39 protein-coding genes and 2 riboswitches (1 of these 41 running past the window's edge) are annotated in these 57,671 nt (G+C 33.2%); of the genes, 21 read left to right on the top strand and 18 right to left on the bottom strand.

Annotated features, from left to right (window positions below; genetic code table 11):
• From ACXAHM_RS05145 to ACXAHM_RS05125, 5 genes are all read left to right on the top strand, one after another.
• A protein-coding gene (locus ACXAHM_RS05145; protein ID WP_474959342.1) for a BamA/TamA family outer membrane protein crosses the window boundary here: on the top strand, positions 1 to 1,034 show its 3' portion. It extends 76 nt beyond the left edge of the window; only the last 1,034 of its 1,110 coding nucleotides appear in the window; its start codon lies beyond the left edge, outside the window; its stop codon occupies positions 1,032 to 1,034.
• Positions 1,035 to 1,466: 432 nt separating this feature from the next.
• A riboswitch (cobalamin riboswitch) is annotated at positions 1,467 to 1,669 on the top strand.
• 154 nt (positions 1,670 to 1,823) lie between these two features.
• Complete coding sequence (locus ACXAHM_RS05140; RefSeq protein WP_474959341.1) at positions 1,824 to 2,801, top strand: ribonucleotide-diphosphate reductase subunit beta; 978 nt, start codon at positions 1,824 to 1,826, stop codon at positions 2,799 to 2,801.
• Between the two features lie 85 nt (positions 2,802 to 2,886).
• A complete protein-coding gene (locus ACXAHM_RS05135) occupies positions 2,887 to 4,575 on the top strand; it encodes a ribonucleoside-diphosphate reductase subunit alpha (protein ID WP_474959340.1) in 1,689 nt (562 codons plus the stop codon).
• A 1,000-nt stretch (positions 4,576 to 5,575) separates the two neighbouring features.
• A complete protein-coding gene (locus tag ACXAHM_RS05130) occupies positions 5,576 to 6,238 on the top strand; it encodes an alpha/beta fold hydrolase (RefSeq protein ID WP_474959339.1) in 663 nt (220 codons plus the stop codon).
• 45 nt (positions 6,239 to 6,283) lie between these two features.
• Positions 6,284 to 6,457 carry a hypothetical protein gene (locus ACXAHM_RS05125; protein ID WP_474959338.1) on the top strand — a complete coding sequence of 58 codons (174 nt, stop codon included), beginning with the start codon at positions 6,284 to 6,286 and terminating at the stop codon, positions 6,455 to 6,457.
• A 217-nt stretch (positions 6,458 to 6,674) separates the two neighbouring features.
• Here ACXAHM_RS05125 and ACXAHM_RS05120 read toward each other — a convergent pair whose 3' ends face one another.
• Positions 6,675 to 8,312 (bottom strand): RagB/SusD family nutrient uptake outer membrane protein, encoded by a 1,638-nt coding sequence (locus ACXAHM_RS05120; protein WP_474959337.1) that lies wholly within the window; start codon positions 8,310 to 8,312, stop codon positions 6,675 to 6,677.
• Positions 8,313 to 8,349: 37 nt separating this feature from the next.
• Positions 8,350 to 11,274: a SusC/RagA family TonB-linked outer membrane protein gene (locus ACXAHM_RS05115; protein ID WP_474959336.1), complete on the bottom strand. Its 2,925-nt coding sequence runs from the start codon at positions 11,272 to 11,274 to the stop codon at positions 8,350 to 8,352.
• A 528-nt stretch (positions 11,275 to 11,802) separates the two neighbouring features.
• A riboswitch (SAM riboswitch) is annotated at positions 11,803 to 11,910 on the top strand.
• Between the two features lie 100 nt (positions 11,911 to 12,010).
• Between ACXAHM_RS05115 and metH the strand changes: the two genes are divergently transcribed.
• From metH to ACXAHM_RS05095, 4 genes are all read left to right on the top strand, one after another.
• Positions 12,011 to 15,817, top strand: a complete 3,807-nt coding sequence (gene metH, locus ACXAHM_RS05110; protein ID WP_474959335.1) for a methionine synthase — start codon at positions 12,011 to 12,013, stop codon at positions 15,815 to 15,817.
• Positions 15,818 to 16,067: 250 nt separating this feature from the next.
• The gene (locus tag ACXAHM_RS05105) at positions 16,068 to 16,967 is read left to right on the top strand and encodes an aldose 1-epimerase family protein (protein WP_474959334.1); all 900 of its coding nucleotides are present in this window, start codon (positions 16,068 to 16,070) and stop codon (positions 16,965 to 16,967) included.
• On the top strand, positions 16,957 to 17,703 hold the full coding sequence (locus tag ACXAHM_RS05100; RefSeq protein ID WP_474959333.1) for an acyl-[acyl-carrier-protein] thioesterase: 747 nt from the start codon (positions 16,957 to 16,959) through the stop codon (positions 17,701 to 17,703). The genes ACXAHM_RS05105 and ACXAHM_RS05100 overlap by 11 nt, the downstream gene beginning before the upstream one ends.
• A 72-nt stretch (positions 17,704 to 17,775) precedes the next feature.
• Positions 17,776 to 18,726, top strand: coding sequence for a hypothetical protein (locus tag ACXAHM_RS05095; RefSeq protein WP_474959332.1), 951 nt, complete (start codon positions 17,776 to 17,778; stop codon positions 18,724 to 18,726).
• Positions 18,727 to 18,897: 171 nt separating this feature from the next.
• Here ACXAHM_RS05095 and ACXAHM_RS05090 read toward each other — a convergent pair whose 3' ends face one another.
• From ACXAHM_RS05090 to ACXAHM_RS05080, 3 genes are all read right to left on the bottom strand, one after another.
• On the bottom strand, positions 18,898 to 19,365 hold the full coding sequence (locus ACXAHM_RS05090; protein ID WP_474959331.1) for a hypothetical protein: 468 nt from the start codon (positions 19,363 to 19,365) through the stop codon (positions 18,898 to 18,900).
• 305 nt (positions 19,366 to 19,670) lie between these two features.
• The gene (locus tag ACXAHM_RS05085; protein WP_474959330.1) at positions 19,671 to 21,194 is read right to left on the bottom strand and encodes a SusD/RagB family nutrient-binding outer membrane lipoprotein; all 1,524 of its coding nucleotides are present in this window, start codon (positions 21,192 to 21,194) and stop codon (positions 19,671 to 19,673) included.
• 7 nt (positions 21,195 to 21,201) lie between these two features.
• On the bottom strand, positions 21,202 to 24,324 hold the full coding sequence (locus tag ACXAHM_RS05080) for a SusC/RagA family TonB-linked outer membrane protein (RefSeq protein WP_474959329.1): 3,123 nt from the start codon (positions 24,322 to 24,324) through the stop codon (positions 21,202 to 21,204).
• A gap of 624 nt (positions 24,325 to 24,948) precedes the next feature.
• Here ACXAHM_RS05080 and ACXAHM_RS05075 point away from each other — a divergent pair.
• From ACXAHM_RS05075 to ACXAHM_RS05065, 3 genes are all read left to right on the top strand, one after another.
• The gene (locus tag ACXAHM_RS05075) at positions 24,949 to 25,872 is read left to right on the top strand and encodes a phosphodiester glycosidase family protein (protein WP_474959328.1); all 924 of its coding nucleotides are present in this window, start codon (positions 24,949 to 24,951) and stop codon (positions 25,870 to 25,872) included.
• A 100-nt stretch (positions 25,873 to 25,972) separates the two neighbouring features.
• A complete protein-coding gene (locus ACXAHM_RS05070) occupies positions 25,973 to 26,905 on the top strand; it encodes a DUF6263 family protein (RefSeq protein ID WP_474959327.1) in 933 nt (310 codons plus the stop codon).
• 284 nt (positions 26,906 to 27,189) lie between these two features.
• Complete coding sequence (locus ACXAHM_RS05065) at positions 27,190 to 28,260, top strand: hypothetical protein (protein WP_474959326.1); 1,071 nt, start codon at positions 27,190 to 27,192, stop codon at positions 28,258 to 28,260.
• Positions 28,261 to 28,418: 158 nt separating this feature from the next.
• Here ACXAHM_RS05065 and ACXAHM_RS05060 read toward each other — a convergent pair whose 3' ends face one another.
• Positions 28,419 to 29,198: a hypothetical protein gene (locus ACXAHM_RS05060; protein WP_474959325.1), complete on the bottom strand. Its 780-nt coding sequence runs from the start codon at positions 29,196 to 29,198 to the stop codon at positions 28,419 to 28,421.
• A 234-nt stretch (positions 29,199 to 29,432) separates the two neighbouring features.
• Here ACXAHM_RS05060 and ACXAHM_RS05055 point away from each other — a divergent pair, with 234 nt between their 5' ends.
• Entirely contained in the window at positions 29,433 to 30,740 is a 1,308-nt protein-coding gene (locus tag ACXAHM_RS05055) for a hypothetical protein (protein WP_474959324.1), read from the top strand.
• Between the two features lie 79 nt (positions 30,741 to 30,819).
• Here the strand turns inward: ACXAHM_RS05055 and ACXAHM_RS05050 are convergent, their stop codons facing one another.
• Positions 30,820 to 31,719, bottom strand: coding sequence for an EamA family transporter (locus ACXAHM_RS05050; protein ID WP_474959323.1), 900 nt, complete (start codon positions 31,717 to 31,719; stop codon positions 30,820 to 30,822).
• Positions 31,720 to 31,871: 152 nt separating this feature from the next.
• Between ACXAHM_RS05050 and ACXAHM_RS05045 the strand changes: the two genes are divergently transcribed.
• The gene (locus tag ACXAHM_RS05045; RefSeq protein WP_474959322.1) at positions 31,872 to 33,914 is read left to right on the top strand and encodes a hypothetical protein; all 2,043 of its coding nucleotides are present in this window, start codon (positions 31,872 to 31,874) and stop codon (positions 33,912 to 33,914) included.
• Positions 33,915 to 34,076: 162 nt separating this feature from the next.
• Positions 34,077 to 34,631, top strand: coding sequence for an acetate uptake transporter (locus ACXAHM_RS05040; protein ID WP_474959321.1), 555 nt, complete (start codon positions 34,077 to 34,079; stop codon positions 34,629 to 34,631).
• A gap of 140 nt (positions 34,632 to 34,771) precedes the next feature.
• Here the strand turns inward: ACXAHM_RS05040 and ACXAHM_RS05035 are convergent, their stop codons facing one another.
• The 8 genes from ACXAHM_RS05035 to bglX all read right to left on the bottom strand — a co-directional run bounded on the left by ACXAHM_RS05035 (position 34,772) and on the right by bglX (position 49,407).
• Entirely contained in the window at positions 34,772 to 35,236 is a 465-nt protein-coding gene (locus ACXAHM_RS05035) for a hypothetical protein (RefSeq protein WP_474959320.1), read from the bottom strand.
• 96 nt (positions 35,237 to 35,332) lie between these two features.
• A complete protein-coding gene (locus ACXAHM_RS05030) occupies positions 35,333 to 38,125 on the bottom strand; it encodes a helix-turn-helix and ligand-binding sensor domain-containing protein (RefSeq protein WP_474959319.1) in 2,793 nt (930 codons plus the stop codon).
• 94 nt (positions 38,126 to 38,219) lie between these two features.
• Positions 38,220 to 40,034 (bottom strand): family 43 glycosylhydrolase, encoded by a 1,815-nt coding sequence (locus tag ACXAHM_RS05025; protein WP_474959318.1) that lies wholly within the window; start codon positions 40,032 to 40,034, stop codon positions 38,220 to 38,222.
• A 75-nt stretch (positions 40,035 to 40,109) separates the two neighbouring features.
• Positions 40,110 to 41,435 (bottom strand): glucoamylase family protein, encoded by a 1,326-nt coding sequence (locus ACXAHM_RS05020; protein ID WP_474959317.1) that lies wholly within the window; start codon positions 41,433 to 41,435, stop codon positions 40,110 to 40,112.
• The gene (locus tag ACXAHM_RS05015) at positions 41,435 to 42,532 is read right to left on the bottom strand and encodes a LamG-like jellyroll fold domain-containing protein (RefSeq protein WP_474959316.1); all 1,098 of its coding nucleotides are present in this window, start codon (positions 42,530 to 42,532) and stop codon (positions 41,435 to 41,437) included. The genes ACXAHM_RS05020 and ACXAHM_RS05015 overlap by 1 nt, the downstream gene beginning before the upstream one ends.
• A 56-nt stretch (positions 42,533 to 42,588) precedes the next feature.
• Entirely contained in the window at positions 42,589 to 44,115 is a 1,527-nt protein-coding gene (locus tag ACXAHM_RS05010) for a RagB/SusD family nutrient uptake outer membrane protein (RefSeq protein ID WP_474959315.1), read from the bottom strand.
• Between the two features lie 12 nt (positions 44,116 to 44,127).
• Complete coding sequence (locus tag ACXAHM_RS05005; protein WP_474959314.1) at positions 44,128 to 47,091, bottom strand: SusC/RagA family TonB-linked outer membrane protein; 2,964 nt, start codon at positions 47,089 to 47,091, stop codon at positions 44,128 to 44,130.
• Positions 47,092 to 47,127: 36 nt separating this feature from the next.
• Complete coding sequence (gene bglX, locus ACXAHM_RS05000; RefSeq protein WP_474959313.1) at positions 47,128 to 49,407, bottom strand: beta-glucosidase BglX; 2,280 nt, start codon at positions 49,405 to 49,407, stop codon at positions 47,128 to 47,130.
• A 375-nt stretch (positions 49,408 to 49,782) separates the two neighbouring features.
• Here bglX and ACXAHM_RS04995 point away from each other — a divergent pair, with 375 nt between their 5' ends.
• The 3 genes from ACXAHM_RS04995 (at position 49,783) to ACXAHM_RS04985 (ending at position 52,048) form a co-directional block, all read left to right on the top strand.
• Entirely contained in the window at positions 49,783 to 50,340 is a 558-nt protein-coding gene (locus tag ACXAHM_RS04995) for a Crp/Fnr family transcriptional regulator (RefSeq protein ID WP_474959312.1), read from the top strand.
• Positions 50,341 to 50,418: 78 nt separating this feature from the next.
• Positions 50,419 to 51,309 carry a sterol desaturase family protein gene (locus tag ACXAHM_RS04990; RefSeq protein ID WP_474959311.1) on the top strand — a complete coding sequence of 297 codons (891 nt, stop codon included), beginning with the start codon at positions 50,419 to 50,421 and terminating at the stop codon, positions 51,307 to 51,309.
• Between the two features lie 178 nt (positions 51,310 to 51,487).
• Positions 51,488 to 52,048 (top strand): porin family protein, encoded by a 561-nt coding sequence (locus ACXAHM_RS04985; RefSeq protein WP_474959310.1) that lies wholly within the window; start codon positions 51,488 to 51,490, stop codon positions 52,046 to 52,048.
• Between the two features lie 69 nt (positions 52,049 to 52,117).
• Here ACXAHM_RS04985 and ACXAHM_RS04980 read toward each other — a convergent pair whose 3' ends face one another.
• The gene (locus ACXAHM_RS04980; RefSeq protein ID WP_474959309.1) at positions 52,118 to 53,197 is read right to left on the bottom strand and encodes a DUF2235 domain-containing protein; all 1,080 of its coding nucleotides are present in this window, start codon (positions 53,195 to 53,197) and stop codon (positions 52,118 to 52,120) included.
• A gap of 411 nt (positions 53,198 to 53,608) precedes the next feature.
• Here ACXAHM_RS04980 and ACXAHM_RS04975 point away from each other — a divergent pair, with 411 nt between their 5' ends.
• Entirely contained in the window at positions 53,609 to 53,851 is a 243-nt protein-coding gene (locus ACXAHM_RS04975; protein WP_474959308.1) for a hypothetical protein, read from the top strand.
• 107 nt (positions 53,852 to 53,958) lie between these two features.
• On the opposite strand, the gene ACXAHM_RS04970 is transcribed toward ACXAHM_RS04975, so the two are convergent.
• Positions 53,959 to 54,462: a hypothetical protein gene (locus ACXAHM_RS04970; protein ID WP_474959307.1), complete on the bottom strand. Its 504-nt coding sequence runs from the start codon at positions 54,460 to 54,462 to the stop codon at positions 53,959 to 53,961.
• Between the two features lie 629 nt (positions 54,463 to 55,091).
• Between ACXAHM_RS04970 and ACXAHM_RS04965 the strand changes: the two genes are divergently transcribed.
• A complete protein-coding gene (locus ACXAHM_RS04965) occupies positions 55,092 to 55,598 on the top strand; it encodes a DUF6933 domain-containing protein (protein ID WP_474959306.1) in 507 nt (168 codons plus the stop codon).
• Between the two features lie 102 nt (positions 55,599 to 55,700).
• Here ACXAHM_RS04965 and ACXAHM_RS04960 read toward each other — a convergent pair whose 3' ends face one another.
• Entirely contained in the window at positions 55,701 to 57,203 is a 1,503-nt protein-coding gene (locus ACXAHM_RS04960) for a Fic family protein (RefSeq protein WP_474959305.1), read from the bottom strand.
• Between the two features lie 197 nt (positions 57,204 to 57,400).
• Between ACXAHM_RS04960 and ACXAHM_RS04955 the strand changes: the two genes are divergently transcribed.
• Positions 57,401 to 57,667 (top strand): transposase, encoded by a 267-nt coding sequence (locus ACXAHM_RS04955; protein WP_474959304.1) that lies wholly within the window; start codon positions 57,401 to 57,403, stop codon positions 57,665 to 57,667.
• Positions 57,668 to 57,671: the final 4 nt, after the last annotated feature.

The raw sequence follows: 57,671 nt of genomic DNA, 5'->3' as shown, positions 1-57,671 counted from the left end.
TAGATACTTTATATAAATCCCAATTTACTGGTTTTCCATATCCTGCCTATGCTCAAGAAACAAGTTGGGAATTTGGTGTTGTTAGTTTGTATCAATTCAAAACAAAAAATGCCACATTTAATACAAGACCTTCTAATTTTTACTTTGTAGGTTTCTATACATTGGAAAATCAAATGTTAATTAAATTAGAGCATACTCTTTTTACAAAAGATGAAAACTTTGTACTGGAAGGAATGCTGGAGTATTCTCAATATCCTGAAAAATATTATGGAATTGGAAACAATTCACCAAGTTCGAATGAACAATTAATGGACTGGACCAAGGTGGAGTTAAGACAACAGTTCTTAAAGAAATTAAAAGATATGATGTTTCTTGGCCTTCAATACCGATACGTAAACTTTTGGAATATTAGTGTTGACGAAAGAGCTGATGGAACAGGTGGTTTGGAAGAAATACCCGGCTATGAAGGTGGAGTCAATTCTGGTTTAGGGTTAGTATATAAATGGGATAAAAGAGATTTCGTCTTAGCACCAACAAAAGGACATTACGTTGAATTCCGTGCTGAATATTATAATAACTTATTAGGGAGTGACTACAATTTCTCAAGTTATTTAATTGATCTGAGAAAATATTTTTCATTGAACAAAAGGAAACCACATAATACTGTATTTGCATTGCAAAGCATGATTAAACAAACATACGGAGAAACCCCCTTTAGAGAATTATCTTTAATGGGTAGTATTGATATGATGAGAGGTGTCTACGAAGGAAGATATAGAGATGATCATATGGTTTCTTTTCAAGCTGAGATCCGTCAACATTTATTTTGGAGAATAGGAGCGACAGCTTTTGTTGCGACTGCACAGGTAATGCCAAATTGGAATGCTTTCTTATTTGACCAATTTAAATTGACAGGAGGTGCAGGTTTAAGATTACTGATTAATAAGAAAGATAGAGCTACTTTACGAGCAGATTATGGTATTGGCCCTGACGGAAATTCTGGACTTTACTTAACTTTTGGAGAAGCCTTTTAATTTTTTTAAAAAAGATTTATTCTTCGAAATTTTATCAAAAGAAAATTTATAAAAATCAATAGGAAATTGTGTTTTGTAGAAAAGTTACAATAGTGTATTTCGTACGCTTAGTGTGATATTTTTTGTAATATATTTTTTATTGAAATCCAGAAAGTAAACTAAACTGTGTTATTTAACTATAGTTTATTATTTCACTTCCCATTTTGGTAATTTACCTTTATTAATTTCTTAAAATATAGCATAAAAAAGCGCTAGTGTTACTCTAGAATTGAAAAGCTTATTTAATGTGAAAATATTAGAATAGTACAATAAAGTGTAGAGCTAATGCTTTTATTACTATAGCACTTTAAATTGAATCTTTCAAGAAAAAAATAGAGAAATTTTTTAGAAAAAAGATATCCTTCAAAGCTTGCAATACTGATAAAAACAACATTTATTTGTTACAACGGAGGTGCTTATATTTTTTTAAAATAAGTACTAAGTGAAAAGGGAATTAGGTGAAAATCCTAGACTGTACCCGCAGCTGTAAGTACTACAAAACTTACTTTATTTTTAACCACTTTAGTAGATGATTAAGGGAAGGTTGAAGTAAGTATAGTACGAGTCAGAAGACCTGCCTTCGTTTGCTTAATGTACTTTTTCGGGTAAAAAAAGAAGCAAAATCCTATCATCTAAAAAATGGAACACTTGTTTTTTTGTGTAGGAATTATCGTACTCCATAGATGTTGGAGTTTTTTGAAATAGAGAATTAATTTCTCTTGTGTGTTGTACTAAGAAAAGAATTAAACAATGGGCTTACTTGATAGACGTGTAGCTTACAAACCATTTGAATATCCTCAGGCTCAGGATTTTATAGATGCCATTCATCAGACTTTCTGGATTCACTCCGAAGTGAATTTTGATGCTGATATCCAACAGTTTAAAACGAATCTTTCTGATAATGAGAGAGAAGTAATTGGAAATATCCTAAAAACATTTGCACAAACAGAAACAAATGTTCAAGATGATTTCTGGGGAGTTGTCGGTCAATACATTCCAAAACCTGAAATTGCAGCTATGTCTATCACTTTCGCTGAGAATGAAGCAAGACATGCCTCTGCATATGCTCGTCTGAATGAATTATTAGACTTGGATAACTTCGAGGAATTTTTAGAGGATGAAACGGCTATGGAGCGTCTTGAAATGCTTTCAAAAGTAGCTGTGGATGAAAGTGGAAAGCCTTCTCCATCTGATTTATTACAGAGTATCGCTATATTTTCATGTTTTACGGAAAATGTAAACTTATTCTCTCAATTTGCGATATTATTATCCTTTAAAAAGTTCAAAAACCAACTAAAAGGGATAGGTAACATCATCAAATGGAGTGCTAAGGACGAAAACTCTCATGCACGTGCAGGTATGTGGTTATACAATACTTTAATTTCTGAATACCCAGAATTAAATACAAAGGAACTTCAAGACCGTATTTATGAGGCTGCTAAGATTTCTCATGATGTAGAAGTACGTTTATTAAATGGAATTTTTGAGAAAGAAGAAATGTCTTTCCTTCCATTAAACAACCTGATACACTTTATGAGAGATCGTTTAAACAGAAGTCTTTCTGAAATTGGTTTGAAGCCAATTTTTGAAATAGATCAAGACGCATTAAAAGAAATGCAATGGTTTGATGAAGAAGTATTTGGTCATGCACATGATGATTTCTTCGCCGTAAGACCAACTGAATACACCAAGAAGTCTCAGTCAGTGACAGCTGATGACTTATTTTAGAAAAAAATACTAACCTGTTAGAGACTACTCCCTCTCTAACAGGTGCTACTCATATAATTATCACCCCCTCAGTTCTAAATATTTTATGTCTGAAATACAAACGACTATCGAAACCTCACAGTTGGATCCACACCCGAAATGGATGACTGATGAAGGTTTACAAACGCTCAAAAGTGGTTATCTTCTAGAAGGAGAAAACGTAAGAGATGCTGTTACCAGAATTGCTAAAGCCGCTGCTGCAAGGCTAAAACGCCCGGATTTTGAAAAAAGATTCTTTGATGCCATTTGGAATAACTATTTATGTCCTGCTTCTCCTGTATGGTCAAATATGGGAACTGAAAGAGGCTTACCAATTAGTTGTTTTGGTAGCTATGTGCCTGATAGTATTGCAGGTATCGGAAGCACTTTAGCAGAAGTAATGATGATGTCCAAAATTGGTGGAGGTACTTCTATCAATGTTTCAGACGTAAGACCAAGAGGAGCAAAGATCACAAACAATGGAACAAGTAATGGTGTTTATCCTTTCTTGGAAATGTTTGATTCTGTAATCAACGGCACGAACCAAGGGAATACAAGAAGAGGTATGCTTGCTGCGTATTTGGATGTAGAACATGAAGATATTGATGAATTCTTAACAATTAAAGATGTTGGAAAATCTATCCAAAATATCTTTATGGGTGTATCGGTTTCTGACAATTTTATCCAAAAAGTAAGGGAAGGAGACCGTAGAAGTCGTGAAGTATGGGCAAAAGTAATTAAGTCAAGAATAGAAAAGGGTATTCCTTATATCCTTTTTAAAGATAATGCGAATAATCAACGTCCAAGATGGTACAAAGATCAAGGTATGGAGATCAAAGCTTCTAACCTTTGTTCAGAAATTATGTTACCGTCTAACGAAGAAGAATCATTCGTTTGCTGTTTATCTTCTTTGAATTTAGTACGCTATGATGAGTGGAAAGATACAGACTTAGTAGAGACAGCTATTTTCTTCTTGGATGCTGTTATGGAAGAGTTTATTGCGAAAGCAAAAGACATTTCACATATGGAAAGAGCGGTAAATTTTGCTAGAAATCACAGAGCACTTGGATTAGGTGTATTAGGTTGGCATAGTTTCCTTCAAAAGAAGAAGATTCCTTTTGCTGGTATTGCTGCTGATTCGTGGACAAGAATTATCTTTAAGCAAATCAAAGAACAATCAATTAGAGCTTCAGAAAAGTTAGCCTCTGCTTATGGAGAGCCAAAAGTAATGATGGATACGGGGCGTCGTAATTCTACATTATTAACCGTAGCTCCAACAACATCTAATGCTTTGATTGCAGGTGGTTACAGTACGGGTATTGAGCCACTAGCAAGTAACTATTATGTAATGGATTCTGCAAAGGGTACTTTCTCTAGAAAGAACAAAAATCTAGAAGCATTATTAGATGAAAAAGGATTAAATACACCTAATGTATGGAAACAAATCCTTGCTGAAGGAGGTTCAGTGCAAAATATTGGAGGATTAACGGATGAAGAGAAAGAATTATTCTTGACGTTTAAAGAAATCAACCAATTACAGATTGTGAAGCAAGCGGCATTACGTCAAACTTTCTTAGATCAATCACAAAGCTTAAACTTAAATTTCCCTCCAACTACACCTGTGAAGGAAATCAATAAGGTAATGCTTGAAGCTCATGCACTGGGTGTAAAGACGTTGTATTACCAAAGAAGTGAAAGTATACTTAGAACGCAAATGTCAGTGACTGGAGATGAATGCATCTCTTGTGAAGGTTAAACGTTCTAATCTGAAATACAAAAAAGGCTTCTCTTGTAAAAGAGGAGCCTTTTTTAATATTCTATCACAAAAGCTACAATTTTAAAACATTCTTTTTGAACGAATGCTTTTACAATTGTCTAAGTAACTTGACAAGACCCCCCATGCATAAAAATTATACTTGGGAGGCTTGTCTATAAGTATGGCGGGTGAGTACCCGCGCCCATAAATGAGCCAAATTAATTAGCAAGTTTGTGGACACACAAACTTATTATCCCATAGAACAGAGATAGATATAATTAACAGCAAACTGTAATTATATTTTAGTTCCTTATTCTAATTAATAAGTACTTATTGTTTTCTTTTGGAAGATCTAGCAGAGAATTTTGACAAATAATTTCATATCCACATTAAATGATAGAATGGGAACTCCAGAGGATTAAATCCCCTGAAGTTGAATAGAATTATAGACAAAGTTTCTACTCAAGACCCGCCATATATCCTTATATCACTTAATATATTTGTCAGAGGTGGAATTTCATTTTCATATATATACGCATAATAACCCTATTTGATAAAACATTATGATAAGGCATAATTGTCTAGCCAATTACAATCTTTTGTGATTATATTGTAGTAAGGGTTGTAGTGTTATTATTTCATTTTCATATACACAATTTTACAATGATTTTATTTCATTTACAAATTTTAAATAGCCTCTAATGCATTGATAAATACGTTGTTAATTGTATTATTTTAATATCAGATTGATTCTATATAAAAGCAAACTTCAATCGGTTTCGAAACAGTCTAATACATTAAAATAAATGTCTATTTGAAACTAAATCGGTTGCATAAAATTGTTATGATTTAGAGTAAACGTAATAATTACAATTTATACTTGTATAATTTCAATTTTTCTCCTTCTTTTAAAAAATGGATTTTTTTTCCTTTTTTTTGAAAATTCTTTAAAAATGGAACACAATCTATTTATTTGATTAAATATTTTAAAAACAACTAAATGAGCTATCAAAAACTAACAACAAATCTTGAGGATTTTAAAGTACTAAAAGACTTTCCTTATCAAGAAAACTTTCATACTTATGAAGGTTTGAAGATGCATTACATTGATGAAGGAGAAGGAGAGACGATTGTGGCTCTTCATGGTGAACCTTCATGGTCTTATTTATACCGTAAATTCATTCCTATTCTTTCTGATTATCGATTTATCGCTCCAGATTTAATTGGTTTTGGAAAGTCAGATAAATTATTAAAAAGGAAAGATTACTCATTTACTCTTCATTTTAATGCTTTAAAGGACTGGTTTAACTCACTTCAATTAGATGATGTAACCTTAGTAGTACAGGATTGGGGAGGTTTACTAGGATTAAGTTTATTGGGTGAATACCCAAAAAAAATTAAAAGAGTGGTCATTATGAATACTTTTTTACCAGTGGGTAAAAAGATGTCTCCTTTTTTTAAAGCCTGGCAATGGTATGCAAAATATCATCCTTTTTTATCTGTAAGTGGCATCATTCAAAAAGGTACATATGGTAAATTAAACAAAGAGGTTTTGAAAGCTTACGACTTACCATTTCCTAATAAAGCTTCTAAGGCAGGTGCAAGCATCTTTCCTTCACTCGTACCTTCAAAACCCAATGCTGATGGAGTAAAAGAGATGTAAAAGGCAAGAGAGGTGTTACAGCAATGGGATAAGCCAGCATTGATTATGTTTAGCGATAAGGATCAAGTACTTGGAGGTTTAGAAAAATTCTTTTATAAATTAATTCCAGAGGGGGTTCAAACGAAAAGGATTATCCGTAATGCAGGTCATTTTTTACAAGAAGAAAAAGGAGAGGAGATTGCTGAAAATATAAAGCTCTTCATCGAAAAAAATAAATAAAAAGACCACTCTAAAAAATTAAAGTGGCCTTAATAACAACTTGAACGTTAGTTAGAAGGGTTTGTACAATTACTAATTTGTAAGCGTTTGTTGTTAGTTAGTTACTTCTTTGTTTAATATGCAAAAAGTTGGTTTAGGATATTGCCGTAAAGAAGTGGTTGAAATGTAGATGTAAATCATATTCGATTTACATCTACGTTTTAAAGTACACTATATATTAGTATCCTGGATTTTGATCCAAGTTTGGATTTCCTGCTACTTGTGAAGGAGGGATAGGGAATAATAAGCGATGAGAACCATCACTTGCTTCACCTTGACTTGGTAACCAGAACTTATACGCATTACCATTGTCGTCTATTCTATCTTCATAAGCATTTGCATCATTTTCCATTTGCTTATTTTGCCATGCTTCAAGATATTTGCCATGACGGATTAAATCTTGACGACGAACACCTTCCCAACATAATTCCCATCCTCTTTCCATAAGAATGAAATCTAAAGCATCTTCCACTTTGCCATTACTTTCTAATTGCATATAATGTGCAGTAGCATCAGCAATAGGAGATCCAGTTTCGAAACGATTTCCTTCTGTTCTTAGTTGGTTTACTTTGGCCATTGCTTCGCTTGTCATTCCTTTTCTTGCCAAAGCCTCCGCGTGCATTAACAGAACATCTGCATAACGGATAACAGGGAAATCATTACCTGACCATCCTCCCCAAGAAACACCAATCGAACCTAAATCAGGCTCCCATTTCATCAAACGAACACCTTGCGTCTTATTTGCATCAAACAAAGGAAGTTCTTCTTCATGTTGAACAATTGTTCCGTCTACTTTTTCAAATTCAGTATAGAATTGATTAATTCGTGTGTCTGTATTTTCAAAAGATTGATAACGGTCTGTCATCATAGAGAAGCCATTCCATTTCGAAGGTACTCCCCATTCAACACCTTTCACTTTGTAAGTGTCATAATGTACACCCCAACTATTTCCATGATTACCAAGTGGATCATCAGCAGTGTAAGTGATTGCGAAAATATAATCGGTGTTGCTTTCCTCATTACCTAGTTTAAATGTTTCTAGATAATCAGGGTAAACAGAATAGCCCATTCCTTCAATAAGAGTGGCGTATTCAATTACTTTATCCAGATATTCATCAGAAGGAGCAATCACTTTTGAGCCATCTTCAAAATAGACGCCTCCATTTAAATAGATCTTAGTTAAAAGTGCATATGCAGCACCTTTTCCTACTCTCGCATAGTTAGGGTCATCCGGAAGATTGTCTTTTATGGCTTCTAATTCATCTACAACAAATTGAGTAACTTCTGGACGTGTGCTTGCAGGTGTATTACCTTCATGCTTACTTGTCAATACTAAAGGAACATTCCCGAAGTTATCCATTAAAGTGAAGTAATAAAATGCTCTCAAGAAACGTACTTCACTAGTTGTTGAGACAATTTCTTCTGTTTGTTCAAAACCTTGTAGAGATTCAATCAAACCATTCGCACGAGCAATTCCTGTATATGGAGCATTCCATAAACCTGGTAAATGTGGATGATTCGCATTCCAAGTATGAGCATTTAATTGAAGCCATTTACCTCCATCATACCAGTCACCACCACGTGTCGGCACTAATGTTTCATCAGAACAAACTTGAGCAAATCCCCAAGCATTTTCATGGTGATAAAAAGAGCGCAGAGAAGCATATACTGGAGCAACAGCGGATGGTAAATTATCTGGATTTTGGAAATACTCGTCCGTTACAGAACTATACAGTTTTTCATCCAGGTTTGTACATGAAGTTGAGGATAATAACGCACCTGCAGCAAGTGCAATCATTAATTTATTTTTAAACATAATAATTTCTTTAAAGGGAATTTTGATTGTATTTCAATTAGAATCCTACAGATAAGCCACCAATGAATGTTCTAGCAGCAGGATAGTTGTTGTAATCAATACCAATAGGAGGCACTTGACTTCCACCAGCAGGGGCATTGACTTCAGGGTCATAACCAGAATAATCTGTGATGACGAATAAGTTTTGACCTGAAACATACAATCTTAGGTTTCTAACAAACTTTACCTGTTCCATATCGAAAGTATACCCAAGCGTCATGTTCGATAAACGAATGAAAGTTGCATCTTCGATAAATCTTGAATTGTAACCAGTTTGACGAATACCTTCATCGACTGCTGATTTTACTACATTATATGTACTGTTTTCACCGTATAAATCGTTTGTAGAAGAGAATTCAAGAGCAGTATTGTTGAAAACCTGATGTCCAGTAGCTGCATTTAAAAAGAAATTAAAATCCCATTTTTTATAGCGTAAAGTGTTATTGATGCCAAAAGTCCATTTTGGTAATGCTTGCCCTAATACCTCATTCTCGTCAGAAACCATAGCATTTCCACTTTCATCAAGACCTAAATATTTTGGTCCATAAAAAGTACCATAAGGAAGACCTGCTTTGATGACTTGAGAGAACTGACCTACTTGACCACGACCACCAACAGCACCTGTTAAGATTTCATCATAGTCACCAATATTTTGTACTTCATTTTCATTATATGCTGCAACGATTCCTGTTTCCCAAGTGAAGTTATTCTTTTGTATGTTCACTGTATTTAAAGAAATTTCTATACCTTGATTTCTTAGCTCACCTACATTTTGAAGATAAACATCAACAGGAGCTGGCTGAGGAGCTTGTAATTCTAAGAGTAAATTGTCTGTATTTTTTTGATAAAAATCTAAAGTACCATAAACGATTCCATTGAATAACTCATAATCAAAACCAAAATTAATTTGAGTAGTTTCTTCCCATTGTAAATCTGGATTCGCATAGTTGTTATAAGTTACTCCAGATCCAATACCTACTGCACTATATCCTTTATCACCTGATAGTGTTGGAAGTGAGCGGTAATTGCCAATTTCTTGAGATCCAGTAACACCCCATCCAGCTCTCATTTTTAGATTGCTAACCACTGAACTGTTTTTTAAGAAATCTTCTTCAGATAATCTCCAAGCTGCAGAAAACGAAGGGAAAACACCCCATTTGTTATTTGCACCAAAGCGAGAAGATCCATCTGCACGAACAGTAGCAGTGACTACATACTTATCTTTAAAACTTACGTTTGCTCGACCAATCCATGAGATTAACTTACTTGATTCTTTATAAGAACCTACTAGAACAGTACCATTTGCGGCATTTAAGTTATGTTCTGCTGTTTCATCAATATCAAAACCTGTCGCATTTGCTGAATTAAATTCACGACCAAATTCTTGATATGTGTAACCTGCTAAAGCATTTAATTTTAAATCACCAAAGTCTTTTGTGTAGTTTAATGTTCCTTCTAGTAAAGTGTTGTGTAAGAAATTATTACGAACATCTGCAGAGCCATTTCCGGTACCTACCCATTCAATTGTTCCCGGTAAATAAGCATTTCTTTTTGCTGAAGTAATATCTCCGCCTAAGTTTAATTTACCCGTTAGTCCAGGAAGTAACTCAGCTTCGATAAAAGCATTACCTAATAAGCGTTGTGTATTTGTGAAATCACGAACACTATTTGCCATAATGTAAGGATTCTTTTCTAGCTGATTTGAAGAAGAGAAATCTGTCGGTAAAAGAGGAGACATACGTAACATATTATTAATTACTCCGCCATCTAATGCGCCACCAACACCATAAGGTAAGTTATTATTTTTAGTGAATGCACCCATCATATTAGCACCAATAGTCACTTTCTCACTTAATTTTTGTGTGATATTCATACGTCCACCAATTCTTTCCATTCCAGAATTGATCATAATACCTTCTTGGTTTAAGTAATTTATGGAGAACCTATATTGTGTATTTGCTGTGCCACCAGATACCCCAACATTATGATTTTGAGTAATAGCAGATCTAGTCATTACATCCTGCCAATCTGTATTCGCTTCTAAATCCATTGGGTTAGAACCTTCAGCAGCAGTAGCAGATCTATACTCTGAAGCAGAAAGCATATCTACTTTTTTAGCAATTTGAGAAACACCGAAGTAAGCATCATAATCTACTTTTGCTTTCCCTTCTTTTCCTTTCTTTGTTGTAATGATAATGACACCATTGGCGCCTCTAGCACCATAAATAGCGGTTGCTGAAGCATCTTTTAAAACATCAAAAGACGCAATGTCATTAGGGTTGATACTTGCTAAAGGGTTTTTGGCAGCTGAAGCTGAATAGACACCTGCTGTACCTGGATCAGATGCAGTATTGTCAATAGGGAAACCATCAATTACATAAAGCGGTTCGTTTGATGCAGTTAGAGAAGTACCACCACGAACTCTAATGTTCACACCAGCACCTGGTTCACCTGATGAAGGAGTCATCTGAACACCTGCAATTTTACCTTGAATTAATTGGTCAGGAGAGGCCATCACTCCTTGGTTGAAATCATCAGCTTTGATTGAGGCCATTGCACCAGTGACATCTTTCTTTTCCATTTGACCATAACCAACAACCACAACCTCTTCAAGTTGTTCGGCATCCACTTTTAGTTGAATAGTGAAGTTGGATTGATTGCCAATGGTAACTTCTTGGTCAAAATAACCAATGTAAGTGATAGAAAGAGTGTTTGCATTTTCCGGAACATCCAACTTGAATTGTCCTTCAAAATTTGTTGTTGTCCCTAAAGTTGTTCCTTTTACGATTACGTTGACACCTGGAAGAGGTACATTGTTTTCGTCATTAATAATACCTGAGATAGTTCTATTTTGTGCAAATGCACTAAAATTTAGAAATAGAAGTACAGATACAAAACTGAATAGTTGTAATCTTTTTTTCATTTGTTAAAAGCGGTTTTTTACAGGCAATGAAGAGAGTGTAAGTAACATAATTGTTCCCTACGATTTTTTCATTTTCATTTCATTGCTTTCATTCCAAAGTAATAGATACAGTAAGCTGCTTTAGTAATTTAAATTAGTGTAGATCTCGAGATTTGAGCTATTGTTCTTCTACAATACTCGGAGTAAATCTTTGCTTTTGCAAATGTTAGATGATCATCAAATTAGCCTTTTTGATGCCTTAAATTGAAATATTTTAAGTGATAAATGAAAGTGAATTTATTTTTAACAAACTCTTCTTTTCAACCGGTTGCTATATGTTCATAACGAATTAAAATACACGATAGAAACCTGTTGCGCAATCTGTTTCGGTAATATTGTAAATTGTCTAAAATACGCTTTAAAAGTTGTACATTTCCTGTGTAGGTAAAATTTTAAAAAAAGTAAAAAAAGTCATGTTTTTTTATTGATAACCCTTATTTTATGTCATTTTCCTATTCAAATTTCTAAAAAACTGACTATCTTGCGGCGTGCTTATCAAGAATGACAGAGAGAACGGGCTCGTAGATGTCATGGCAACCGTTGTTCCCAGCGAAAGGTGCCAATTCCCGCTTCGGAGGTGTCCGAGAAAGATGAGCTAAATGCATTTGATCCAAATGCTTATCTCTAAAAATTTATTAAGCACGTTTTAGTCTTATCAATGGATGAGACATGTGAAACGTAACTTTCGAAAATACTTATGTCAAAAAAGCTCAACGAGTTAGCCAAAGAGCGTGTGTTGATTTTAGATGGTGCTATGGGTACCATGATTCAAAGACACAAATTAGGAGAAGAGGATTATAGAGGAGATCGATATAAAAACCACCCGTGTGATGTAAAAGGAAATAATGATATGTTGTCGATAACTCAGCCACATATTATTAGAGATATCCATAAACAATATTTCGAGGCAGGGTCAGATATCGTAGAAACAAACACTTTCAGTGGAACTACGATTGCCATGGCGGATTATCAAATGGAAGCTGATGTTTATGAATTGAACTATGCTTCTGCGAAATTAGCTAAAGAAGCTGCAGATGAATTTACCGCAAAAGAACCTCATAAACCACGTTTTGTTGCAGGTGCTGTTGGACCAACGAACCGTACGGCTTCTATCTCTCCAGATGTAAATGATCCAGGTTATAGAGCAGTAACTTTTGATGACTTAGTAGAAGCTTATTATTTACAAGTTCAAGGTTTAGCTGAAGGTGGGGCAGATACCATTTTAATTGAAACAGTTTTTGATACCTTAAACTGTAAAGCGGCTCTATTTGCTGCTGATAAGTATTTCACAGATGTTGAAGAAGGAAATGTAACTTCTGCAGTTCCTGCGGGAAGAGAGGATGAATTTCCTAATTTATATAAAGGAGAACGTTTACCATTGATGGTATCAGGTACAATTACCGATGCATCAGGTAGAACACTTTCAGGACAAGTAGTAGAAGCATTCTGGAACTCAATCCGTCATGCTGATTTGTTCAGTGTTGGTTTGAACTGTGCTTTAGGTGCCGATTTACTTCGTCCTTATATTCAAGAATTATCTCGTGTAGCAGACGTAAACGTTTCTGCTTATCCAAATGCGGGTCTACCAAACGAATTTGGTGAGTACGACCAAACATCAGAAGAGATGAGTAAAATCTTGGAATCTTTTGATGGATTAGTGAATATCATTGGTGGATGTTGTGGTACCACACCTGATCATATTTCAGGAATTGCCAAAACATTTAGCGAAGCAAAAGTTAGAGAAATTCCTACTCAAGAGCCTTTCCAAAGGTTAAGTGGATTGGAACCTGTAACTATTAAGCCTGATAGCATTTTTGTCAACGTTGGTGAAAGAGCTAACGTAACGGGTTCAGCTAAATTCCGTCGTTTAATTGAGAACGGAGAATTTGAAGAAGCTATTGAAGTGGTAAGACATCAGGTAGAAGGTGGAGCACAAGTGATTGACGTCAACATGGACGAAGGAATGTTAGACTCTAAAGAGTGCATGACACGTTTCTTGAACCTAATTGCTTCTGAGCCTGATATCGCTAAGCTTCCAATCATGGTCGATTCTTCGAAATGGGAAATCATTGAAGCTGGCTTAAAAACATTACAAGGTAAAGGTATTGTGAACTCTATTTCTTTAAAAGAGGGAGAGGAAGACTTTATCAAAAAAGCGACATTAATTAAAAAATATGGTGCTGCAACTGTTGTAATGGCATTTGATGAGGAAGGACAAGCTGATAACTTCGAGAGAAGAAAAGAAATCTGTGCTCGTTCATATGATATCTTGGTAAATAAAGTAGGTTTCCCTCCACAAGACATCATCTTTGACCCGAATATCTTGGCGGTTGCTACAGGTATCGAAGAGCACAACAATTATGCTGTTGATTTCTTCAAGGGTACAAAGTGGATCAAAGATAACCTTCCTCATGCTTTAGTAAGTGGAGGTGTATCTAATATCTCCTTCTCTTTCAGAGGTAATAATGCTGTTAGAGAAGCAATGCACTCTGTGTTCTTGTATCATGCGGGTAAAGCAGGTATGGATATGGGTATTGTCAACCCAGGTATGCTGGAAGTGTATGAGGAGATTCCTAAAGACTTATTAGAATACGTTGAAGATGTTCTTTTAAATAGAAGAGAAGATGCTACTGAGCGTTTAGTAGATTTTGCTGAAACTGTAAAATCAAAAGGCAAGAAAAAAGAGGTAGATCTTTCTTGGAGAGAGAAATCTGTAGAAGAAAGACTTTCTCACGCTTTGGTAAAAGGTTTAGTAGAATTTGTTGAGCAAGATGTTGAAGAAGCTCGTCAAAAATTTGACAGACCTATTGAAGTGATTGAAGGTCCTTTAATGGATGGCATGAACGTAGTAGGTGATTTATTTGGTGAAGGTAAAATGTTCCTTCCTCAAGTAGTGAAATCTGCACGTGTAATGAAGAAAGCGGTAGCTATTCTGATTCCATACATTGAAGAAGAGAAAGCAAAGAACCCTGAATTAGCAGGTTCATCTTCAGCAGGTAAAATTTTAATGGCGACTGTAAAAGGTGATGTACACGATATCGGAAAAAACATCGTAAGTGTAGTATTAGCTTGTAATAACTTTGAGATCATTGATCTTGGGGTAATGGTGCCATTAGATAAAATCATTAGAACTGCTGTTGAAGAAAAAGTAGATGTAATTGGTCTTTCAGGGTTGATTACACCTTCATTAGATGAAATGGTTTATGTTGCAGAGGAATTAGAACGTCAAGGTCTTGATATTCCTGTTTTGATCGGAGGTGCAACGACTTCTAGAATCCATACGGCAGTAAAAATTGACCCTAAATATTCTGGTTCTGTAGTGCATGTATTAGATGCATCGAAATCAGTTCCGATCGCTTCAGCTTATACTTCTGATAATATTGAATACCGCGCAGGTGTGATTCAAGAATTCAAAGAAGAATATGCAAAACTAAGAGAATCGCATGCTAAGCGTCAGAGTGCAAAGAAATTATTGCCGATTGAAGAAGCGAGAAAAAACAAAGTTCAAATTGATTGGGAAACTACTCCGATAACAAAACCATCATTCTTAGGTGTGAAAACATTTAATGATTATGATTTAGGAGAGATTGCAAAATATTTAGATTGGACACCATTCTTCCAAACTTGGGAATTAGCAGGTCGTTTCCCTGCAATTCTTAAAGATGAGGTAGTAGGAGTGCAAGCAACAGAGTTATACAATGATGCAAAAGCAATGTTGGATAAACTGATTGCTGAAAAATCATTAACTGCCAATGCTGTAGTAGGATTCTTCCCTGCAAACAGTGTCAATGATGATGATATTGCATTGTATGCTTATCAAGATGAAGATGTAGAATTACCAGATGCTGAACATCATCATTCTACTTTCTACAGAGAAAATAGAGATATTCAAACAGGTTTATTATGTCATTTACGTCAACAAAATAAGAAAGCTGCAGGTAAACCAAATTTCTGTTTGAGTGATTTTGTAGCACCAAAAGAATCTGGTAGAAGAGATTATATTGGAGGTTTTGCAGTAACTGCTGGTCTAGGGTTAGAGAAGTTAGTTGAGAAATTTGAAGCTGATCATGATGATTACAACAGTATCATGGTAAAAGCTTTAGCAGACCGTTTGGCAGAGGCATTTACAGAATTAATGCACGAGAAAGTAAGAAAGGAAATTTGGGGGTATGCAAAAGATGAAATTCACTCTAATGAGGATTTAATCGACGAAAAGTACCAAGGTATTCGTCCTGCTCCAGGTTATCCAGCTTGTCCTGATCATACAGAAAAGGACAAACTTTTTGCGATGCTAGATGTAACCAAAAATATTGGGGTTTCTTTAACTGAAAGTTATGCTATGACACCTGCGGCTTCTGTAAGTGGATGGTACTTCGGCAATGAAAATTCAAGATATTTTGGTTTAGGAAAAATCAATAAAGATCAAGTTCAAGATTATGCAAAACGTGTTGAACGTGACGAAAAAGAAATGGAACGTTGGTTAGGTAGTGTATTGAGTTACTAATTTTTGAGTTTAGCAATAAAAAAGAATTAAGAACGAAATTAATCTTCGCCTTGATGATAATGAAAAGGTCACCAATTTTAAAGAGGTGACCTTTTTATTTATTTGAAATCTGTTACATAATAATCTTCTTTATTAACTTCTAATAATTTAAGAATCTATCACTTTTTCTAAATGATTTTTTTATTATTTTGCCTATACATTGCACTTAGTGCTATACAATTTTATGTACTACAAAACCCATCAAATACATATGAGCAAAATTGTTACCTTAGAAAATGCAGTATTGCAAGTACAGATTTCTAAACATGGCGCTGAATTACATTCTATTTTTCATAAACAACATCAACACGAATACCTATGGCAGGGAGATAAGGAAGTGTGGGGAAGGCATGCTCCCGTTTTATTTCCTATCGTTGGGCAAGTAGAAGATGGTTTTTATGATGTAGAAGAAGTAAAATATAAACTCCCTCAGCATGGATTTGCTCGTGATATGGAGCATAAATTAATTACTCAAGATGAATTAACGTGTATTTTTGAACTTCGTTTTGATCATGAAACGATGGAGAAATATCCTTTTAAATTTGTCTTTAGAACAATCTATGAGATAAAAGAAGGTAAATTATCAATCACCTATCAAGTAGATAATTTAGATACTGAGGATATCTATTTTTCAGTAGGAGCTCACCCTGGTTTTAATACTGATTTTATCAAAAATTCATCATTTGAAGATTATACAATTGAGTTTTCTGAAAAAGAAGAATTCCAAAGATTATTATTGGATAATGGATTGAGAAGTGGGGCTATCCAAGAAAATGCATTAGGTGGAGAGCAAAAGTTAGATTTATTATATGATAACTTTAAAGACGATGCTATTATTTTTGATCACTTTAAATCAGAGTCTTTAGATATAGTCAACCGTCATGATGATTCTAGACGTTTAAGAGTTGCATTTAAAGATTGGCCATTGCTTGGGATTTGGACACCTGTGGGTAAAAGAGCCAATTTTGTATGTATTGAACCATGGTATGGAGTGGCTGATTTAAGAGATGGAAACCATGATTTTAAAGAAAAATATGCAAATCAGAGACTACCAAAAGAAGAAACATTCAGCTGTACATTCTCTGTAGAGATTATTGATAATGATGAATAAAGAAATTGAGGGAATTTGGTATGAGGAACAAGTTGTGAAATCATACCAAATTGGTCCTAATTATACACTAAAACCAACAGCCATTTCTGAGCTTTTTCAGGAAGCAGCTGGAAACCATTCAAATGCTAAAAAGTTTGGTTTAAGAGAAATGATGAAAGTCGGAAAAGCATGGGTACTTGGAGCCTATAAATATGAAGTGTTTCAATGGCCAAAATGGACCGATAAATTACAGATTGAGACTTGGGTTTATGATTTACAAAAATTCTCTTCCCAACGTAATTTTAAAATTCTTGATCAGGAAGGTAATTTGATGATACAAGGGTCTTCCAATTGGTTTGGGCTTGATTTAAAAAAAAGAAGACCTACAACAATTGAAGAATTTGTCGATAGAGTACATACCCGTGGAGACTTAAAAACAGTAGGGACACCTTCACGTTTAGGCGGTGTTGAAAAAGTTGAAAATATAGTAGAAAGAACCGCTGCATACAGTGACTTGGATCCTGTAAACCATGTCAATAACATAAAGTATTTTGAATGGATGTTAGATAGTTTGCCTCCAGAAGTTACTCAAAATAAAACATTGAAAGGTGTAGAAATCAATTATGTTTCTGAAGTGATTTTAGGACAAGAAGTAAAAATATTGAATGAAATTCAAGAAGGAGAGGAGACAAAGGTGATTACAGCAATCATGAAGGAAACCAAACCGGCATGTATTATTCATTCTACTTGGAAATAACAGCAAAACCTTATTAAATTGTATTACCTTTTTAATGAGGTTTTTTTTATTACTTCAATTCAAGCTTTTACTATGACTTTATTCAGAAACTTCTTCTATCTATCATTATCCTTTTGTTTGATTTATCTGACAGCATTTGATTATCCAGATACCTTAGATAACATCGCTGAAAAATCTAATGTTGATTATGTCAATGAATTATATGGCATTAAACTGAATCAATTTAAAGAAGTACCTTTTAATGAATTTGGAAAACCATTAGGAGTTGGAAAACATAATGATGGTTTTAGATATGAATATTACCTTATCAAACCAGATACATCAGCTTACATTGTTTTTGAATATTCTACAATTGATCCTGATATTTTATATTCAATACAACTAAATAGTAAAGATGAATCCGTTTCTCTTGGATTTAAAAATGTAAAATTTGGTATGTCAAGAGATGAAGTAATGCTACGTTTAGGAAAACCTTCAAGAGTAATTGATAATGGGAAATACGGTTTTTTATGGGAGTTTGAAAATGCAAATTACACTTTAGAATTAAATACAGATGGTAAGCTATCAAGTGTGAAGATTTTTGATCTTTATAGCAAAACTTATGCTGAACCAAGTTTAAAAGCTATACCAGCATCTAAAGATGTTGTAGGTATTTTACGAAGTAAAAAAAATGATAATATTGCTTCTATTTTGTCACCTGGTTTGGAAATATATCAAGGAAAAAAATTACACTTTTTTAAATATGGATGGCAAAACGAGATAGATAATGATAAATCTGGAGTATATGCTTTGATAAAAGGGTTGAACAAAGATTTAAAAGGAATAAATTTCAAAAATGAAATGGAATTTGTTGAAAATATGCGTTTGACAGAAGGTCAAAACCCTAAACATGTTTTAAAGTTCATTGATCATCCAACAGTTGAAGAAATTGTCATGAAATGGGAATTTGGGCGATACTTAGTTTGGGAAATTAGACTGAAAAATAATTGTGATTGTGAAATGGAAGAAAAAGAATCTCTTTAAATCTTAATGACAAAAAATATTGAAAATTAAAGATGTTGACTTTTTAAAAAAGGATCAAAAGTTAATGATCAGAATCCATCTTTGTAAAATAATTATATAAGAAAAACACGCATCCCATTAAGGATAGCGTGTTTTTTGTAAATAGAATTCGTAGTATATAGATAGTTATTATTATTTTCCTCCAATTTTGAAACCAACTCCCATACTTAGCCCATATTGATAAGTGTACCCTGCACTGAGTGCAAACCAATCAAAGAAGACTTTAGATTCAACACCATAATTGAAATAGGTGTCTTTTGTGGTTCCAGATTCTGTATCTATGTTTATTGTAGCATAACCTGCTTTGGGAGTTATTGTTACTCGGTTACCCACACTAATATTGTAACCAAAACTCATACCTGTAGTACTAAAACCTTGATAATCCCAAAAATCTACTTCTTGGTTTTTCCATGTGAAATCGACGTGTATTCTACCTTTATCAATACCAACCATATTAAGACTTGACCCATATTCTACACCAGAAATAGCGTAAGATAATACTACACCTTTACGTGTTGGTGGAATTGGATCAATCGTTTCTTGTGCAAAAGAAATTAATGTTGATAATAATAGCGTGATAGAAAGTAATAACTTTTTCATCGTAAAACATTTGTTAGGTTTAACTTTAAAATAAATCAGTAGTTAACATTTTTGAATGTTAAAAATAATACATTCAATATCAAGTAGTAAGCAATTAACCAAACGAGATCAACACTTGTTAGTTGTGAGTATTTGATTTTATTTATTTAAAAAAGATTAAAATCAAACAAAATTATATATCTAATAATTAATTTAATTTCGATGAAAAATTATAGATTGATATAAAACAAAAGAAGCAACCTTATAAAGGCTGCCTCTAGATTTCCGGTTGTTCGTTCACCGTCTATTCATCAAGAATATCTTTACTATCTTGTAATTCCATCCCACCAATAACCTGAGCGGTCACTGGCAGCAGCATTTACATTTTCGCTATTTCTTTGGTACTCCTCCATTGGATAATCGATAAACATCGGAATTGTAGTACCATCGTTTTTCTTCACGAAATCAATACCTTCTTTTAATACAGGATAGCCTGTTCTTCTGTACTCAGAGTAAGATTCAGGTCCATTTGTAAAAGTGGCAATCCATTTTTGTGTACCAATGGCAGCCAATGGGTCAGCATCAAACTCATTAGAGATTCTATTCCAGAATTCAGGATATTTATCTTCAATTGGTTGACCAGGATATAATAACTCGTAGAAAGTTAATGACTGTTCAACTCCTTTTTTATAAGCATCTTTATCAAGATTCACTTCTGCCTTAATGAATGAAACTTCAGAAGCATCTAATAAAATTGCAGGTGCATCCATTGCAAAAATTCTATCACCTACAAGTGAGTATTTACCGTCATAGTAATCATCAGGGTGAGTAACATTACCGTGAGGGATCGATACATATTTTCCTTGGTGTAAATCAGGGTTGGAGCCATATGTTAGGAAAATATCCATTCTTGGGTCTGACTCAGGGTTACCTGTAGTAGTCAAAGTAGAACCATCTTCCAATTCAAACATTTGTGGCAAGAAACCTTCGTTTGTATAATTTGACATTACATTGATTAATGCAGCAGAAGGAAGTGCTTCGTAATCCCACCAGAAATGGATTGCATAATCACCATTTGTAATAGGAGCCCAAGGGTCACCCACTTGATGAGGAACATTTGCGCTGTTTTCATTTTCTTCAATTAAGTTAGAAGATAATGCTAATTGAATCTCAGCAGCATCACCAATTCTATTGGCCAAACGAAGACGTAATGAATTGGCAAGCATTTCCCATTTTACATTACTACCATTGAAAAGGATATCTGCAGGACCAAATGAGTTAGTTCCTCCATTTTGTAATACAGCAGCGTTTTCTTTTAATACCTTAATCATGTCTGCATAAACATCCGCTTGCTTGTCATAAGCAGGCTTTAGGTATTCTTCTCCTTTATTTTGCGTAGATTTTCCACCATATTCATAAGGGATATGACCATATAAATCTGCTAAGCGAGAAAGGTTTAAGATTCTCCAGATACTTGTTACAGCATATAATTCCTCTTTATCAGGATAAGCAGAATTTTCAATAGCTGCATTTGTATCTTCAATTCCAGCAATCACTCTTACCCAAATACGTTTCCAGTATTCTCCGGCAAAAATTTGTGCATTGTCTCCATATGTAGCTGCATTTCTATGATTATCATAGAATTGGAAAGCCAATGGAAGAGTTGTCAGTGAATTTAAACGGTAAGTTTCGTGTAAATGTCCTGTAGTACCATGCAATGCATAGGTAAATAATTCGTCAGGACTTTCTGTATTTGGAATATTAGGGTTTGTATTGATCTCTTCAAAGTTATTACAACCACCAAGACCAAATAACACTAATACTAATGTATATATATAATGTTTTTTCATGATTGGTTTAAAGTTTAATGTTGATATTCACACCATAGCTTGCTGTTGATGGCATTGAAGCATATTCAATACCTAACATGTCTCTACTTACTAATGACTCAGGGTCGATACCATCTAAGTTGTTATAGAAATAGAATAAGTTTCGTCCAACAAGAGAAACGGTCACATCTTGCATTTTCGCTTTTTGAATCCATTGTTTTGGCAATGAATATCCGATACTTAATTCACGAAGTTTGATGTAAGTAGCTTCCTCAACAAAAGGAGCAATTACTTTAGCACCATTACCTCCTGATTTTAAATAATACTCTTCAGCATCCATTTTGATTACTTGACCATCAGCAGTTTCTACAGGGATACCATTTTCACGTTCTGCGACTGTACGTTGATGGTTACCATTCGCTGATGTATAGTAGTTTGTGTATGAGAACATTTGTCCTCCAACTTGAGCATCCACAACTACATTCATCACAAAGTTTTTATAATTGAATGTGTTTGACCAACCTACCATGAAGTCAGGCATGATACTACCAAAGTTTTTCTCTTCCGTTAAGAAGTTACCATTTTCATCCATTAAAGGATAGCCTGAATCTCCATAAACAAAGTCATTACCTTTAATTACACCATATTCTTCTCCAACAACAGCAGTAACGACTGCTTCAGAACGAGCTGATCTATTTAATTCTAATTCATTTAAACCATACTCAGGAGCTAATGACTCAATTGTATTTCTGTTTAAAGTGTAATTTACGATTGTGTTCCATTCGAAATCACCACTTTGAATAGGAGTTGCTGTCAATTGTAATTCAATACCTTGGTTTCTGATTGAACCATCGTTTACAAGAATAGAGTTAGCTCCAGAAGATTCAGGTAATGTTACAGGAATGATTTGATTTTGAGATAACGCATTATAATACGTCGCATCAATACCTAATTTATTATTAAAGAATCTCAAATCAACACCAAATTCATACGAAGTTGTCATCTCCGGTAATAAATCTAAAGGAGGTAATTGAGTATAGGGTGTCCATTGGCTAATTCCGATATCACCAGCACCAATTGATGGTTGACCATTAATTGTTCCTGTAGTGATCATTGTATAATTGGCTTGTGTCATGTAAGGGTCAGTATCTCCACCAACTTGTGCCCAAGAAGCTCTAATTTTACCAAATGTAAAGCCACTTCCATCTAATTCCATCAACTCAGAGAAGGCAAATGCACCTGTGAATGAAGGGTAGAAGAAAGATTGACCTGGTAATGAAGAAGACCAGTCATTACGTGCTGTTACATCCAAGAATAACATGTTCATGTAAGAGATGTTTGCTGCACCAAAAATTGAATTAACTTGCTTTTCTGTGAAGTTATCTCTGCCTGTAATTTCAGCAGCATTGTTCAAACTATACCAACCATTTTGTACAAGTGAACCTGCAAATGTATGTTGATGTCTTACTTGTTGATTTAAGAAGTTAGCACCTAGCGTACCTTGGATAGAAAGGTTTTCATTGATATCTTTTTTAGCAACTAATAAGAAATCTGAATTCCATTCCGCAACATCATATTGGTCTTTTGCAATTTGTCCATCAGGGTCATAAACAGTTCCTTGAGCACCCATTGGTCTATAACGATATTGTTCATGATTAAAACGATCTAAACCTGTACGTGCTTGGAAACTTAACCAATCCGTGATTTCATATTTTGCAGAAACAAAACCATTGTATCTATTTTTTTCATCATGGTTAGGTGCTTCTGTCATTGAATAATAAGGGTTTTGACGGAATAAGTTGTCAGTCCAGTTTAAGTGCTCACCATCTACTCTTTGGTATGTTTCCAAATCATCGATTCTTACTGACCTAGGCATATTCATAAATGCAAACATTGGGTTTTCCATTGTTTCAGCAGTTGTTGGACGGTTATAACCTTTCACATTATAATAGTTGATACGAGAATCAACAGTTAATTTTTCCGTTACCTTCACACGTCCTCTGATTCCAAATGAGTTTCTATCAAATGTACTATTAGGAAGGATACCATTATTGTGAAGGTTAGTATATGAAGCTCTAAAATCTGCAGTTTCATTTCCACCAGATACAGCTAATGAATTTGTAACGGTAGAACCTGTCTCAAAAAAGTCTTTTACATTATTTGATTGTGGTGTTAGTGTTCTTGTTTCACCCATCCAATCTGTAAATTCTTGACCTGTCATTTCTGCCCCCCAAGAAGCTGCATTCCAATCTCCACCAAAACCTCTAATTTGATCTACATTATTGGTAGGAGTAACTCCACCAGTACCTACTCCATATTTATTTTGATAATTCGGTAATACTAGGGGTTTTTCAAAAGTAACATTACCATTATATTCAACACCAATTCCTTGTCTCGATTCACCTGTCTTTGTTGTGATAAGAATTACACCATTTGATGCTCTATTACCATATAATGCTGCTGCTGATGGCCCTTTTAATACAGTCATAGATGCTATGTCATCAGGATTGATATCACCGATACCATCACCATAATCGATGCCACCATCCCAATAACCTGCATTCGAATAGAATGAGCTATTGTCAACTGGAACACCATCTACTACATAAAGAGGTTGGTTTGATCCATTCAATGAACTATTACCACGAATAGTTACTCTTGATGAAGCGCCTGCACCACCTGTAGATTTCTGGATTTGTACACCTGCTACCTTACCTTGTAAAGAGTTGATAACATTGGGGTCTCTAGTTTGTTGTAAACCTTCACCAGAAACTTCTGTAACTGAATAACCTAAAGCTTTCGTTTTTCTTTCCATACCGAAAGCAGTGACAACTACTTCATCTAGTTCTTCTTGATCCAACTCTAGTGCTACATCAATCACAGATTGATTGCTAATCTCTACTTGGAAAGATTTATAACCGATATAAGAAAAAACGAGTGTTTGACCTTCTTTAACCTTTAGGGTGTATTGCCCATCAAAGTCTGAAGTAGTACCGATTGTTGTTCCTTGAATAAGTACATTTACACCAGGAATAAGTTCATCTGTGGTGTTGTCTTTAATTTGCCCTTTTATCAGTCTTTCTTGCGATTGTGCTTGAAAAGCAAAGGCAATAAGGAAGAGGCATGAAAATAATAAATGTTTAATTTTCATATAGCTGTTAAAAATGTACAGAACACGATGCTAAAAAATAGGTTTACTTTTGAAGCGTTCTGTGTGGAAAAAAAGGTTAAGTATTTAGAATGATGACCATAACACGCACAATGCTATAATCGAGGTTTGTTTGTTTTATGTATTTAAAAATTAAGCTAGAAAGCAGGGGTGTATTCTAGATACAATCCATACTTTACAATAAATTAGGTGTATAATTCTTGATAAAATTCAGGCTCCAGAACATTAATATTATTCCATTAATAACAGTAAACAATAATCAATGCTCTTTATTAAAATTGTAAAAATATATATTAGGTTTAAAAAATATTTCTTTAACAAAGGTATACATTACGCTTAATATTGCAATGTGTTAGGAGTATAAATATTGTTAATAATTTTAATAATAAAAAACAATTATCTCAAAAAAGTAAAATTGTTTACGTAGATGTTACTTTTTCCTGCTAAAAATATGTTAAGCACATACTATTAACGTTAAAGGGGGGAGGTGTTACCTTTTGATTTAATGTTAAAAAGTGAGGTAAATAAAGCTCAATATTTAGTAATTGATAATATATTAGAGAGGATAATTAATTTAGACTTAAAACTAAAAACACTTAGGATTGGATGAAATATTTAAGAAATAAATGGTTACTACTGGTATTCTTTTTACTCGTAAGTTATTTAGGAATTAATGCAGCTAACTTATTTAGTAACGCCTATTTTTTTATTGATAGAGGAGATAGTGAACTGTACATAAAGAAAAATATAACCGTCCATGAAAATGAATATGTGAAAATTAATGAACTAGAATATAAAAGAAAGAAAGGCTCTTTAATCTATAAAGCATACGCCTCAATATTCCCTCAGAAACTTTATTTATTTGAATTCAAAAAGAATGATCATCACTTTAAAATCTTAGAAAATAATGAAGATAAATCAGTGATAGATCTTGAAGAAAAGGCACAGTTTATTATCAATAGTGCATTCTATGACAAAAAAGGGGAGAATGTCGGAGAACTCATTATCGAAGGCGAGGAGGTAGAAGAAAAGAAGAAGTCTTCGTCTGGATTCTTTAGAGTAATTGATGGAAAAGCGTGGGCAGGGCCTCGAAGTTTTATTGAAGCTAAAAAAGGAAAAGTAGATTACTCATGTCAAGCACACCCCTCAATCATGAAGAATGGTATCATATGGGAGTATATATTAGATGAAACTAGAAATTCTTCAGATAAACGATTAACCTATCGAAATTTAATCGGAATGCATGAAAATGGGAACATATGTTTTTTGGTTTCTAATCGAGGAGCTGTTTTAAGAGTAAAAGAAATGGCTTTATTGGCAAAAGAAAATCATATTCAAACTGCTACATTGTTTGATGCTGGTTCTGCTTTACAATACCAATACAACGATGATGATTATTATTTGACTTTTTCAACGTTCAATAATAGATGGAATGCTTTTGGACTCTTAAATTGGACATCACAAAAAATATTGAAAGCAAATTTATACAGTTTTTCCCCTTCCTATATTTTCTATTCAATCGAAGATTAATCTTTTGTGTATTGTGCAACTTATTATTAGCTTTACCGTTGTTAATAAGAGTAAACTATTCTATCAACTCTATTTATTTAAATAGAAAACTAAATTTTACATGAAACTAATTTTTAAAGGATTATTGATGGTTGCGATGTTGATACCATCTTTAGTAAATGCACAAAAAGCAAAGGACATCAAACTAAATCTTGAAAAAGGTCAAAACTATACCCAAGAAACCACTACAAGTATGTCTATCAAACAAAATGTGATGGGACAGGCTATGAATATTAACATGGAAATTGAAAATACTTCCATATATAACGTTACTAGCGTTGATGGATCTAATTTCTCTCTTGATGTTTCATTTACTGAGTTTGATCTAGGTATCGAAATGGGTCCTCAAATTCAATCTTTCTCTTCAAATTCAGGAGCTGCAGATCCTTTTTCTAAGATTCTTTCAGCTATGATTGGTAAAAAATTCCAAGTCGTATTATCAAATAAAGGAGAAGTTGTGAAAGTGGATGGCTTTGATGAATTTTGGGATAAGGTAATTGCTGAAACACAAGACATTCCAGCAGCACAAAGAGATCAAGTTTTAGCACAATTGAAAGAATCGTATAGAAATGATCAATATGCTAAAAACTTAGAATTATTGATGAAAGTATATCCATCTGAGCCTGTAAAGAAAAAAGCATCTTGGACTATTGATTCTAAATTAACAGGTGTTGTTGAAGCAGATGTGAAAAGTACATATACACTGACTGATATTACAAAAGAAGCATATATTATCGATGCAGCATCAACGATCACAACAGATCCAAATAACAAAAAAACAAAGATGGTAAATGGAGTTCCAGCTCGTTTTGAAGGTGGTGGAACAATTACTTCTTCTTATAAAATTTCTACAGAAACAGGTTGGATTATTAGTGCCAACGTGAATCAAGAAATTAAAGGAAATAATATAATGAATATGGGAGGTAATGAAATGAATGTTCCTATGGAAGTTTCTTCAGTTGCCGTCATCAAAGAAGGAAATGTAGTGAAATAGATTTTAATTTCTATATCTTATTGAAAAGCCATTAAGCAGAGATGTTTAATGCCTTTTTATTTTAATAATTGGTAATGATTTCTTTGCTTTTAATTTTTAGCTAAAGTAAACTATAATTCTAATTTTGAGAGAGATAGAAACGTGAATTAATTGTGTAATCAGTATTTTTTTTGTCAATTCACTAATATCTACTTTTACTTTTTGCAGAAAAGAGAATATATAATTTAACAACCGAAATTTCTTTATTAAATTTGTCCCCTTCAAATTATAGCTAGAAGTATTCAATGGGAAAAAAGAAAAATCTGTCAGAGTTAATTACACCTGAATTTGAATCATTAGAAGGAGTGCACCAAATGCTAGAAAAACTAGTATCAGGATGGGCTGCATTACAAAAGCAATTGATTGCGGATGGTGAGAATAAAGAAGATAATGTATTTGATCAAATTTTGGTCTTCTTAAATAATGTAGATGACAAAATCGCTAAAGGCGAGACTACAACAAATGAAGAAATAGAGGAAACGGTTCCTGTAATCACCTCTTTACAAAAAATGACAGACCGTATCAATAAACAATATGATGTTGTTTTAAATCCATACTTCAAGAAAAAGGCAATTACCGAAGATCAAGAAGTGCAAATCACAATACTTGATTTTACTAAACTTCTTGTACTGGTGAAATCTTTATTACTAAATTATGATTTAGAGGAGCAGGATGAAGAAGGTAAAATGTCTAAAAAGATCTTTTTAGATGGTAAATTGGATCAAAAACCATTTGGTATCAAAAACTTCTTGGTAAAGACAATAGGTAAATTCTTGGTATTAGCGAATAATAATATCAAAGAATATGCTGATAAAGATCAACAAGCTAAATTGACTGCTTATAAAAAAGAATTTTTAGCTGATGCTTTGTTCTTAATCTTTAATGTAAGTTGGTTGCCAAAAGAAAGAACATATAAGAATACATTGATCTTGAATCTTTTACAAACAATCAATTGGGGTGATGATGTAGACGATTATGGAGATATTATGGCAAAAGTATTGGCAAATACACAAAAAGTAAAAAACTTACATCCCAATGTAGTAAAAGAGTGTACTTCATTCCATGATTATACTTTACCAAAATATTTGGAATGGAAGAAGTTAGAAATCAAAGATAGAAGCTTTATGCCTTTAGGCGATGTTGAAGAATATCATATTCTTTTCGCTAAAAAACTAGGTTTCTTTACAGTAGACACTATACAATCCAATGGTAATAGTGATATTGTAAGAGCAGGTTATCCTGTAGTAGACGGACATTTTGTATGGGAAAATGTACCGATGGGTGATAAGTCAAGAAAAAAAGTGGTTTATCAGTAAACTTCTTTTTCAAAATATATTGAATCCTACTTTTTAATTAAAGTGGGATTTTTTTTCTCTATTTTTTATGTAGTAGGAAGGGTTATTTCTAATTACAGGAATAGCCTTTTTTACTTCATTAGTATTAAAATGAGATAGCATTTAGATTACTCTCCAACTTAAATTCTAAAATCGATATGATAATGTTCATCATGCATTCCGTTTACGGCATCGGGTAATTTTGATGCAAATCTGATGTTTCTACTTAATAATTTTTTACCAGATGGTGTGCTAAAAAGTTCATCTTTTAATTCAATCTTAAAAACTACTTGTCGAATGCTAATTCCATGTTTCTTACAACTTTCATCTAAGGCTAAGATATGTTTTGCCATTGTCTCAAAATCAATTTTCACTTTTGGATCAAGCTGTTTAGAAATTACCTTTCCAATAGAAGGATGAATAAAATTAGTATAAGGGTATGTAGGAATTAACGCACCATTATTATTAAATTCCAAAAAGTAATGCCCAAGCCCCCAATTGTCTAAAGCTGTATAAGGAACATTGTTTTTTATTTTTGGAGACATAAAATCAATACTTGTACCATTACGATGACTTCTATGAAACCAAACAGGACCTCCATCAATATCACTGCATTCCATGTAATGAAAATGAATCTCTGGTGTATTTTTCTCTAACAATTTATAGCTATCTACTACAGCATCATAAACTTTATTGTTTACAAAACCATTGTCCATAAGATAATAACTGAAGAAACTAAACGAAGAGAAATTTTCTCCTGAATAAGGTAATAGCCATCCATTTTCTAGGTGTCCATTAAATCGATTTCCATGACTAATACTTTCTCCATCATTAGAATAGATCATAACATCCAATGCTGTGAAAAATATGAGAAGAAAAGGAATACTTATCAGGGTAAGAATGATTTTTTTCTTATTCATTAAGAAGGTAGTGAGTTTGTCTGTTACTTTATTTTGGTGTAAATAAAATTATATATTTTTTCTTTTGAAATAAACTTAAGAAAGTTTAGAAAATTAATTTAATCAAATACCGAGATGGGTTGAACAAATAATAAAAAAGTAGGCCATTGAATTTTCGTAAACAACCTATTATCATAAAAATAGTTGACAAGCATTCTTTTCATCTATTTTCTTTAAAATCAAACTTTATATAAAATGGAATTACAAGTTTCTACATTTTTAGAACTAAAAAAAGGACTTTCAAAAAGCGGTATTACAAAAATTAAAATAAAAGGTTCCATCATTGCATCTGAGAGTATTCAACTTAAAGAAGGTATTTCACTAGAAGGAGAAGCAAAAGGGATTTTACTATTTTTATATTCCGATGGGTTATCATTAGAAGGAAATAATTCAATTAAGAACCTTACAATTATTTGTCAAGAAGAAAAAAGAGCGATTTTTATTTCTAGTGCACTAACTGATTTAGGAACAATTTCGTTAGAACAGTTGACAGTTAATGGCCAAATTCAATTATTAACAAGAGAAGGTAATGATCGGTTATCAGTGGAAGCGAATGATATAACTATTCCTAAAGCAAATGCTTTACATAGATCTGAAGAACCTTCAAAGGGTGGTGCTCCGATGGAAATTGAAAAAGTAGATCTAAAAAATAATACAAAATATAATGAAAGTATTGTTGCTTCGGTAAATATCAGTCAAGGAGCTTTTACTATCTATAATTTTAATCCAAATCCTGATAGTATTATCCAAGTAAATGCAATTACGAAGGTAAATATTGGTAGTGAAAATGCACCTGTCTTTGGTTGTGGTTTTTTACTTGGTGCAATGCACGATAATGGCTCAAGAAATGTAATTGTTGAAAAACTAGAATTAGGAGAAATTCATACAACAGGAATGATTTATTCTAATGCACCTGACCGTATTACTGCTGCCTTTTTTAATAGTTACGGTTCCTATGTTAAAAATATCGTGAATAATGGAAAGTTAGTTACCTATGGTAATAATGATATCATTGCTGACAATTGGGGAGAAATTGATCATTGGACTGCTACATCAGACTGGATATCCTACGGTCCAAGTGGTATTGGTCTAGTTAATTTTGGAAGAGTTGATTCTTATGAAAATACAGCTAATATTATTACTTACGGTCATGGCGCAAGAGGTTTTAATCAATATTTAGGTACAATTGGAAAAGCCATTTTTAATCAGATTGAAACATATGGTGATGGTGCAGTAGGTATCCAAATATCACAACCTGTTGGCGAAATCATTGTGAAGAAAAACTTAATTACTCATGGTGGTAGTGGAAAATCATTGATCAATGGTATGGTATTAGAACTTTCTGCTGATGCATTAAGCATTAAAAAAGGAGGCGAAGTTGAAGCAATTCATATTGAAGGAGATATCATTACAAAAGGTAAAGGTACGAAAGGATACATTAATAATGGTGTAGTAAAAAACTTCGATTTAAAAGGAAAAATTAAGGTGGAAGATTCACAATAAAATTTTATTCAGAGTACAAATTATTAATAAGCATGATGGTATTCAATTTAGTCATGCTTATTAATGGTTTGATTTTTTATCAATTCCTACCTAAATATAATAGTAATATTCCACCTAAAATCCCTGCTAAAGCAATTCCTTTTTTTGATATATTTTTTTCATTAAATAAAAAGTAACCACCAATAAAGGCAATCACGACACCGCCTCGTCGTGCCGTTGAGACTACTGAAATTAATGCATTTGGATCACTTAGAGCTTTAAAATAAAGAAAATCAGCAAAAAGTAATGTAATACCAATTAAAGGAATACTCCATCTCCATGAAAAAGTACTGTCCTTATCTTTATTGGGTAACCATATGAAAAGTACAATCGGTAGCATAAATAGGAATTGGTAGAAAGTGAAAAATGCCTGAATTTCTAATCGATCATATCTAAAGCATAAATATTTATCATAAAGACCACTACATGCTCCAAGTAATGTTGCTGCAATTATCATCCAAACCCATTTATCTTTTTTAAAATTAATACCTTCCGTTTTTCCAATTGTAGAGAAATAATAAAAAGAAAGTAAGGTGATACAGATACCTAGGATTTGAATACCAGTAGGTACTTCTTTATAAATGAATATCGCACCAATTAATGTCCAAAGTGGACCGGTTGCTCTGATGGGAGTGACTATTGTAAGCGGTAAATATTTAATTGCATAAAAAGCAAAAAGCCATGAACCTAAAACGATTACTGTTTTTAGAGCTATCAAAATTTGAACTTCCCATCCACTAAAAGGAATGTATAAACCCCATTTTATTAAAGTTTCAGGATAAAAAATTGAACCCAAAAATATTGGTAAAACAAAACATGAGGCTGAAAAGGTAGAGAAAAACAAGACGGGAATTACAGCATTTTTATTAAGTGCTAATTTTTTGAAAATATCATATATGCCTAGACCCATGGCTGAAAAAATGGCTAATAAAACCCACATGATTGTTATTGATTTATTTTAAAAAATGCATGCATTAAATTTTACCCGAAGATATCCATTCATATACATAATTTTACCATTCACAACCAAAAAAAATAATGAAGTTGTATTTTTTACTATGTTCAGCTATTGTTTAAATAAACTTATTTTTAATGAAACATCTACTACTTTTAACACTGTCTTTTTTTGCGATTCAAGTAATGTGGGCTCAAAACTCAAAGAACAAATCACAAAAAATAAATTATCAAGTACAAAAAAATGGATTTTATAACTATACTACAAAACTAGATAACGGTTATGTAATTCTTAATGATGGGACAAAAATTAATGGTAAAATAACATTAAAAGGGAATTCTTATGAAGCTATTTTTACTGTTAAACTAATCACCAACGCAGGTAATAAATATGATTTTTACCCAAGGAGTTTAAAGGAGTATGGACTATCGAATACCATTGTAAATGATACTCCAGGTGCTTTTTATTGGGTAGAACAGGATAGAGGAATGAGTAGTTTTGTATCTGGTATGAATACAGGTAATAAAACAGTCTCAAAGGGAAGAGAAGGATGGGCAAATTATGGGTATGTGATTACAAAAGATGGAAAAACCTTTGAAGGGGCAGTCACTGTTAAAGAAGTTGCTCAAAAGATTAAATCAATCACAGTTAAAACAGAATCAGGTAAATTAACATTCAAAAAAGAAGATGTAAGCAACTTTGGTGTAAAAGCCTTTGAAGATAAAAAATTTGAAAGCAGCCTATCATTATTTAATTGGAATAATGGGAAATCAAACGCTGCTATTGGTTATGTAAAATTAAAAGATGGATCAATACACAATGGAAAAATTACTTTAGTGAGAAGTGGTGATGTTGTTACCAAAGTAAGAATTACACCATTGGGCCAAAAAAAGCCTTTAAAGATAAAGTATTCAGATATTGATATTTATGGCATACAAGAAAACATGACTTATTATAAAACTGTTCTGGAAAATAATCAGCAATATTCATTAATACACCCAGAAAGAAAATTTTATAAAGGGAAAGTAATATTAGTAGATGGAACAGTAAAAAAAGGTTTAATTGCTAAAGAAAATAAAGGAGATATATCAAGCATTTTTTATGTCGAAAATAAGGAAGCAGTACTGCAATATTTTTCAAAGGATAAAGTTGAATTCACTGCTCAGGATATTCCTCAAAATGATATATTAGATTGGGAGAGAGATACTTATGAGGATACACATGTTTTGGATTACCCGATTGATTTTGAAGGAAAGTGGAAATATAAATCAATGAATGAAGGTAGTTCTAAAACCGAGTTTATGTGGGGATACCTAAAAATGAAAAACGGTGATGCCAAAGTAGGTGAAATATCTATCAAAACAATGGGAGCAATCAGAACTTATTTTTTAAGAAATGGTGAGGAAGAAAAAAAATATAAAAATGAAGTTGCAAGATGTGGATTATTAAGTAGTAGAGAAAAAGAAAAATTTATATCAACATTTGATGAAATTCAAATAGTTGAAAAAGAAATAATACCTGCCTCTGTGATAAACAAGATAAATTCTGTGTCTCAGGGTAGCAAAGGGACATTAGTATTTCAAGACGGTTCAGAGCAACAAGGTTTGATAACTTTAAAACCACTACCTAATGTCACTTTCTCTGAAAAGGTCATTTTCACAAATGAAAATGGAGAATCACTAGAATATACTACTGCTGATGATGTAATGCATTTTAAAGTATTGATTGATAACGAGGAAAAGATGTTTGTCAATTATCAAAATGTCTTTGTAGAAGTACTTCAAAAAGAAGAATCATACGTTCTTTTTAAAAATCCATTTCCTACAACTAAGAAAACGTCAGGTGAAATAGCTTCTCTTGCCACTGGAGTTGCATTGGAAAACCTTGATGAAGCATTAAGAAATGCTGGTGGAGCAGTTACAAAAAATAATTCTTTAGAGAATATTGATTGGACTAAAGAAGAGACCATTAAATTGTATGCAGAAGAATATATCATGTATCATCTTCCTACAAGGAGAGCAACAATGTATGCACCTGGTAAAAATTATCAACAGGTTGAAGCTGATTTGATGGGGACAATAGAATATTTAAGTCTAGATAAACAAGTACAGAAATCATTACTTAAAGTTGAATCTGCAGCAATCACAATGGCCTTTTTAAATAAAAATATGAATAATTAGGGTTTCCCATTGAGATTAGTTCGAAGTCATTTGATTTCATCTACAGAAGTTACATTTCATTAACGGGAAATTCCTTCTTATATCTCTAGCTTTGCAAACCAAAAAAACAGACCTATTACTCCAAATTGTAAAATTTATCATTCATTAAAAATAAAGAATAAGATGAAAAATGGTAATCCTGCAGTTGTAGGTTTAGCGGGTTTTGGTTTAACCACTCTTTTATTACAGTTTCATAACTTAGGTCTGATTGGTTTAGGTCCAGTTATGGCAATGGGTATCATATTTGGTGGCTTAGCTCAATTTATTGCAGGTTTTCAAGAACAAAAAATGGGTAACAGTTTCGGTTTCTCAGCCTTTGTTTCTTATGGAGCATTCTGGATGGGCCTTTGTATTATCTGGTTGTGTAACCATTATGGGATTTATGAATCAAGTCACACAGATGTTGGATTCTTCTTATTAGCATGGATGTTATACACAGCCATTATGTTTGTAGGAAGTTTAAGAATTCACACGGCAATGGCATTCACATTCGGTACACTTTTATTAGGGTTCTTGTTTTTAGTGTTAGAGCATTTCGTTTCTCCAGCGTTCAAAACAATTGCTGCAATTGACCTTATTATTTGTGCATTAGCTGCTTGGTACATGATGGCAGCTGCGATTTTAAATGAATTAGCAGATAAAGAAGTACTTCCTTTAGGAAAGAAAATTATAAAATAGTCTTTGAATAAGACCTATAAAATACACCATTTGGATACCATTCAAATGGTGTTTTTTTTGAATAAAATAAGCTTTTTGATAATGTTGAAGAGCAGGCAAAAACATTGATTGATGTGTCAATTGAGATCATGAATGAGGAATTAAAATTCAGAATCGTCTATCTCATTGGTTTCAACTTGATTTAAATTTTTAGCATCTAAGTCGAGTAAATGCACCAAAAGAGCATAGGTATTTCCCGTTTTTTTAACCTCAATTCTATATTCGACTCCTTTTTTTGTGATAGAATGTATACTCTCTAAACTTTTCGCATTTAATTTCACTTTATATTTTTGTTCAATATATCCTAAGAATCTTTTTGCCTCATCACTGGAAACATCTTTGGCTGTAAATGTGATTTCATAAATGGTAAACGATTGAGGAGTAAGAAATAAGGTGCATTCACCCTCTAATTTTTCTAGTGTAGTATCAAAAATGAATGTATTAGAATCAATTTCTTCATTTTCCTCGTAAAGAGACCCTAGTTCATATTCACTCACAGAAGGCTTTTGGGCAAAAGAAAAAAATGGTAAGAAGACAAAGAGAAATAGATATAAAAATTCTTTCATTGTAAAAGCTTGAAATTGTAATTCATTATCAACGCAAAAGCTAATGAAAATGACACTTTTTTACAAAATTAAATGATGAAATGTTCTCCCAGAGTATTAAAACTTATCGAAGTATTCATTCAGTTTTATACCTCTGTCAAGCCCCATTTTTTTACGAAGTCGATACCTTTTCAAGTCCACACTTTTTGGCGTAATATTAAATATAGGCGCGAGTTCTTTCGTAGTCAGGTTTATTTTTAAATAAGCACACAATTTAAGGTCCTCTGCTGTTAAATTAGGATGTGCTTTCTTTAAATTTTCAAAGAAATGAGCATGCATTTTCTTAAAGGAAGCTTCAAAAACTAGCCAGTTTTCTTTATCATCATATTCAGAATTAAGAATAGTATCAAGTTTTTTGATCGCTTGATCTTTCTTATTCGATTGCACACTTTTCATGTTATCGACTTGATCTTTCAACTGAGTAAGGATGTCTTTGTTTTTGGAGCTTTGCGCTAATAATTCCGATAAACTTTCATCTTTACTGATCAATTCTTGTTTCAATTCATTGGCTTCCATCAGTGCCAAATGTTTCTTATTGATTTCTCTTTGATGATTTAAATCTTCACGTTTTTTCAATAAGATTTTTAGTTTTTCTTTTTTTAAGAAGAGCCTATTGAATCGAATAATGAAAACAATACATAGGAAACCTAGTAGGGTATAGAAGCCTATCATTGTTTTTGAAAGTAAGAATGATTTCTCTATTTCAAACTTATAATGTGTTTTAAGTTGACTTTCATTGTCTCTGACCCAAAAATCATACGCTCCTGAAGGCAAATTCTGATACTGCGTTTTATTCCAATAGCCTATGTCAACCCAAGTAGAATCATATCCTTCTAGCATCACACTAAAACGTACTTTTTCATAATAATTCATCGAACTGAATTCAATTTTTAATGAATTATATTCTTTAGGGACGGTAGAGATTAAAGTATCTAAGACATGTTTGTTTTTATGATCAAAAAACTGAACCGCTCTAATCTCTGGATAGTAATGTTTGTATTTGTAGGAAACTACTTTTTTAGGATTAAATATTCCGAAACCTTCCACAAAGGCAATAAAAAAGTTTTCCTTATCTATCTGATGAATATTTTCGTAATTGTAGACTTGATTTTGTCCTAGTTCTTTGATCGAAGATTTTATATTTTGAAATTTATAAACATTCGCATCAAAAAGGTTTAATTGCCCTTTAGCTTTGACGATATAAAGTTGATCAATGCCTTCTGAAATATATTCAATATCTTGTAAATCAATTTGTTCTTGATTGGATTCATTGAGATAAACAAGGCTCTCATCCGTTGTAACTACTTTATCATTATTGATAGTAAATAATCTGTATCTATGTGAATCTTCGAAACGATCTTGATGTGAAAGGTCATCTACATATTTTACTTTTTGATAATCATCTGTAAATAATACCCTAAAAAGCTTACCCCAAGTATCTGTAATGATCAATGAAGTATCATCTAACTCAATAATATCACGAGTTAATGAATTGATTTCTTTGATTGTATTCTTATAGATCCATGTGCCGTTTTCCTTCTTCCATATGTTCAGACCATAATAAGAAGTCTGGAACATTACATCTGGATTAAATTGACTTTTTAGAAATGTATAGCCACCGCCATTGTTATACTTCTTAATGAATTGATTTCCTTTTATCTCAAAAACCCCTTCATTATGTCCACAGAATAGTTGATTATCAATCACTTCAAGGTTCCATACTTGTCCTTGAGAAGAAGGAAGCAACTTAAGATGTAAAACGGGTGCGGTAATAGAGTCATTGCTGTAATAAACTCCTTGATTTGTGCCAATATAAATTTTTTTATTAAAAATAACGGCATCATACACTGGTCCAATTTCAGAAAGTGGATCTTTAATAAATGAAACAGGGTAGTTATGTTTTATTTTTGAAATACCTAATTCACTTCCAGCCCATAAAATGCCATCATTATAATATAAAGAATGTATCCTATTACTCTTTAAACCATTTTTTGTAGAGAGATAATAAAGAATTTTACCTGTTTTAATATTTCCTACAACAACTCCTTTGTCTAGTGTACCAAATGCATATACATCTTTTTCAATAGGCTGCACAACATTTAATCGTGCCTCCGAAAGGAAAGATGATAATTCATTATTGAGTAGAATTAATTTGTTGTTTTTAAAGAGATAAAGGCCATTTTTAAAAGTGCCAATAAACAGTTCATGATCATTGATTTCATGGATATACTTAATCATCCAATTTTTTAATTGAGGATCACTAATGGTTTGTTTCGTGGATTTTAAGTTGTCCTTTTGAATATCATTGAATAGAATTTGGTAATAAAAATGGGCATTATCTTTTGCTAAGAAAGCATAAGAAATATTCCCTTGAGTAAGTTTTTTATTACTTAATTCATTTGTTTCAAGATCATAAATATAAAAGCTGTTGAAAGATTGGAAAAGAATCTTGTTTTTGATGCGAAAGGATTTCCAAATTTCATCTTGAAAGTCTTCATCTGTGATGGGATGGTATTGAAATTTATCTTCAACTTTTTCGTAATATCCAATGGTGTTGATACCGCCAACAAAGATTTTATCGTTGGCTAAGGTAATAGTATGTAACGGTTCATTGCTAGGATGTAATACCCAATCTTCGCCATCAAACTCAAGTAAACCTAAAGTATTGGCTGAATAAATGATCCCTTTCTTATTTTGAACAATACACCAATTTTGATTTTCGGCGTTATAAGTAGACTTGTCAAAGTTTTCAACGGGAGGTGCTTTTAATAATTGTATTTCATCCTGAGCAAAAATAGTCCTGCTCTGGATCAAAAAGAATACAAGAAATATTAAAAAGAATCTACCCATGATTTATTCAACAATTCAGAATTTTATCTAAAGTAAATAAATCATGGGTAAGAAGGATATTTGGTTAGATATCCTTAACAAGAAAGAGGGCTTATTATTCTACACTACTTTCCTGAATTTGAGACCTTTTTGAAATTCCATTTTCATTAAAAGCTTCAATTCTAAAATAATAAGTCGTGTTTTTATCAAAGTTTCTCATAAGTATTTCATTATCCTCATAAATTAACCACGAACTATACATTTTATCAGGCGAGATACCCCAAATAATATTATATCCTATTGCTCCTTGAACTTTTTCCCATTTAAAATGGATATCTCGTGTATCATTTTGTCTCTGAATCGTAAAATTTTTAGGAATTGAAGGTTTTTTTCCTTTTCCTAATCCAAAAACTCTTAAGTCTGAGATTGATAAATATGAGTTTGGAGCATAAACGTGGTTATATTTTACATATCTTGCCTCAACAGGTTGTTCTAATGGAATATAAGCGTTTGGTGTATCTTTAAAGCTATTTGATTTATCGATAATTGTTTTCCATTCTTTCCCATTATCAGAAACCTGAATTGTATAACGATGTTTTAATGTGTCGACCTTTGTATATGTATCAGATTTGTAATCAGTATAGTTAATTTGAAAAGCATAAATTTTAGCTTTTTCCTGTAAATCAATTTCAACCCATTGTTTATCGTTATTAGATTCAGCTACCCAGTAAGATTTCGTATTTTCATCCGTAATATATGAAGTAGTAAATTCATTATTTCCATTTCTATTTACTTCTTCAGTTTCAACCGCAAACTCATTATCAGTTGAAGTTGTTTTCTTTTCAGCAATATGTAAAGAAGAAACTGTAGTAGGTGCTTTATAAGAAAGTAACATCCAGCCAGTATGTTTTCCTTTCCACTGCCCAGCATTTGCACCGTATCTTGGATAGTCACCAAAGTAAGTATCTGTATACATTAGATCATCTTGATCAAAATATGTAGGATACATACAAATTCTTCTTTCCCAATGCGAGTTAGAAGCAAGAGCCATTGTAGCAAAATGCCAATATTGTCCTTTTTCATCTTTCATGGTAGTTCCATGACCAGCACCATTCATAAATCCACCAGGCTTAAAGCAATAAGGATTGTTAGGTTGGTATTTAAAAGGACCTAAAGGTGAATCTGAAACATAGGCACCTTCTCCATATACATTAAATTGAGTACCTGGAGCAGCATACTGAAGGTAATATTTACCATTATGTTTTGTCATCGAAGCACCTTCTATATATCCTTCTTTTATAGTTGGATGGTAATTATTTTCACCGAATCTTTCCCAACCATGATTTACTTCATCAAGGTTAATTAGAGCAGTTTCTTGCCCTTCTTTTATCATTCGATGTTCTTTATTCAATTGCTTTACTTTGATAGGATAAAGGTTTGATGAACCCCAATATAAATAAGCTTGACCATCATCATCAATAAAAATTTCAGAATCTTGAATATTATCCACTATTGAAGGTACCGCTTGCCATTCTCCATTTTTTGGATCATCCGTATACATGATGGATCCATATCCAGCAGGGTCACCTGTCATATAAAGTAATGAATCTTTATAATTAAATGCTGAAGGAGCATTACTTCCTTCAAAATACCAGTTTTTTGGACGGATAAATTCCCAATTTACCAAATCTAATGAATGCCAATAACCAAATGAGCGAGTGACAAATAAATAGTATTCCCCTCTAAATTCTACTGCAGCAGGGTCTGCTCCAGATCTATAAGAAATATCTCTGGATGAATTATAAACCATATAGGAGTAATCTATGTCTACAGGATTACAATAAGTTTGTGGAATTATTTCTACATTTTGAGCATAAGTAGACAATGATGTTAATAGTAGCATTGCTACAATTTGTAAAAATCTTTTCATTTTATATTGAATAAAAAAAACCAATAAAATCTATACTAATAAATGACTTTATTGGTTTTTTAAAGTGAATTAAAATTACTTATAGACGTTCCAACCTAATTCTTGGAAACCTTTCTGGATATCTTCATCCATCATAAAGTATTGCCAAAGAATACCACTTCTATAATTTTCGATCATTGTGATAATTGGACCTTGGTCAATAGCTAAATAAGAATCAGCGTACCAATCACCATTTGATAAGTTATATGCATCTTTGAAACCATATTCACCCCATAAACTTGGAAGCTCTTCGTAGAAATAACGCATCGCTCCAAGTGATTCTTCAGGAGTGTACACAATAGAAGATAAAGCAGCAGTAGGAGTGATCGTTCCGTTGTCATTTTGAGTAGTTGGCTCATGTGCCATATACCCAACAAACGGATCATCACTAGCCGTCAATCCCCATTGGTTTTCACCATAATAAGGATATTTTGTTTGTTGTTCAATACACCATCTTCTGTTTTCTAAAGTACGTTCTCTGAACAATTCAAAGTATGTTTTTGTAGACGTTCCATCCGTAAAATTGGGATCTAATCCAATGTATGAATAGTGTGCCCAGAACAATGGTTTTGCAGTATCATTTAAAAGACTTTCTTCATAACGTCCTTCACCATTTTTCCAGCTAGAATCATAAAGAGAAGCAGGAATTGCATGGGTAGGAGAAGCTACAGCTAATAAATAAGTGATCTGAGTTTCATTGAATCCAGCCAAAGGCATATTCATTTCAAAATCATAATTTGGACTCCAGTGCCAGTACAATTTATCAGTACCATTACGATACCAATCCCAATCAACACCTTCCCAAATTTCTGTCGCTAAAGTTCTTAATTTTTCTTCCACTTCATTGTTTCCGTTGAAGTAGTTTCTAGAGGTAATCACACCTTCAATTAAGAATGCAGTTTCTACTAAATCACCACCATCATCTTTTTGAGAGAATGGTTTCACTTTACCTGAAGTACCATTCAACCAATGTGAAAAAGCACCATGAAATTGATCTGCATTTTGTAGAAACTCATACATTTTGACTAAACGCTGAGCACCTTCTTCTCTAGTGATGTATCCTCTTTCAACACCAACAATGATAGCCATGATACCGAATCCAGAACCACCAGAAGTGACTATTTCATCATCTCCATTACTTCTTTCTCTTGAAAGGGCAGAAACAGGGTGACCATAATCCCAGAAATATTTGAAAGTAGCTTCTTGAACTACATCCATTAATTCCTCATTGGTTAAAGGAGTCTTTTCCTCATCATCATAGATCGGCAACCCAGGGCTGACTTCTACAGAGGCTTTTGAGCAAGCAACTGTTAAAAGTACAGCTACCATTGCAGTAAAAATACTTGAAATTTGCTTTCTCATTATAAATTAGGATTATAGTTTGATTCGTAATTGTAGAATGTTTTCACCGCATCATCAGACATCGCGCCTGAGAAAATTCTGAAATCATCAATACCACCTGTGAAGAATTCTTGAAGATTGGTGTTGTTATTTTCAACTTGTCCACCAATGATTAAGTTAGAACCAAGACCTGCGTTGAATACAACTGGACCTAAAGCTTCAATTTCATCTACTAATTCACCATTGTAGAATACTTTACGAACATTTCCATCAACAGTAATGATAATGTTTGTCCATTCATCCATTTCAATTCCTTCAGTAAAGAAGTCAACTGCGCCCCAGTTAGACGTTTCTTGGAAGTACATGTTTTTAATACGACCGTCGCCTTCTCTTTTCATACTGAAACCTTCCCATCTTTGCATAGAGTAGATCCATCCAGCATTTGCAAGGTCCGTTGGTTTTACCCAGATAGAAACTGACATGATACCAGGATTTAATCTTTCGTCATAGGTAACGATTGCAGCCGTACCACCTTCAATATCATTTGAACCGTTAAAGGCACTTTGTCCATTACCAAAACGGTCATTTGTAAAACTTGCACCAACGTTTTCTACTTCAAATGCGTTTTCATCATCTTCAACACTATTGTTGAAAGATAAACCGATCACTTTTGTTTCAAATAATTCGTCTAATGAAACTTCAGAAGTAAAGAAAGATTGCTCTTCAGATACAAATTCAGACGTAACATCTTTACCTGTTACCACCCAATTGTATTGTGTATTTGATTCAAGATCAGTCACCACGTAAAAATTATCAAGAATACCTGTTACTGTAGCTTCAGAAGGCATCTCTTCGCCAGCTTTCCATAAGAATAACTCATACGATAAACCTAATTTTTCTACTTCCCAAGTCAATTGAACTTCCTTGTCAAACGTAATGTGTGTTTGTTCATTTTGTGGAGAAACTAACTGAATTCCTTCGATAGGTTCAGGAGCAACATTAATAGTATCTCTTGCGTCATTGGTAGGAGGTCCCTGGATTGAACTTACTTCTTCATGGTTTAATCCACAGCTAGCTAAAAAAGCTAAACCGATGATAGACATTAATTTTCCTTTCATAACATATATCTTTTAAGGACAGTTGTACCGAAATACAACTGTCATTTATTCATTTCTTAGTAATTAGGGTTTTGTTCTAATACGCTACCCACTGCATTGATTTCTGATTGAGGAATAGGATAGACCTTGTTTTTGCCAGCATCAAATACGTTATCTCCATTTTCAGATAACTTTTGCTTAGCATATCCATTTTCAATATTATCCATTCTCATCAAATCGAAATATCTATGTTGTTCCATTGCAAGTTCAACACGACGTTCATGCCAGATTGCTTTTCTAAGTGCTGTCATTTCTGTAACTGTCACATCAGGAAGTACATTTTTACTACCTCTTGCTCTTTCACGAACACTGTTTAAGTAACCTAAAGCTTTTGAAGAATTACCAGTTGCATTAGCTGCTTCTGCTGCCACTAAAACGATGTCAGCATATCTTAAAAGACGGATGTTCATTGGGCTATTGTTATTGCCTCCATTGTGAGAAGGAGCATACACTTTATAGCTGTAGAATTCACTGATTGGATCTGAGTTATCACCGAAGATGCCATCAGCAGGTCTTGGCACTACTTCACCATCGTATAATGTTTGACCAGCAGTAATAATTGTAGCATCATAACGAGGATCATTTTCTTCGAATTCATCTCTCAGCGACTTTGAAGGTACATTGAAACCCCATCCTTTGTTCAACATATTTGAACGGATACCTTGGATTTCAGTAAATTGACTGCTACCGCCACCTTGCTCAAAATCATGTGTTTGAACTTCAAAAATTGATTCAGAACTGTTTTCACCAATTTCTTTGAAGATATCAGCAAAGCTAGGGTATAAGTAGTATTCACCTGACATGATTACATTTTCAGCAGCTTCTAAAGATTTTTGGTAATCTTCCACTGAACCTGTGTAAGACGCTTTGAATAAGTATACTTTCGCTAATAAAGCCTCTGCTGTACCTTTTGTCACTCTACCCAATTCAGAAAGGTCATATTGTGATTTCGTAGGCAATACTAAAGCAGCTTCTTCAAGATCTTGAATAATAAAATCATAAATTTCTTCTCTTGAAGAACGTCCCATTTTATATTCATCTGGATTTAATAGACGGTCTACCATTGGCACACCACCAAACGCTCTCACTAAGTTGAAGTAAAAGAATCCTCTCAAACATTTCGCTTCAGCGATAAATCTATTTTTTAATTCAGGATCAAAATCACCAGCAGGAACATTTACAATTACTTGATTCGCTCTGTTGATCGCTTGGTAATGATCTTTGTAATAACCTTCAATTGTACCGTTATTAGCAAAATAGGAAGCATTATTTAACTCGATCATATCATAGCTATCTGTAGATGTAGAACCTTTGTCTGCATCATCAGAAGCGATATCTACCATTCCGATAGGACCCCAAGCCGTTGTATTCCAACCTCTAAGGCTTTCATAAATTGCATTCGTTGCTTTTAAAGCACCATCTTCTGTTTCAAAGTAATCCGCAGAAGTTTCTTGCCCTTGAGGATTTTTTTCTAAAAAGTCTGTACAAGCTGTATTTGCACTTAAAAGAAATGCAGCAAGTGAATATATTAATATCTTTTTCATGTCAATTCAATCTTAGAAAGTTACATTTAAACCAAATGTGTATGTCGCAGTTAATGGATATGTATTGAAGTCAATACCTGCTGACAATGGAGATGTATAGCTGATTTCAGAACTATATGACTTATAAGGTTGGTATAAGTAGATGTTAGAAACTGAACTATAAACTCTTAAGTTTGAGATGAAAATCTTTTCTGTAAGATGTTCAGGTAATGTGTAACCTAAAGTCACGTTACCTAACTTGATGTAAGAACCATCTTCGATGAAACGATCAGATACTTCGTAGTTTACACCACCGTTTGTTACTCTTGGTTCGGAGTTACTAGTACCTTCACCTGTCCATCTTCCTAAGTAAGACTCTTCGAAGTTAGTAGTACCCCATCTTACCGCTTTCTTCGCATTGTAGATTTCGTTTCCTGCTTGACCTTGAATTAAAACTGATAAGTCAAAGTTTTTGTATTCAACACCCAAGTTGATACCATAAATGAAATCAGGAATTGGGCTACCGATGAATGTTTTATCGTTTTCGTCAATTACACCATCACCATTTTGATCCACATAGATCATATCGCCAGGTTGAGTTCCTGGAAGGTGAGCAGAACTTTCGATTTGCTCTTGGTTTTGGAATACACCTGCTGTTTCATATCCGTAGAAAGAACCGATAGGTTGACCTGGAGTAGTTAAAGTAACTTGTTGACCGTTGCCTAAATCACCACCGTAGATGTAAGGGTTGTTCGGATCTAAAGCAATTACTTCGTTGTAGATCGTAGAGATGTTGGCACCAATTGTATAGTGTAAATCTCCAATTTGATCATTCCACTGAACATTGAAATCAAAACCTCTGTTCAATACCTCACCGATATTTGAAGGTACTGCAGCTTCTGAACCAACTAAACCTGGAGGTGTGATGTACACCAACATGTCTTTTGTATTTTTGATATAATAATCAGCATCCATTGTCAATTTATCATCCCAGAATCCTACTTCCATACCGATGTCAAATTGCTCAACAGTTTCCCATTTCAAATCTGAATTGGCCATGTCTGTCACTGTACCACCTTGTTGGAAACCTTGATCAGGACCAAAAACAGGGTTTAAGTTGTCATTGATTAATGAATATTGGCTGTAATCACCGATTTTGTCATTACCAATTCTACCCCAGCTTGCACGGAATTTCATGTTGCTTATAAGATCGCTGTCTTTTAAGAAATCTTCTTCAGAGATTCTCCATCCTAAGGCTACTGAAGGGAAAACACCGAATTTGTTGCTTTCACCGAAACGAGATGATCCATCAGAACGGAAAGATACCGTTGCTAAATATTTGCTGTTGTAAGTATAATTTACTCTACCTAAGAAGGAAAGGTATGAGTTTGCATTCGCCCATTGTGTAACATTTCTACTGTCTACACTACCAGTACCTAAGTACCACATGTTAGGATCGTTTGGTACATCATTTTCTGAACCATTCCATCCATTACTGTTATTGCTTTGTGTTGTAATACCAACTACTGCATTGATGCTATGCTTACCAATTGTTTTGTTGTAGTTTAATGTATTTTCCCATAATAAAGCACTGTATTCATTTCCACTTACATGAAGTGTTGATATATCGCTAAATTGTTTACCACTTACATAATATTCAGGAGTATAAGCAACACCGTCATTTGTAGAATAGTCTAAACCAACATTAGATTTGAATGTTAAACCTTTTGCGATTTCATAGTCTAAGTATAAGTTACCTACTAAACGGTTACCATTACTTGTATTGTTGTTGTAGTATGAAGAAGCCATTGGGTTACCGATATCATTGTTTGTACCTGAACCGAAGTAACCATTTTCATCATACACCGGCATAGTTGGGTCGGCTTTGTAAGCATCTCCTAAATCAACACCTTCGTTGATACTGTTGTACGTTGAGAAGGCGATATTGTGGCCAATCTTTACCTTATCAGATAGTTTATAAGTATTGTTGATTCTTAAGTTGAAACGATCATAACCTGAACCTTCTACAACACCTAACTGATTGAAATATCCAGCTGTAATATTGTACATTACATTTTCTGAACCTCCAGAAACACCTACTTGGTAATTTTGAATAGGAGCAGTTCTTGTTGCTTCATCAATCCAATCTGTACCTTCACCCATGTTGTTGATTTCTTCTTGTGTGTAAAGTAAATCAGAACCTTGATTGTGAAGCACTTCATTTTGAAGCATTGCATACTCTTGTGCATTAACCATGTTAGGAGTAGAAGCGACTTTTTGCATACCCATGTAAGTACCAAAAGTTACTTTCGCTTTTCCTTTGCTACCTTGTTTCGTAGTGATGATCACAACACCATTTGCACCTCTTGATCCGTAGATTGCAGTTGCAGAAGCATCTTTTAATACTTCCATTGAAGCGATATCATTTGAACTTAAAAATCCGATATCATCCAATAACATACCATCCACTACATATAGAGGGCTAGAGTTACCCGTTGTACCAACACCTCTAATTTGTACTTTTGGAGAACTACCCGGTGTATTACCAGAAGTAATTTGTACACCAGAAACTTTACCTTGTAGTGCTTGTAATGGATTAGAAGAAGGGATTTTTTCTACATCATCACTTTTAATACTTGCTACAGCACCTGTTAAGTCACTCTTTTTCATTACACCATAACCCACTACAACTACTTCTTCTAGTTGTTCGAAGTCTTCCTCCAAAGTAATTTGGATAGGCTTAAAAGAGGTAACTTTTAGTTTTTGAGCAATAAAGCCAACAGAAGAAACTTTGATAGAATCATTTAGGCTTAATCCACTCAATGAAAACTCACCATCGATGTTTGTAATTGTACCGTTTTGTGTACCTAAAATTTGGACAGTTGCGCCAATTACACCTTCACCTGCTTTGTTTTTGACCACACCCGATAAAATTTCTTGGGCGTGAAGAGACAGGCAAGAAATACTAAAAATAAAAATTAGTAGTAATTTTCTCATGTTCATTTCAATTTAAAAATTAGAAGAATGAATAGTTTACTTTACAAATGAAAACTTCACTTCATTTGCTACATCCGATGAGTTTGAACTAATCCAAAGTTTGAACTCACCTTCTTCTGTTACGTTGTTATTATTGATATCAATAATGGATAACATTTCAGGAGTAATCTCGAATGAGACTGTTTTTGACTCCCCTTTCTTAAGTTTAATCTTTTGGAAACCTTTCAATTGCTTTACAGGTTGTGCCACAGAAGCAAACAGATCTTGTGTGTACAATTGTACAATCTCTTCACCTGATTGATTTCCAGTATTTGTAATCTTGATCGATGCTTTAATAGAACCACCTGATTTTAATTCTTTAGAAGATAATGTAAAATCAGAGTATTTAAATTGCGTATAACTTAAACCATATCCGAAAGGATAAAGTGGTGTATTATCAACATCAAGATAGAATGATTTATAATCTTGAGGGTTTTGAGGATCTAACGGTCTACCCGTGTTTAATGCATTGTAATAGATCGGAACTTGACCTACATTTCTTGGGAATGACATTGTAAGCTTCGCAGAAGGGTTGTACTTACCTGACAGGATATTGGCAATCGCATCACCTGATCTAATACCTAAATACCAACCTTCAACAATTGCATCAACATTTTCATTGGCCCAAGTAAGGTCTAACGGTCTACCATTGTGTAAAACAAGAACAATTGGCTTACCTGTTTTCTTGATGGCTTTCATCAATTCTTGTTGCGCTTCAGGAATTTGAATATCAGATCTACTTGCTGCTTCACCCGACCAGTTGAAATCTTCACCAAGTGCAAGTACAACTATATCACTATTTCTAGCTGTTCTAACCGCTTTATTGATTTCTTTTTGATTGGCTTTTCCTTTTAAATCAGCTCCTTTTGCATAAGAGAATTTTGCTGCTTGATAAGCATTTGTCAAACCTTCGTAAAGTGTAACACTCTGAGAACGATCACCTTTAATCGCCCACTCACCATTTAAACTTTCTCTTTCTTTGATCATTGGACCAATTAAAGCGATACGTTTTTTAGAGTTAGCAGCGATAGGTAAAACGTTTCCTTCATTTTTCAGTAAAACAACAGATCTTTCCGCACCTTTTAAAGCTTCTGCTAAGAACTCATCCGTCATCGTATTTTCTTGCTCTCTTTTTGTATCCATGTATTTGTATGGATCATCAAATAAACCAAGTAAGAATTTTAATTCAAGAATTCTAGCTGTTGCTACATTGATTTGGTCTTCAGTGACTTTACCTTCTTCCACTAATTGTTTTAGATGTTGAATGTAAGCAGCACCGTTCATATCCATATCAATACCAGCATTTAATGCTTTTTCTGAGGCTTGCTTCAAATCTTTAGCATAACCATGAGGAATCATTTCGTTGATCGCTGTGTAATCCGTTACGACCATACCTCTGAAATCCCATTCGTTTCTTAATACATCCTTGAATAAATAGCGATTACCAGTGGCAGGGACACCATTTACAGTGTTAAACGAAGTCATAAAAGTCGCAACTCCATTGTCTACACTTGTTTTGAAAGGAGGGAAATAAGTATCTCTAAGTGTTCTGTCTGAAACATCAACACTGTTGTAATCTCTACCTGCTAATGCAGCACCATATCCTACGAAGTGCTTTGCACAAGCTAACATTGTATGAATATCAGAAAAGTCTTTGTAGCTATTAATACCTTGAAAACCATTTACTCTAGCTTGAGCAATAGCATTTCCTAAGAATACATCTTCACCAGCACCTTCCATGACACGACCCCATCTTGGATCTCTTGCAATGTCAATCATTGGAGCAAATGTCCAGCTAATACCTGCTGAAGTTGCTTCAATTGCTGCGATACGTGCACTTTTTTCCATTAATTCTAAATCCCAACTACAAGATTCGGCCAATGGCATTGGGAATGTAGTTTTGTAACCGTGGATTACGTCTGCTGCAAATAGAATTGGAATTTTAAGGCGAGAATGCTTCATCGCATTTTCCTGTAATTTTCTCAACCCTTCAGCACCGAAAACATTGAACATACTTCCAACGTATCCTTTTTCTAAGTATACTTTGAAGTCATCATTGATTTGAGGACCTGTAAGTGTACCATGTCCTGAAAATTGAGTCATTTGACCAATCTTCTCTTCTAATGTCATTAATGATAAAACCGAATCTACTTTTTGTTCGATGACTTTATCATTACTGTAACTCTTCCAATCAGTTTGCGATTTCTTTTGCGTCTCACACGAGAATAAAGAAAAAATTGATAGAATTAATACCGAAGTTCTGTTTAATAGTTTCATTTAGTAATTTTTCAACTATACACAATCCATTTTGCGGATTTAAAAATAAAATTAAGTTCGACGATCGTTGTTGATGCAAATATGGAGATTAATAAGTGTATTTCTGCAATTTAAAATCACATCAAAAAGTTATCATCAAAAGATGTGATCGTTAATCTACTGATAATGAGTGTTTAAAATATTTGTTATTGATCGATAATAAATGATGATGTTATTTAATGATAAGATGAAATCACATCATCTATTTCTTTGTTTTTGTGTTAATATCGTTTTAGGTACACTTATTCCTTTTCTAAATTTTCAATTTAACGTAGGTTTTCTTTACTTATAGCGGATTATTTATACTTCAATTTTTTTTCTACATTTTATTCATCGATGATACAACTTAACCTTCAACAACTCGATCCAGATGTGTCGCATACTTTTTTTCAAAAAGCAAAACAAAAGACTTTCAAAAAAGGAGAGTGCCTTGTCGAACTTGGAACAGTTTGCACTGAAATGTTCTTTATTGAAAAAGGGATGATTCGAAATTTTTATTATGATAAAAATGGAAATGATATCACCCATTGGTTTGCCAATGAAGCCATGATTGTCACGATACCTCCTAGCTTTTTTAAAAAAGAAGAAAGTAATTTTGGCATTGAAGCGATAGAAGACACAACAGTGCGTTCAATTTCTTACAGTGATCTCGAGCAAATCATAGAACATTCCATTGCTTTAGAAAAATTTTTCAGAGAACTACTCACTGAAGTGATGTTGAAACTAGGAGAGAAGATTGTGGAATTACAAACGTCATCCGCAGAAGAACGTTATGATAAACTAATACTAACACACCCAGATATTTTTCAACGAGCAAAATTGGGACACATTGCAGGGTACTTAGGGATTAAACCTCAAAGTTTAAGTAGAATTAGGGCTCAAAAATCTCACTAATTATGTTTTTTCACATAGGTTAAAAAAATCTTGCGGATTATTCATGACTTTACATTGTCAACCAAACAACACAATGAAATGCACAATGAATTAATCAGTAAACTCATCCCCACATGCTTACTTCTTGTGGTTGGGATGCTAGAAGCTTTTGGTGGTTTATATTTTCATGATAAACGAACAAAAAATGATTTTACAATAGAATTAATAAGTCTAGCCACTTTGCCAATACTGATTCAGCCTGGTATATTCCTGTTTGTATTTTGGTTTTGCGAAAACTATTTTCCTCTGTATGCTGATTATTTTGCCTATTTACCAATTGGGATTCATTTTCTCTTCTTTTTAGTATTTGACGACATGATGCAATATTGGTGGCATCGTTTATCACATGTCAGTCATACGATGTGGAAATTACATCGACCACATCATGTAGTAGAAGAAATGGGTGTTTTAGTTACTTATCGAAATGCAATTTTATATTATGCTTTAATGCCCGGTATCTGGTTTTCTGCTATTCTGATTTACTTGGGAATGGGGTATGCCTATTTTATTTATTTACCCATCAAATTAGTCGTAATTATTTTGGCACATAGCGAAACCAAATGGGATCGTTTCTTATATCAGTATAAAATCTTGCATCCGTTGGCATGGGTCATTGAAAGAACAATCTCAACACCAAGTACTCACTTTGCACATCATGGCTTGACAGAAGATGATGGCATATCTCATCCTAATGGAAATTTCGGAAATCTACTTTTTATCTGGGATATCTTATTTGGAACGGCTAAAATCACACGAAAATACCCCACTAAATTTGGTGCATGGAACAGAATCAATGAACCTTGGTACATACAGTTATTTTTTCCAATTTTTAAATCAAAAGACAAACGCAGTGAATTACACTCACTCACTAAAAAGAATGATGCGACGGGGGAGATGTATTATAAAAGTGATGAAGAGGAAGTTGTTTGATATTCATGTAAAGAAATTCCATAGGAACATAAAATAGTATTTAGTCATTAAATCATTGAATCATATCTGGAAAAATGGAGGAATAGTAGAGTATAAATTGATAATGCATCATTTTTACTATAATATTCTGATAACCAATCAATAAAACGAATTACTAAAAACTATTTTAATTGATAAAATGAAACCTATTAAAGTTTTACTCTTCAGCTTATTTCTGTTTTGTGCTACTAATGTAATAGCACAAAATCAATTTACAGCAGGGTTTGCTATTGGGCCTCAAGTGATGAGCCCATCTGATACAGAATCATCTACAACTGGGTTTGGCTTCTTCTTCTATGGAGATTATAATTTTAATCCCAATATGGCTGCAGGTATTCAAATTGGTTACTATATCGCAAGTTCTAAAGATGAAATTGTTGGTTCAACAATAAAAACATCCTACTCTTTGGTACCTATCTTATTTAATTTCAAATATAAATTCGATGTCAATAATGAGAAGTTGCATCCATTTGGAAAAATAGGGATTGGATTTGTTCCTGAAACGGCAACTGTTGAGACAGACATCGGTGGTTCAACTTCAGATGTTTCTGTATCTGATACAGATTTTGGATTTACTATAGGTGGTGGATTAGGCTATGATATAGATGATAAGTTGGGTGTCTTTTTCAGCTTTGACTATCTCTTAATTCAAGACTTGAATAACTTTGGGTTTAACTTTGGCGTAAGTTACGACTTCTAATCCTAACTCATAAGATATATAAATGGCAGCCTAATTTGTTTAGACTGCCATTTTTTTATGATTAATTTTCTAACACTTGTATTGAACATCCTTTTTCCATTCAGTAAAATTATCCCAAGCAAAACTCTCTTTTTCTAGAAAGCGTTCGAGTTGAATGGGGCGATACGCTTTATTATTTTCCCATCGCTCTTTTACAGATTCATGAATAAGAATCTCTGTTGTTTTATGATCAATAGGACGGTGAAGTTTTTTTCGAAGTCTGTAAACATGTTCTCTTGACTTATCGATACGAGAAAGAGCATTATACGTAAGAGAATTTAGCATATGACATTCAAACGCTAGGGCATCATCATTCTCAAGAGAAGCTACTTCATCCATCATCCATTGTAACGGAATATCACTAATAAAAGATTGGTCTTTTTCATCAGGTCCATAATTTCCTCCCACATTACTATGTACACCAGCAAACCAAACTTGTTTAATGTCTGTAGTATCACTTTTCTTCCATAAAGTGGGTTTGAAATCATTCCTTTTTTCATCAATTGCTAAAGCATGACGTGCCACTTTTACATTACTACTTACTTTATGGTCATAAAATTTATACTTCTTTTTACCCCAAAATTTCAAGAAAGAGACAGGAATTCCAAGTGCTCCCACCGTATCAAAAACACCAACAAATGTAATTTCTTTTGAAGGGTGAGCATTTTCTAAAAAGAATTTCTGAGCCATAGCACCACTCGGTTTATAATCTTTATGCGTATTTTTATAGATATTAAAAGCCTCATCAATAGCACTAGCATTTTCTCTTTTCACAATGCCACAATTATTAATCAAACCACATAATGCACGAACGGTATAGGCTCCTCTACTAAACCCAAAAAGGTAAATTTTATCTCCAGGAGAATAATTTTGAACAATATATCGATAGGCATCCTTAATATTTTTTTCAATACCTTTTCCTGTGATACCTCCCAAAACTTTAGAAAAAATATTGCCATAAGAACCAACGCCATGATCATAAAAAACTTGCTGATTATGTTCTGGTGCAATGCTTCTTGCAATCTTCAGAATATTTGTAGGGTAATGCTCTTTTTTATATTCTTCTGGCTTATTCCATGTTCCATCGGAACAAATAACAATCTTTTTCATTGTATAGAAAGTTTATAGTAAAAGTTAGTTTTAATTCAGTTTTTTAATGAACTGACATTGAATACTAAAGAAAAAGATATGCCAGTCAGTTTTTGAAAGTTTAGGAAGTAATTACCCTGTGTTTTCGATCAAATATTAATTGTATTACTCAAAATTTGAATGAAATATGATTTGTAATAATGAAAGGGTTATTACTTCAATGAAATATACTAAAAAAGTAGGAAAGAGAATTTGTAAATCAACTACTAGAATCGAAATAAAAGTTAAACAAGTGTTTTATTGACAATTATCACTGTTAATTTCCTCATCAACACTCACATTTGTAATAGTTAAACCTTAGAGCAGTAGATGAAATGAAAAAAACTGCACAAGATAAGATTCATATTTTCAGTAAACTAAATGCTACAACAAATGAAAAAGTCAATAATTGCTGTATTAATCGCACTAGTCCTTTCATTGATGGCCACATTTGCCATAATGGCTATCGATAGACAAGTGTTACACATAGGTAAAGCAGAGGCGATGGAGTTGATTTATCAATTAAATCATGATACAAATGCAGATCAAAATTTAGATTATAATCATCACGTTTTCGATAAAGCACACTTATACCATAAAACTGTTTTGATTGGAGAAGGAGGGATGCTGCCTTAGGTTGTGCTTTTTAGATAAGGCAATCTATTTTTTTTAATGAAAAAAGCTGCCTCAATTTTATATTAAGACAGCTTTCATATCATGTTGAATAAACAACAAAATATTGATTATCTTGTTTCCTCAGATAAGACTTTTTCATAATCAAAATTACCTAAAGGAACAGTGTAACCTAATTGATTTGAAATAAAATCTACTGTATCATTATATAATGAAGTAGCTTCAGATTTATCGACCGTACTATAATCGTTTCCAAAATCAAAAGCACCTGACCATGATACATATTCATGATCAAAGAATTGAATATCATTGTTATAATCAATCCCATAACTAAAAGTTTCAGTCATTGTTCCTATGTATTGATCATTCTCTTTAAAGTAGGTTCCTTTAGAAATACCAATACCTTCACTATCCGTATTATCATCTTCTGTTGCTGAATATCTAATCAATTCGAATGTGCCATCTTCAGCAAATGCATATAAACTTTGACCACCATAAGAGTTTGTTACAATATACTCCCCATCTTTTACTAGTGAGCTAAGAGGGTCAACACCTGCATCATTACATGAAGCAAATAGAAAAGGAAGAATCAATAAAAATAAATACTTTTTCATCTTAAAAAATTTAGGTATTGGTTAAAAAATATAAGCTATTTAATAAAAAAAATTATTGAAGTAAATAAAATAGCTTAGCAGTTAAATGAAAAGCGAATAACGAAATATATTTTAAGAAGTCAAAGGTTATTATTAAAAATTAATTAAAATTTTCATTGTTATGGGTTCATATATTTACACGATAAATGATCTCAAATTAGATGATATTTAGTTTATTATTCTAATTTTAAGTTAGTTACAATTTCCCCTTAATTGTTAGATGTGTTAAGCCGATAGGTGTCATTACTAACTAGCACACTGTTTAAGTTTCTGCACTTAAAACAACTAAGCTTCTTATTCAACACATCAAAAAATATTATCAACAACTCTCTATTACACTTTTAAAATATTCAATAACATATTTCCATTCATTTCGAAGTCAGGAGACTTCACCAATATGTTATCACAAGTGGCGCCTGTCGACTTAACACTTGCGATATAAAAGAAATAACCAATAATATTTATTTAAAAGCTTTCAATAATATAGGTTTGCTTAGAGACAGATTGATTCTGTCCCTTATTTTATTTTTCATGAATAATGAACATTTTTAACTTTGATAGAGGTATTGATCTAATAATTTAATAAAATAATGATATATAGCTGTACACAAAAAGTCTTAGATAAGGCAAAAAAACAACTTAAAGTAGCTCAAGAGAAACCTGATGTAAATCAGAACAATTGGTATGTGAACCTATTACCACTTCACCGTAAAAAAGGTTTATTGTTTGTTCATTCAACTACATTATATGCTACTTTCTTACCAGATGCTACAATCAAAACTTTAAAGAATATTGATCAAGAATTTCGTTTGCAACTACAAGAAGATTTAATTTGGTGTGGCTTCGAGGAAGCTGCTGTAAATCATTATCTTGAAAGCTTTTCTACAACTTCTATCTGTAAGACAAACTCACGGAGAGTATTGGGAATAATGAATGAGGTATTGTACTTTTTTCCATTAGTAGCGGAGATTGCAACATCTAGGAAAGAATTACTGACAAATCTTAATAATTATATTTATACTTTCCCTGGTACTGAAAAAAAGGTAGAATATAGAAGTCCAAATGATGAGATGAGAAAAATGTTATTACATATTTAGATGTTAGTTTAAAAAAGAAAAAGAATCACTTCTTATTTGCTTTTCGATGTGTTAAGTCAATAGACTTCACTACGAACTAGCACACTGTTTAAAATTCACAGCTTAATACCCTTTCCCATCCTCATAACACTTCTCAAAAAATACTATATCTTCAGTATTATATTCACTAAAGAATTTTTTGATAGCACTTTTTGAAAGTGTTCCGTTTCCTTGCTCTAGATAATTAAATAAAAGAGAATTAAGATGTTCCTCTATATCGTAAGCCTCTTTAATTTTCTCTTTGAAAATATTGAAATGAAGGGTAAGGCTAAGCTCATTGGGGATTAATACTTTGACCGCATATTCAAAACATTCATATAAAAATAGACTAAAAGCAGTCGCATCAAAAAAGCTATAATAGATTTTACTATCAGATAATACCCTTACATTTAGATCTTCTGTTTCCTCCCAATCAATATAATCAATAATACCCTCTGAATAAGCGCCTAATACTTTACTATACACTTCAATATTGTAACGAATTGCAGCAGATATAGGGAAAGTACTATTAGGGAGAGAGATCTTTTTGAGACTAAGTAAATGATTAATTAAATAGCGGTGAACTCTTCCGTTCCCATCAAAAAAGGGGTGGATATTTACAAAACCAAAGGCAATGCTCGCAGCAGCAATGATAGGGTCAAAATTAGCATCTTTTTCAATGGATAAAATGCTTTTATATACCCCATCCATTAGTGCTTCAATATCTTCATGACGAGCTGAGATATGTGAAGGAATGGGTTCTCCTGTCTCATAATCATGTTCACCTATAAAACCACCTTCGTTACGAAAACCCAACTTATTGAATTTAGATCCTTTCATGATTTCCTTCTGTAAGGATAAAAGAAAGGGAGCATCAATAGGCTGTTTACCCGCTTTACGCAATACTTTGGCAAATTCTTGTGCTCGTCTGTTATTTATATTTTCTCCTTCAATAATAAACGAAGATTTGGAATCTTTGAGCAGAAGAGAATAAGCCATTTTCTCAATCAAGATTTCATTTGCATCAGAGGAGACAAATAAAGAAGAGACTGAAAAACCTTTATATTGTGCTGTATAGTTTAGTAATGCCTCCGTTTTAGTTGACAAAGGACAGAAATCTGATGTACCCGGTAAGTTATTGATGACTCTATGTCTTTTTGACAACACTCCCTCAGATAAACCAAATTGTAGCTTTTCATCCAATGCATAAACATACTCTTTCCTATATTTTAAATCTTCAATAGGAAGCAATTTTTGAGATGTAAACTCTAGCAAAAACCAAATACGTCTTGATGTCTCTCCAGTATGTTTTATTTGTACCAACTCAATAAGTTGTTTCTCTTCTAATTTTTGGAATAAAAGAGCAAAGAATAACAAATTAACCCCTTCATTTTTTAGAGCGAAATGCAGATGAGAAAATAAAGATTCCAACATTGAAGTTTCACCTTTATCTTTAGGAAAACTCTTTACTTTTTTATCATAAAGCTTTGCAGAAAAATACATTGGTAATTCGAAAGCTTCAATAATGGCACCATAGCCAATACTAAACTTTTCTTCTTTCTCCTTTGTGAAAAATGGTGCATTCATACAGTAACCTATACTTTTTTGTTCAAAAGGTCAAATAAATGGTGCGTTTTTGTGTGTTTTGATGAAAAGTGGTGCGTTTTATTCTTGGCCCTTAATTGAAATTATGGACTTGTAATGTTAATTCAGGCAGAATTACTATAGTTACCCCATCAAAATGGACTGCAATCAAAATTAATAATTAAGTAAATTGCAGTATTATGAAAAGTAAAAGAAAATTCACCTCAGAATTTAAAGCCAAAGTATCTTTAGAAGCCATCAAAGATTTACAGACTACTACAGAATTAGCCCAGAAGTACGATCTTCATCCTACTCAGATCAGTGCATGGAAAAAGGAATTTCTAGAAGGTGCATCAAGTGTTTTTGAAAAGTCTGGAGAGAAAAGAAGCTTCAAAAAGCGAGTGAAGGGAAAGAAGATGAGCTTTATGCGAAAATTGGTAAACTTCAAGTTGAAGTGGATTTTTTAAAGAA

The sequence above is a fragment of the Flammeovirga sp. AWQ4_249 genome (genome assembly GCF_056161045.1).
This window is presented reverse-complemented; position numbering and strand designations above follow the sequence as displayed.

Coding starts and splice junctions, on each gene's coding strand:
- ACXAHM_RS05020 (WP_474959317.1), bottom strand. CDS start 41,435: ATGAGAAAGCAAATTTCAAGTATTTTTACTGCAATGGTAGCTGTACTT.
- ACXAHM_RS04995 (WP_474959312.1), top strand. CDS start 49,783: ATGATACAACTTAACCTTCAACAACTCGATCCAGATGTGTCGCATACT.
- ACXAHM_RS05015 (WP_474959316.1), bottom strand. CDS start 42,532: ATGAAAGGAAAATTAATGTCTATCATCGGTTTAGCTTTTTTAGCTAGC.
- ACXAHM_RS05045 (WP_474959322.1), top strand. CDS start 31,872: ATGAAACATCTACTACTTTTAACACTGTCTTTTTTTGCGATTCAAGTA.
- ACXAHM_RS05070 (WP_474959327.1), top strand. CDS start 25,973: ATGAAACTAATTTTTAAAGGATTATTGATGGTTGCGATGTTGATACCA.
- ACXAHM_RS04970 (WP_474959307.1), bottom strand. CDS start 54,462: ATGAAAAAGTATTTATTTTTATTGATTCTTCCTTTTCTATTTGCTTCA.
- ACXAHM_RS05140 (WP_474959341.1), top strand. CDS start 1,824: ATGGGCTTACTTGATAGACGTGTAGCTTACAAACCATTTGAATATCCT.
- ACXAHM_RS05125 (WP_474959338.1), top strand. CDS start 6,284: ATGTTTAGCGATAAGGATCAAGTACTTGGAGGTTTAGAAAAATTCTTT.
- ACXAHM_RS05090 (WP_474959331.1), bottom strand. CDS start 19,365: ATGAAAAAGTTATTACTTTCTATCACGCTATTATTATCAACATTAATT.
- ACXAHM_RS05100 (WP_474959333.1), top strand. CDS start 16,957: ATGATGAATAAAGAAATTGAGGGAATTTGGTATGAGGAACAAGTTGTG.
- ACXAHM_RS04985 (WP_474959310.1), top strand. CDS start 51,488: ATGAAACCTATTAAAGTTTTACTCTTCAGCTTATTTCTGTTTTGTGCT.
- ACXAHM_RS05060 (WP_474959325.1), bottom strand. CDS start 29,198: ATGAATAAGAAAAAAATCATTCTTACCCTGATAAGTATTCCTTTTCTT.
- ACXAHM_RS05085 (WP_474959330.1), bottom strand. CDS start 21,194: ATGAAAAAACATTATATATATACATTAGTATTAGTGTTATTTGGTCTT.
- ACXAHM_RS04975 (WP_474959308.1), top strand. CDS start 53,609: ATGAAAAAGTCAATAATTGCTGTATTAATCGCACTAGTCCTTTCATTG.
- ACXAHM_RS05120 (WP_474959337.1), bottom strand. CDS start 8,312: ATGTTTAAAAATAAATTAATGATTGCACTTGCTGCAGGTGCGTTATTA.
- ACXAHM_RS05055 (WP_474959324.1), top strand. CDS start 29,433: ATGGAATTACAAGTTTCTACATTTTTAGAACTAAAAAAAGGACTTTCA.
- ACXAHM_RS05075 (WP_474959328.1), top strand. CDS start 24,949: ATGAAATATTTAAGAAATAAATGGTTACTACTGGTATTCTTTTTACTC.
- ACXAHM_RS05040 (WP_474959321.1), top strand. CDS start 34,077: ATGAAAAATGGTAATCCTGCAGTTGTAGGTTTAGCGGGTTTTGGTTTA.
- metH (WP_474959335.1), top strand. CDS start 12,011: ATGTCAAAAAAGCTCAACGAGTTAGCCAAAGAGCGTGTGTTGATTTTA.
- ACXAHM_RS04990 (WP_474959311.1), top strand. CDS start 50,419: ATGCACAATGAATTAATCAGTAAACTCATCCCCACATGCTTACTTCTT.
- ACXAHM_RS05095 (WP_474959332.1), top strand. CDS start 17,776: ATGACTTTATTCAGAAACTTCTTCTATCTATCATTATCCTTTTGTTTG.
- ACXAHM_RS04980 (WP_474959309.1), bottom strand. CDS start 53,197: ATGAAAAAGATTGTTATTTGTTCCGATGGAACATGGAATAAGCCAGAA.
- ACXAHM_RS05035 (WP_474959320.1), bottom strand. CDS start 35,236: ATGAAAGAATTTTTATATCTATTTCTCTTTGTCTTCTTACCATTTTTT.
- ACXAHM_RS05115 (WP_474959336.1), bottom strand. CDS start 11,274: ATGAAAAAAAGATTACAACTATTCAGTTTTGTATCTGTACTTCTATTT.
- ACXAHM_RS05025 (WP_474959318.1), bottom strand. CDS start 40,034: ATGAAAAGATTTTTACAAATTGTAGCAATGCTACTATTAACATCATTG.
- ACXAHM_RS04960 (WP_474959305.1), bottom strand. CDS start 57,203: ATGAATGCACCATTTTTCACAAAGGAGAAAGAAGAAAAGTTTAGTATT.
- ACXAHM_RS04955 (WP_474959304.1), top strand. CDS start 57,401: ATGAAAAGTAAAAGAAAATTCACCTCAGAATTTAAAGCCAAAGTATCT.
- ACXAHM_RS05030 (WP_474959319.1), bottom strand. CDS start 38,125: ATGGGTAGATTCTTTTTAATATTTCTTGTATTCTTTTTGATCCAGAGC.
- ACXAHM_RS05065 (WP_474959326.1), top strand. CDS start 27,190: ATGGGAAAAAAGAAAAATCTGTCAGAGTTAATTACACCTGAATTTGAA.
- ACXAHM_RS05080 (WP_474959329.1), bottom strand. CDS start 24,324: ATGAAAATTAAACATTTATTATTTTCATGCCTCTTCCTTATTGCCTTT.
- bglX (WP_474959313.1), bottom strand. CDS start 49,407: ATGAAACTATTAAACAGAACTTCGGTATTAATTCTATCAATTTTTTCT.
- ACXAHM_RS05010 (WP_474959315.1), bottom strand. CDS start 44,115: ATGAAAAAGATATTAATATATTCACTTGCTGCATTTCTTTTAAGTGCA.
- ACXAHM_RS05050 (WP_474959323.1), bottom strand. CDS start 31,719: ATGTGGGTTTTATTAGCCATTTTTTCAGCCATGGGTCTAGGCATATAT.
- ACXAHM_RS04965 (WP_474959306.1), top strand. CDS start 55,092: ATGATATATAGCTGTACACAAAAAGTCTTAGATAAGGCAAAAAAACAA.
- ACXAHM_RS05135 (WP_474959340.1), top strand. CDS start 2,887: ATGTCTGAAATACAAACGACTATCGAAACCTCACAGTTGGATCCACAC.
- ACXAHM_RS05105 (WP_474959334.1), top strand. CDS start 16,068: ATGAGCAAAATTGTTACCTTAGAAAATGCAGTATTGCAAGTACAGATT.
- ACXAHM_RS05005 (WP_474959314.1), bottom strand. CDS start 47,091: ATGAGAAAATTACTACTAATTTTTATTTTTAGTATTTCTTGCCTGTCT.
- ACXAHM_RS05130 (WP_474959339.1), top strand. CDS start 5,576: ATGAGCTATCAAAAACTAACAACAAATCTTGAGGATTTTAAAGTACTA.